We start from the raw sequence: 50,946 nt of genomic DNA on the forward strand, positions 1-50,946 counted from the left end.
CTAAGCCGTCCCCGAAGGAACAACTCCGCTCGACTTGCATGTATTAGGCACGCCGCCAGCGTTCGTCCTGAGCCAGGATCAAACTCTCCATAAAAGTGGTTCTATAGATCGTTCTCTTAAGCTCACTCGTTAACACTTGCGTGTTGTTTGTGCGATGCTCACAAGGATCATCGCGCGGCATTTCTCACTCATTTGTTCAGTTTTCAAAGAACTTCGTCCTCTGTTTGTCCGCCGTGTTTTCCGGCGGTCATTCGCGGTGACAAGAATATATATTATCAGCTTGCCCAAGAAAACGCAAGTGTTTTTTTAAATCTTTTTATTCCGGTTCTTTTCCCGTCAAGGAATTGCTTATTTAGTATGCCCCTCTTCCTATATAGGAGGATAAACTCCCATAAAAAAAGGACCGGCTGGATGGCCTGTCCTTTCGTATGCGCTAAGTTTACTTTCCGAGCCGTACCGTCATGCGTTATGCGGGACGCTTTTGTTCTTGCCGTTCTTTCGCGGATGGGTGCTGCGATAATAGCCGCCTCCGACGAGCAGAAGCACGCAAAGGGCGATGAAGAGCCATTTTCCGATCCCGTCCGAAATCACCAGTTGGTCGAGAATCGGTTCCTCCGCCACCATCTTGCCCGCCGTAAAGGCGATCACGCCCGCCCCTACATAGAGAATCCAGGTGAACCGGTCCATCAGCTTGATGAACAGCGTGCTGCCCCAGACCACGATCGGAATACTGATGAGAAGCCCGATAACCACTAACCGAAAATCGTCGTGGGCCGCTCCGGCTACCGCCAGCACGTTGTCCAGTCCCATTGCGGCGTCGGCCAGTATGATCGTCCCCACCGCTCCCAGCATGGAATCCTTGGCTTTGATCTCGTGCGAATCGCCGCCGGTCATCAGCTTGTAGGCGATGACCATGAGCAGCAGGCCGCCCACGAGCAGCAAACCCGGCAGGTCGAGCAGCCAAGCTACGGCCAGGGTGGCAACAATGCGGATGACGACCGCACCGCAGGTCCCCAGCAGAATCACCACTTTCTGCACCTTCTTGGGCACGTTGCGCGCCGCCATGCCGATCACAATCGCATTATCCCCCGCCAGCACAAGATCCATGAGGACAATCGACACAAGGGCGCTCAGGAATTTCAGCGAAAAGAGTTCCATTTTTCCCACTCCCATCTTAGTTTGGGCTCGGTCAAGATCTTGGCTTCTCCGGGTCAAAAAGAAAAGACCTTTACCGTCACCGGCAAAGGTCTTGCTAACAACGTCTAACGTTGCCGATAAAGCCGGGATGCCGATTGGACACCCGAACTGACGACTTTACCGTAGGAAGCTACTCCCCTTTTGCTCTTCTAATTATAACGAGATTCCTAGGCTTGGGTCAACGAGGAAAACCGCAAAGGTTACTTCGCCTGTTCCCGAACCTCCTTGACCGGGTCCTCGGCGCTCTTCGCCTCGCTCTTGCCGCTCAATAACCAGCCGACGGCGGCGATGAGCACGAGCACAAAGTAGAAGCTCAGCTTCCAAGCGGTGCTGTGCGCGAACGCCTCCGACAGAACGGCAACGTCCGGATGAGCCAGCGTGACGACGGCCAGCTTGACGCCTACCCAGCCGACGATGGTAAAAGCGGCGATTTCCAGACCCGGGCGAGAGTGGAGCAGCTTGACGAAGAAGTTGGCGGCAAAGCGCATGATGAGCAGGCCGATAAAGCCGCCGGCGAAGATCACCAGAAAATGTCCGCCGTCCATGCCGCCGATATTGGGAAGGCCGCTCGGGGGCAGCACGACGGCCATCGCCACCGCGGCCAGGATGGAGTCGATGGCGAAGGCGATGTCGGCCACTTCGACCTTCAGCACGGTCATCCATAGGCCCGCTTTTTTCCGGTTCCGTTCCTCCGGCACCTCCTCGCCCGCCTTCACCGCTTCATCCGACTTGCGGCGCTTCAACACCTTGCGGACGATGTGGTTGATCGAGATGAACAGGAGGTACAACGCGCCTATCGCCTGAACCTGCCAGATGTCCACCAGGAACGAAATGATAAACAAGGAGGCCAACCGGAACACAAATGCGCCGGCCAGTCCGTAAAACAAGGCTTTCTTGCGGTCCTTCTCGGGCAGATGCTTGACCATGATAGCCAGTACCAAAGCGTTGTCTGCGGCAAGCAAGCCTTCCAGCGCTACCAAGACGACGAGAACCCATAAATATTCCAAAATCATGCCGCCGATCCCCTTTCCCTTCTCAAATGAATAAGGCTTAGTGTATGCAAAAAAGACCTTTTACCCCGGACCTCCCCTGTCGATGAAAACAGGAAAAATTCGGGATAAAGGTCTCGCTAACACGATTGTGTCAATAAAACCGGAGCAATCAGCACTCGTATTGACGGCTTTATTGTACAGCTACTCCCCTTTATCAGGAAGCTATTCGGTTCCGGGATAAATCCGGTCTTGTGAGATAGATGATAGAGGATTGGCAGCCCCGTGTCAATAGGAGCGCGCGGCTTAGACGCCGGATTCCCGGAACAGCCGCAGGAGCTCCTCTTCGTCTTCGATCACGGCGATGCCGAGCTCGCGGGCCTTAATCAGCTTACTGCCCGCGCTTTCGCCGGCGATGACGAGGTCGGTCTTCTTGGAGACGCTGCCCGTCACCTTCGCGCCGAGCCGCTCCAGCTTCTTGCCCGCCTCGTCCCGGCTCATCGACGAGAGCGTCCCGGTCAGCACGACGGTCTTGCCGTTAAAGAAGCTGTCCTCGGCCGCAGCGGGAAGGGCCTCCGGCTCTTCCATCCGGGGATTTACTCCCGCTGCGCGCATCCTGGCGATGCTCTCCTGCATCAGCGGATCGGCGAAGAAGGAAACGATGCTGTCGGCGACGATGCCGCCGACGTCGGGCAGAGCGATCAGGTCCTCGGCGGTGGCGGCCATGACCCGATCCAGGCTGCGGAAGTGCTCCGCCAGCACGGAGGTCGTCTTCTTGCCGGTGTTCGGGATGCCGAGCGCGAAGAGGAAGGAGGACAGGTCGCGCTCCTTGCTCTTCTCGAGGGCGGCCAGCAGGTTCGCCGCCTTCTTCTCGCCGAAGCGGTCGAGCGTCAGCAGCTGCTCCAGCGTCAGGCTGTAGAGCCCGGAGGGATCGTTCACGCCGAGACTTTCGTACAGCTGCTCGGCCGTGGCCACGCTGAAGGTCTCGATATCCATCGCGTCCCGCGAGGCGAAGTGGGCGATCCGGCCGATCAGCTGCGGCCGGCAGCCGAGCCGGTTCGGGCAGAAGATATGGGCCCCGCGCAGCTCGAGCGGCGTGCCGCAGGCCGGACAGACGATCGGGTAGACGATCTCCTCGCCGTCCGTCTCCTCGGTCGCCTTGCCGAGAATCTCGGGAATGACGTCATTGGACCGGCGGATGTACACGAGCGTGCCGAGCCCGAATTTGAGGTTCTTGCGCTCGATGTCGCCGATGTTGTTCAAGGTGCAGTTCTGCACGGTGACGCCGGCCAGCTCGACCGGATCGACCTTGGCCACCGGCGTCAGCTTGCCGGTGCGCCCCACCTCCCAGCTCACCGAGCGTAGCGTCGTCGTCGCCTCTTCGGCCTCGAACTTAAACGCGACCGCCCAGCGGGGGAACTTGTCGGTGTAGCCGAGCGCCTCGCGGGTGCGGAAGTCCGTCACCTTGACGACGGCTCCGTCGATCAGGTAATCCATGCCGTGGCGGATCTCGGCGATGCGCTCGACCTGCTCCGCCACTTCCTCGATGCTGTCGTAATAGTGGGTCTCCGAATTGACCTTGAAGCGGTTGTCCTTCAGAAACTCCACCATCTCGCGGTGGTTGGAAAAGCGAATTCCGTCGGAGTAGCCGACGTTGTAAATAAAGGCGTCCAGGTGGCGCGAAGCCGTCACGGACGTGTTGAGGTTGCGCAATGCCCCGGCCGCCGCGTTGCGGGCGTTCTTCAGCGGATCGGCGGCGGTCTTGTTGTATTCCTCCAGCACAGACAGGAACATCAGCCCCTCGCCCTGCACCTCGATCACTCCGTCGCGGTAAGGAATCGACAGCGGGATGGAACGGATGGTCTTGACCTGCGGCAGAATGCCTTCGCCGACCACGCCGTTGCCGCGGGTGGCGGCCTGCACCAGCTCGCCGTCCTCGTACGTGAGGTTCAAGGTGAGCCCGTCGAATTTCAGCTCGACGACAAAGGTCGGCTGCGGCAGCGGGTCCTCCTCATGGTCTTTGTTGTACTGGGCGACGAGCTTCTCTACCCGCGCCAGCCAAGCGAGCAGCTGCTCGTGGTTCTGCGCTTTATCCAGACTCCATAGCCGGGCTTTGTGGCGGTGCGGCTCAAAGCCGATGAGCAGCTCGCCGCCTACGCGCCGGGTCGGGGAATTCGGGTAGACGACGCCGGTCTCCCGCTCCAGCCGGACGAGCCGGTCGTAGAGCACGTCGTACTCCTTGTCCGTCAGCTCGGGCTGGTCGAGCGTGTAGTACAGGTAATTGTGCCGGCTGATCTCGGCGATCAGGGCCTCCATCTCTTTGAGGGCTTCCGGAGAATTGCCGGTAATCGGATCGGCCACGTCCCGCTCATCCTTTCTCGCGTGTCTACGTTCTCTTTTCTTTCAGTATATCCGTCTTTTCCGGCCGCTCACACCTTGGTGATCGGGGCGAATTTGGCGAGCAGCCGCTTCACGCCGACCGGCGCGGGAAAGGCGATCTGCAGCTCGGTGTCGTCGCCGGAGCCTTTGACCGAAGCGACGACGCCGGTTCCCCATTTGCCGTGGGCCACCTTGTCGCCGGCTTTGAATTCGCCGGGGTCGGTGCGCGGAGCGGACGAAGCCGCCGGGCGCATGCGGGAAGCGTCCGCCCCCGCTGCCGAACCGGACGCCGCGCCTGCGGCGGGACGGCCGAAGGGCGTGCCCGGCGCTGCCGCGCCTGCTCCACCTCGGCCGTAGCCGCCGTAAGCCCCGCCGCCGAAGGGCGTGGCCGAGCGGGCGAACCGCTCCCGCGAGGGAGAGCAGTCTTCCTTCAGCTCCTCGGGGATTTCCTTCAGGAACCGGGAAGGCGCGTTGGCGTTTGTTCGGCCGAACAGGGTGCGCATTCGGGCGCAGCTCAGGTACAGCGTCTCCTCGGCGCGGGTGATGCCGACGTAGGCGAGGCGACGCTCCTCCTCCAGCTCTTCGTTGTCCATGAAGGCGCGGCTGTGCGGGAACACGCCCTCCTCCATGCCGACGATGAAGACGCTCGGGAATTCCAGGCCCTTCGCGCTGTGCATGGTCATGAGCACGACGGCGTTCTGCGGCCCTTCGGTCTTGTCCATCGTGTCGATGTCAGCAATCAGTGCGAGATCCGTCAGGAAGGCGATCAGCGACTTGTCGTCGTTGCGCTTCTCAAATTCCATCGTAACCGAAAGGAATTCGTCGATATTCTCGACGCGGGAGCGGGCCTCCAGGGTATTCTCCTTGAGAACCTCCGCGCGGTATTCGGTCGTTTGCAGTATCTGCTCGGTGAGCTCGGTTACCGACAGGTAATCGGCCATCTGGTGCAGATTCTTGATCTGGTCGCGGAATGCGGCGAGCGGATTGCGCGCCCGGTTCGTGATATCCAAGAGATCGAGATCGTCCAGCAGAGCAAACATGGAGATGCCGCGCTCGCCGGCATACTCGCCCAGCCGGTCCACGGTGGTGTCGCCGATGCCCCGTTTCGGCACATTGACGATGCGGGCGAAGGAAATGTCGTCGTCCGGGTTGGAAATGAGCCGCAGATAGCCGAGCAGGTCCTTGATTTCCTTGCGGTCGTAGAACTTGATGCCGCCGACAATCTGATAAGGGATGTCGGATTTGATCAGGATTTCTTCGATTACGCGCGACTGGGCGTTGGTCCGGTACAGGATGGCGTGGTCGCCGTATTTGCCGCCCTTGTCCACATTTTCGCGGATGCGGGAGGAGATGAAGTAGCCTTCTTCATGCTCGGAATCGGCTTGGTAGACCTGAATCTTGGCGCCCTTGTCCTTATCCGACCAGAGGTTCTTCGGCTTGCGGCCGAGGTTGTTGGCGATCACGCTGTTGGCGGCGTCGAGGATCGTCGAGGTCGAGCGGTAGTTCTGCTCCAGCTTGATCTCGGTCGTCTCGGGATAGTCCTTTTCAAAATTGAGTATGTTGGAAATGTCCGCACCCCGCCAGCGGTAGATCGACTGGTCGCTGTCTCCCACCACGCAGATGCGGTGATGCCGGTCGGCGAGCATCCGGCAGAGCAGGTATTGGGCCCGGTTGGTGTCCTGATATTCGTCTACGTGAATGTAGAGAAACTTGTTCTGGTAGAACTCCAGCACCTCGGGCACCTGGGTGAACAGCTCGATCGTCGCCATGATGAGGTCGTCGAAGTCGAGCGAATTGTTCGCCTTGAGCTTCTTCTGGTAGGACTTGTAGACTTGGGCGACGACGCCCTGGTAGTAATCGCCGGTCTTCGCCTCGTAGCGCTCGGGCGTGGTCAGCTCGTTCTTGGCGGCGCTGATCGCCGCTTGGATGCCCTTCGGCTCGAATTTCTTCGGATCGACGTTCAGCTCCTTCAGGCAGTTCCGGATGACGGACAGCTGATCGGTGGAGTCGAGGATCGTGAAGTTGGAGGTGAAGCCGATCCGCTGGATGTCGCGGCGAAGAATCCGGACGCACATGGAGTGGAAGGTCGATACCCAGATGTCGCGCGCCTGGGGACCGACGAGCGCCTCCACCCGCTCCTGCATCTCGCGGGCGGCCTTGTTGGTGAAGGTGATGGCAAGGATGCTCCACGGAGCCGCCTTGCCGGAGGCGATCAGGTAGCCGATGCGGTGGGTCAGCACCCGCGTCTTGCCGCTGCCCGCTCCCGCCATGATGAGGAGCGGCCCGTCCACCGTCTGCACGGCTTGCTGCTGCTGCGGGTTCAGCCGCCGGATGGCGTCCTGGATATCGTTCATCTGTACCATTCGTTGTCCCTCGTTTCTATTCTTTTCCGCTTCCCCGGCACGGTAGCCAGCGCAAGCGGCAGGTTCTCATAAATCAGGTTGCCGACGACGATCGTGTCGGCCGCGGCGGCGGCTTCCTCCGCCTGCTCCGGCGTGCGGATGCCGCCGCCGTAAAACAGGCGGGCCTCGTTCAGCCCGGCCTTCGCTTCGCGCACCCAGGCCATATCGCCCCAAGCGCCGCTATATTCGACGTAGAAGATCGGCATGCGGAAGATTCGGTCGGCGAGCAGAGCGAACGCGCGCAGGTCGCCGGCATCGGCCGGCTTTCGGGCCCCGCTCACCCGCGCTGCCATCGACCGCGGATTGAGGATCACATAGCCCTCGGGAACGATCCGCTCCCAGTCCAGACGATCCGCATAATGCCGCAGCGCCTTCTGGTGCAGTCCGGTGATCCAGTCGCCGTCCGGGGTGTTCAGCACGACCGGCAGCAGGTAGAGATCGAATCCCGGGACCGCCGCCTCCGCGTCGGACAGCTCCAGCGCGCAGGCCACCTCGTACGCGCGCACGCGCGCGAGCAGCTCGGCGGTGTTGTCATAGGTAATGCCGGACGATCCGCCGACGACGACGGCGTCCGTTCCCGAACGGCAAACTTGCTCCAGCGCCGCGTCGTCGATGGATTTATCGGGATCGAGCTTGAAGACATGCCTCCAAGCGGTATAATCGGGCTTCACGCACAAATCGTCCCATCTTGTCTGGAATCGTCTGCCCCTGCAAAGGGGGCTTGGCGGACCGAACGTCCGCTCCTGTTACAAGTCTAGTTCAGGGAGGGGGCTCCGTCAATCGCGGCCCAGCGAAAGCGGCGGAGTTTTTCTTGGGGTTCATGGAAAAAATCCACCTTGGCCGGGAAGGAATTCGGCGGTTTTCGCAGAAGTGAAAGGGGCATATCCCTAACAAAGAACCGAAGTTTTATTTTCTTTTACGCAACAAACCTAACATATCCTAACAAACGACGGGTCTCCTTCCTTTCTCCGGCTTTGCGGAAGAAGGAGAGCCGCCCGAGGAAGAGGAGGATCATCATGATCGAACAATCGCTTGCCGGAGTCTGGCGCTTTCGGCTCGACCCGGACGAAGTCGGCGAGAAGGAGGCTTGGGCGCTCGCCACACTGGGCGACACCATCCAGCTCCCCGGTTCAACGGCGGAGCGGCAAAAGGGTCCCGGCAATCCGGAGCAAGCCATCGCCCATCTGAGCGAGAAATTCCCCTATGTCGGCAAGGCCTGGTACCAGCGGGACATCGAGATTCCCGAGGCCTGGGCGAACAAGCGCCTTCGCCTGTCCTTCGAACGTAGCCGGGTTACCCGGGTCTGGCTGGACGGCCTCGACTGCGGCAGCCGAAACAGCCTCTGCGCGCCGCACCGCTACGAGCTTGGCCCGTTGACGCCGGGAAAGCACCAACTGACGGTCTGCGTCGATAACAAGCTTCTGCCCATTCCCGGCGGTCATATGACTTCGCCGGATACCCAGACCAACTGGAACGGCCTCCTGGGCCGACTTGCTCTGGAGGCGAGAGAGGCTGTGTCTCTGGAGGACGTGCAGCTCTATCCCGACGGCGGCGGAGAGTCGGTTCGCATCCGCTTTCGCATCGACAGCGCCGGAAGCGAGCCGGTCGAGGCGGCGTGGAGCGTCGACGTGCTGAACGGACCGCGGGTAGACGAGGACGGACGGCTCTGTTCGCCCGATGCGGAAGCCGCCGTTCTGGCCCACGCGGAACTCACCTTAACGGCCGCACCCGGCGAATCGTACCACGAAGCTGTCTGCCCGATGGCCGAGCGCGGCGAAGGCTGGGAAGAAGACCAGCCGGCGCTCTATCAGGCGCGCATTCGGCTCGATGCGCCCGGCAGCCGCGACGAATTCTCCGATGTCTTCGGATTCCGCCGGTTCGAAGCGGCAGGCACCCAGTTCGCCGTCAACGGCCGCACGGTGTTTCTGCGGGGCAAGCACGACGGGCTCGTCTTCCCGCTGACCGGCTACGCTCCGATGGACACCGAGGCTTGGCTGCATACCCTGTCGGTCGCCAAGTCCTTCGGCATCAACCATTACCGCTTCCACACCTGCTGCCCGCCGGATGCTGCTTTCCGCGCCGCCGACCTGCTCGGCGTGTACATGGCTCCGGAGCTGCCCTTCTGGGGAGCCTGGGAGGAAACGGACGAAGAGGGCCGCTTCGCTTATCTGCGGGAGGAAGCCTTCCGGATCCTCGCCGCCTACGGCAACCATCCCTCGTTCGTCATGTTCGGACTGGGCAACGAGCTGCACGGCAGCCGCGAGGCCATGGCCGGGCTGCTGCGCGACCTTCGGCAGCGCGACGGCCTCCAGCTCTACTCCGACGGGGCAAACAATTTCTTCTGGGCCCCCGAGCGCGAGGAGGCGGCGGATTACTGGGTCACCATGCGCACGGCGCAGGGACCGGTGCGGGCGTCCTTCTCGCACGCCGACCCGCCGCTCGGACATGTCCAGGCCGGACCCCCGTCGACACAGACGGATTACCGCGACAGCCTCGCCGGGGTGCCGGTGCCGGTGATCGGCCATGAAATCGGCCAGTACCAAGCCTACCCGGATTTCCGCGAGATCGCCCGCTACACCGGTGTCTTGGAAGCGCGCAATTTCGCCGTCTTCCGGGAACGGCTGGCCGAACGGGGAATGCTGGACCAGGCGGCGGCCTTCACCGAAGCCTCCGGCAAGCTCGCCGAGCTCTGCTACCGCGAGGAGATCGAAGCGGCGCTCCGCACGCCCGGGCTCGGCGGCTTCCAGCTTCTGGACCTGCAGGACTTTCCCGGCCAAGGGACGGCGCTCGTCGGCGTCCTGAACGCGTTCATGGAGCCGAAGCCGTTCCTCGATGCTGAGCGTTGGCGGCAGTTCTGCGCTCCTACCGTGCTCCTCGCCCGCTTCCCCTCGTATGTCGCGACGGCGGGAGACGCCTTCTCGGCCGAGCTGGAGCTCGCCCATTACGGCCGCGGCGATTGGCCGGCCGTTCATGTCCGCTGGGCGTTGACGGAGAACGGAGAACCGCTCCTCGGCGGGGAGACCGGGCCGGTCGCCGTCCGGCAGGGCTCGCTTGCCGGGTTGGGGCGGCTGGAGTTCAAGCTTCCGGACCGGAACGAGCCCGCCCGCTTCGACCTGGAGCTGTCCTGTCCCGAGACGGGAACGGCGACGGCTTATCCCCTCTGGGTCTATCCCCCGGCCGAGCCGGAGCAGGAAACGGAGAAGGAGGAGGCGGTCTGCCGCACGGTCGAGGATGCCCTGCGCGTCTTGGAAAAGGGCGGACGCGCCCTGCTCATCCCCGATCTGAACGAAGCGCGGCCGGCAGCTACCGTACCCGGCTTCTTCGCCTCCGACTTCTGGAGCTACCCGATGTTCCGGGCCATCTGCGAATCCCGCGACGTGCCCGTGGCCCCCGGAACGCTCGGCCTGCTCTGCGATCCGCAGCACCCGGCATTCCGGGAGTTCCCGACCGAGTTCCACAGCAACTGGCAGTGGTGGACGATCCTCGAGAACTCGGCCGCGCTCGTGATGGACTCGCTTCCCGCCGAGGTTCGGCCGGTCGTCCAGGTCATCGACAATTTCGAGCGCAACCACCGGCTCGGCCTGCTGCTGGAAGCCCGGGTCGGCGAGGGCAAGCTGCTCGTCTGCATGAGCGATCTCCCCGCCTGCACCGACCGGCCGGAAGCGCGTCAGCTGCTGCGCAGCCTGTCCCGTTATGTCGCTTCCGACGAGTTTGAGCCGGCGCATGCGCTGACGCCTCAAGCTCTCGCCGCCCTGCTCGATCCGCAGCAGGCCGGCCTGGACGATACCCGCCGCGACGCCGTCCACAATCCGTCTTACTTCAACTGATCGAGCGGCGGCAAGCCCGCTTTCGCAACAAAAGACCCGCGCAAGATGATGCGCGGGTCTTTTTGCTGGTTTCAGGCGGGACGGCTCGTCCCGCAAGCTTCATGCGAAGCCATGTTTCATGCACGGCCCCGAGGGGCCTCCGACCTCGAAGTCCCAAGAGAGGGCAGGTCCCCGGCCTGCCGCAAACCGGCTAGCGGGCAAACCGGTGGTGCCCGATATCCGCCGTGGTCGGCCGGGTGCGTATCCACCGGGAAGTCGCCGTGTCGGGGTTGTAATAATAGATCGCGTCTCCTGTCGGATCCGCCCCCTGAAGCGCCTCCTTGGCCGCCCGGTAAGCCGTGGCGTTCGGCTTCAGCCGGTATTGGCCGTCGCTGACGGCCGTGAAGGCTCCCGGCTGCAGAATCACCTCGCGGATCGTGTCGGGGAAACGGCTGCTCATCACCCGGTTGACGACGACGGCGCCGACGGCCACCTGCCCCTCGTACGATTCTCCGCGCGCTTCGGCGTAGATCACCTTGGCGAGCATATCCAGCTCGCCGGGCCCCACTTCGACCATCGGTGCGGCGGCCTTGGCTTTCGCCCGGGAGACCGTCTGCGCCTGAGCTTTGACGGCCTTCGCGGCTTGGGCGGCCTTCGCGGCCTTGGCTTCGTCCGCGACAGCCTTCGCCTTCCGGGCCCGCTCGGCTTTCGCCTTCGCCTCCTCTGCGGCGGCGGACTTCTCCGTCCCGGCTGGACTCAAGTCGCCGACAGCCGGGCTGTTCGATGCGTCGGCCGAGGCGATGACGACCTTGCCCGTCTTGGCGGAAGCGGCAGCCTGACCGCGAACGGCGGCGAGCGCCGACGCGGTCAGGACATGCGGCAGCCCGGAGCCCGGCTCGCGGGCGACGAGCGCGGCGCCGACGGCGGCTAAGCCGGGGGCGTCCGCCCGCCAGGCCGACGGCGACTGCTGCAGGGCGAGCCAGTCTGCGGCCGAAGCCGCCGGGTCCGGCGTCGCCGGGGTTCCGCCGAGCGCCGCGGCAGGCCCGCCTGCCGGCTCGAAGCCGGGCAGGGCCGGGGCCGGAGCGCCGCGGCGCTCCAGCGGCCGCCCTTCCGCCGTCTCGGGCTTGTCCCACCCAAGCGGCAGCGTCAAAGCGGCCAAAACTATGCTAAACAAGAGAAAAGACCAAAATCGGTATTTCATGCAAGACCTCCTGTGGTCCTGCCGGAGCGCCAATAGGCGGTCCGACAGGGGATTGCAGGGGGATCGGCTGGAACGCGGCTTCTTCCGCTTCGGTTATGTAGGAACTTCCGGCAATCCGACATCCGACAGTCCGGCACAGTCCGGCGGCTGGCCTGCGGGCCGAGCCGATAACCCCCTGTTGGATCGGGGAGAAGGACTTCAACCCTAACCTTAACCAAAAGTTTCGGAATTGACTCACTCGGAGAATCGGACACCGGCGCTCCGCTGTTCGGCAGCGCGGGAAAGAAGGAAGGGCATGCAGGCCCGGAAGGCAGCGCGGACGGATGCGGACAAGCAGACGGGGCCGAAGCGCAAAAGCCGGAAAGAAGCGAGGCGGGAAGCGGAATTGCGCCTTCCATAGGCATGGCATACATACAGGGTTTGCCGGAGTCTGGCAGGCTCCCGGGAAGCGTCGCGAAGGAGAAGAATCGGTGAGGGAAAAAAAGTAGGAGGAAATTCGAGGGAATGCAACGGAAACCGCCGGTTTAGCCGTGGAGAAAGAGAAGAAACGCCACCCTCTTACGGGGACGTCTCGCCGTTCTCGTTCTCGTGCATCCTGACAGGGGTCGAGTTGGCAAGGACAGGCCAAGCAAAAAAGCCTTGGTCCCATGGAGCTCCGGATCAAGGCTGTCTTTGATTGGCATATCGGGCGTTACCGACTGGGCTATCCGTTCTTCCTGAGCGCCCGCCGCACGAGGAATTCCATCAACCCGCTAGGCGGTGTCCGGGAAAACTCGGCTTGATCGGCAAACAGCATGTGGAACGGGGCTTCGGGCGTACACGGCTCCCAGACAGGCATCGCCTCTCCTGTAGAATCCGGACCGTTCGGGTTTCCGGAGCGGATGAAATTCGCCCAGTAGTTGCACATCTGGCGAGCCAAATCGTAGTGTTTGCCGACAAACGGCCGCCAGCATTTCGCAAGGGTCTCAAAGAAGAACCAGAGATCCACCGAGTGGAAAGTGCCCGGGTTATCCCAACCCGGAATTTCCGCGTCGAAGCAATAGCTGTACAGGGAGGGTTTGGTCTCGGAGTCGGCAACCGCTTGCATGGCCAGGCGGATTGCGAAGTCAATGCTGTTGACGGAGGCGTTCCGCTTCACTTCCTCCAGGCTGGCCGATTCGGCGCCGCACAGAGCCAAGAACGCATCGGCCTCCTCCCCGAACATGTTCTCCGCCAGCTTCTTAAGTTCGGAAAGGGTGTCCACGTTCGGAACGCTGATAAACTCGTTCGTGGTATAGCCGAGGAGAATCGGCACCATCCACCGCTTATTGTCAAGAAATTGGGAAAAGGGGTTGCCTGTGTTAAATTCCCCATCCTCGACGGTCCCCCAGAACTTCTGATACTCCACCGCCTTGTCGCGCAGATAGACCGCATCGAGCTTCCGGGCTTCCGCCAGCGAGGAGACACCGAGGTACTCGAAGAACTTAACCCCTTCCTGCTCGGCTTCCGCCATCCGGGTCCAAAACTGGGGGACATGGGGCTGGGGGTAAATTACCGAAAATACTCCGCTTTGAATGATCGCCCTTTGGAACAGCCCTTCGTTCTGAGGAGAAACGAGTTGAGTCATCACACTTGCGCCCCCGGCCGACTGTCCTCCGATGGTCAGGTTGTCCGGGTCTCCGCCGAACGCCGCGATATTGCGCTTCACCCATCGGGTCGCCGCCTGTTGATCGAGATGGCCGAAGTTGGCGGGCGCCGTCGGCGCCTCGGCGGTAATTTCGGGGTGGCAGAGAAAGCCAAAGGCATTCAAGCGATAATTGACCGTGACTACCACAATTCCCCGCCGGGCGATGCGCTCCCCGTCGAACTCCATCTCGGCCGTATGGCCAACCTGGAGCCCCCCGCCAAAATACCAGACATAGACCGGCAGCTTTTCGTCGGTGCGATGGGCCGGGGTCCAAACGTTGAGGTACAGGCAGTCTTCGTCCATGGCAATGTCGGGCTCCACGGCCCATTCCCGGGTGTAGATGTTCGCATCGTCGATCTCCTGCCGCACTTGCATCGAAATCGGCGCGAATTCATAGGCTTTCCGTACGCCCTCCCAGTCCTTGGCCGGTTGCGGCGCGCGCCAGCGGTTCTCCCCGACCGGCGGCGCGGCAAAGGGAATCCCCTTAAAGCTGGTGATTCGGGGATCTGCCGCCGGCAGTCCCTGCACCATTCCATTCTCGACTTTTGTCAGCCTGAGCATCTGTTGCTTCTCCCTTCATGAGGAAAATAAATAGATGAATGCTGAAAATCCGCCGTGCTTACCCCGGTTAAAGGTAACCGCTTTCAATCCTGCTTGAGAAACATCTCGTTGTATCCGGGTCAGGGAATCCTGCCGACCGTGCAGCCGCTCGTTCCTGCCACAAATCGGAACCGATCCCAGGGATTCTTTGCCTTCAAAAAAACTTTATATCACTCTTCCGGCCAATGCCATGATGAATCCCGAGAACTAATTGATGCAAGCTAAGATAGGTAAGAAAACAGGCCGCCGGAAATCCCGGCAGCCTGTTTGCATCCTTCGTCGAAGAGCGGTTATTTCTGAGCTTCTCCGGCTGTCTTGCCGGCATCGTATAGCGCTTGGACGTCGGCCAGCTTCAGGGCGTAGGCCCATGACCCGCCGTCCTTGACCAGCGTAACCGTCTCGTCCTTCACCTTGCCGCGGAAGACGCTCTCCGCAGTCTTCCCGTCCTTCAGCTCGGTTACCTTGATGACGAGCTCGGGATTTGCGACATCGGCCTTGGCGGCCGGGGTCATCAGCCCGTCGGCGTAGAGGCCGGTCAGCTTGTCGAGCACGGCGCTTCCCTGCTCGGCGGTCAACTCCTTGGCATCCCGCTTCCACTTGCTCTCGTAGGCCGTCTTGGACGGTTCGGTCTTCGCCAGCTTCCAGCTCTGTCCCTTCCAGGTCAGATCGACGGTCTGAACATCGTTGTAGGACGCGTCGACCGCCTGGGTGCTGACAAAGGAGGTCGCCGAGCTTTCCAGCGTGCCGAGCGACGTGTCCTCCACTTCATACACCTTCGGATCGCCTTCCAGTTGGACGTAAGTCGTTCCGCTGACGGGCAGCGGCTTGCCGACGAGCACCTTCTTGGTTGTTCCGTCCGCGAGCGTGGCGGTAAAGCTCTTCTCCGGTTCTTTGAGCCCGTACGGGGCCAGATCGGTCGGCGCTTCGTCCACCACCGACTGGTAGGCGAGGGAGGCAAAGGCGCTTGCCCAGTTGTCGGCTCCGTAGGTATTCAGCGGATAGGCGTCCGGCTTGGACATCGACCAGTTCTTGTCTTTCTTCGAGAGAACGATATCGTCGGTCTTGGAGTGAATGGCGATGCCCGCGACGTCATCGGATTTCAGCGTGAAGAAGGGCTTGCCGGCGGAGTCGTCGGCCGTCTTGCTTTTGAGAAACCCTTTCTCCGAGGCGTACCAAAAGCCGGCGATGCAGATCACGACGAGCAGAAGAGTGGGCAAGAGGCGCTTCATCCTCTTCTCCTCCTCCACCAGACCAGCCCGCCCGCGAGAAGGAACAGCGCCGGAATGACGATGATCGTCACGATAAAGATCGTGTTGTTCTGCTTCGCGGTCAGATAGACCTGCTGCATCTGGGCTTCCTCGCGCGGCCGGATGGTGAGCGACGATTTCTCCTCATGCAGCCAGCCGACGCTGTTCAGCGCAAAATCCTTGTTGGCCTGCTCGGACAGGTATTGGTCCTCGACGAACAGCCCGTTGCCGACGACGACGGCCTTCGGCTTGCCGTCCTTGTCCTTGACCGCGTAGGCGAGCGCGAGCGGCCCCTCCAGATCGCCCTTCGCCTTCTCGATGTCCTTCTGGGTGAGCTGCTTCTTGAGCAGCTCGGCCAGGTTGGTCTTGCCGTACCCGGCGTCGGTTGTGGCGAGCAGCTCGTCGACGGTGTACCCGGTCGAGCCGGCTTCGGCGCTGAGGGCGATCGAGCCGGGCATGACGGTGATGCGGCTCGCTTCCTTGAGCTTATCGGTGATGTCATGGTAGCTGTAGTCGGGAATGATCGTCAGCGGATCGCTGGACAGCGAGCTGTTGGCCTCCACCGCCAGCGCCTTCGTGTTCTTCACGCCTACTCCCGCGAGCACCGCATCCCAATTCTTCCAATTGCCCATCTGATCCGACAGGCCGAGGGCGAAGAACAGCTTGCCGCTCGCCTTGGTGTAGTCCTCGATCAGCTTGGCTTCCTCGGCCGTCAGGTCCTGCTGCGGGGAGAGAACGAACAGCGCTTCCGCGTCCGTCGGAACCTTGCCTTCCTTGAACAGGTTCAAATCGGCCAGGGTGTAATTCTCGCTCTCCAAGGCCGAGACGAACGAAGCGGCGTTCGTCACCGACTGTTCACCGTGGCCGGTGACGAAATAGGCCTTGTGCGCTGTACCGGAGGTCAGGCTCATGATCGCCTGGGTGAACTTCTCCTCGCCGGTGAAATTGTAGGTCGTCTGATCGGAGCCGTACCCGAACAGATCGCTGTAGAGCACGGTCTTCTTCTTGTCGCCGACCTCGAAAACGATGGTCCCGTATTGGGTGATGCCATACTGCTCGGCCAGCGTCGGTTTTTTCTTCGGGTCAACCTCCTGGAAGGAAATCTTGCCGTTATGCCGCTTGTAATCGGTGAGCAGATCGCTCACCTGGCGGTTGTAATACTCCTGGCTCGGGTTGGTGAAGGCGATGACGTTGACCTTCTGGTCGAGCTTATTCAGCACCGTCACGGTTTGGTCGGACAGGGTGAACTGCTTGGTTTTGGTCAAATCCCACTGGAGGCCGCTCGCGGAGTGCAGGAAGACCGTGAGCAGGATAAAAATCCCGATGACAGCCGCCGACAGGACGACGGCGTTGGTGCCCTTGATCCATTTTTTCACGACTACTCCTCCTTATTTCCAGCGTTTGCGTTCCAGCGTTTGAATGCTCAGCACGACGAACACGACGATGAACGACAGATAGAAAATCACATCGCTCCAGTCGAGCAGTCCTTTTTGCAGGTTGGCCGTGCGGGAGGCGATGGAGAACTGCTGCAGCCAGTCTCCGCCCTTCGGCAGCAGGCTGCCGCTCAGCCACTCGATCATCCACAGGATGAGCAGCATCGCGAAGCCGGCGATCCCGGCGACCATCTGATGGGCGCTGAGCGTCGAGGCGAACAGGCCGACGGCCATCATCGCCGCTCCCAGCAGGAAGAGGCTGAGGTACGACAGCCACATCACCGGCAGGTCGAGCGCCCCGAAGCGCGACAGGATGAAGGGATATACCAAGGCACCGGCCACCAGCAGGAATTGCAGAATGACCGCGGCCAGGTATTTGCCGACGACGATCTCGGTCAGGCTCGCCGGGGACGTAAGCAGCAGCTCATCCGTGCCCTGGCGCATTTCGTCGGAGACGAGGCGCATCGTGAGCAGCGGGATGACGAACAGGTAGACAATCATGAAATTGCCGAACAGCGGCCGGATGTCGACCGTCTGGTTGCCGAGGAAATCCATGCTGAAGAAGAAGCCGCTGACGAGAAAATAAAAGGCGAACGCCACATAGGCCGTGGGAGAGAAGAAATACATCTGCAGCTCCTTGCGGCAAAGGGCCCATAGTTTACGCATGCTCATCTTCTCCTTTCGCGGTTTCTTCGGCGGGCTCGACCGGCTCGGAAGGTTCTCCCGCAGCGGTTCGCGCCGCGGCCGCCCCATCAGCCGGTTCGACCGCAGTCAATTCGGCCAATCCGGCCGCTTCGCCGGGCTCGGCCGCTTCGTCCGTGGTCAGCTTGAGGAAGACATCCTCCAGGCTGAGCGATACCTTGTTCATCTCCAGAATCGGCCGACCGAGCTCGGCGAGACGGAAGAACAGCGCCTCGCGCACGTCGGTCCGGTCCGCCGAGACAACCTTCAGCCGGACGGTGGAAGCGCCGTCGGCTTGCGCTGCAACGGCATCCGCCGGATCGGTCGCCGGGGCTTCTCCGGCATCCGCCGCTTCGCCGGATGCTTCTGCCAGCACCGTCACCTCCGCCACTTCCGGAATGGCCGAGAGCGCTGCAACCAGCTCGTCCCGCGAGCCGCGCACCTCCAGCTTGACCTCGAAGCGTTCGGACAGCGACCCGGCGATCTCATCGGGGCGGCCGTCGGAGACGATCTTGCCCTGGTTGATGATGATCACGCGGTTGCAGATGCTGTTGACCTCGGGCAGAATATGCGTGCTGAGCAGGACGGTATGCTTGTCGCCCAGCTCGCGGATCAGCTTGCGGATCTCGATGATCTGCTTGGGGTCGAGGCCCGAGGTAGGCTCGTCGAGCACCAGCAGATCCGGCTCGTGAAGGATGGCCTGTGCCAGCCCGAGCCGCTGCCTATAGCCCTTGGACAGCCCGCGGATGACCTGCCCTTCCCGCCCGGACAGCCCGAGCATCTCCACCACCTCGCCGATCCGCTTCTTCTGCGAACGGGCCGGGATGTCCCGAAGGTCGGCGACGAATTTCAAATAATCGCGCACCCGCATGTCCGGGTACAGCGGCGGCGTTTCCGGCAGGTAGCCGATTTTGCGGCGCACCTGCTTGGGATGGTCGGCCATCGACATCCCGTCCACCAGAATCCGGCCCTGGGTCGGATTCAGATAGCCGGTGATCATGCGCATGGTCGTCGTCTTCCCGGCGCCGTTGGGCCCGAGAAAACCGACCACTTCCCCGCGGCTCATGGAGAAGTCAATTCCGTCCACTCCCCGGCGGTTCGTGTACAGCTTGCTTACCTTTTGCACTTCAAGCAAGACCGTTTCCCCCTTTGCTTCATTCCTGACATTGATTTGACATGGATTGGTATGAGCTGCCGGAGCTTCAATGAGTCCCATCCCGACGGGTTCTCAAGCCAGCCCGCGGAAGCAGCCAGTCTTACTATAGGAAAGCGAGAATAATCTGGGCTTAAAGCAAGATGAAAGGAAGCTTAATTTATTGTGTCTAAAATGTGAACTTCGAATGAATTAATTATTTATCTAATTAGCCACTTGACAAATCGGTTGGAAATTCTTTATGATTCGATCAGAATCTAATTAGCTATTCATCTAAGGAGTGAGGCTCCGGTGCAACTGGAGAAACTCGTCAGCTACCATAAGGCGCTCTCCGATCCGACCCGCTTGCGCATCCTGCGGCTCGTCGCCGAAGAATCGATGAGCGGCCAGGAGCTTGCCGTCCGGCTTAACGTCAGCGCCCCTACCATCACCCATCATATCGCCAAGCTGCGGGAGGCGGGCTTGCTGTTCGAATGGCGCGAGAAGAACACGATCTATTTCCGGCTGAATTCCGAGATGCTGGAAGCCAAGTCGCGGGGAACGGTGGCGTTTGTCTCGCCCGGTTCTTCGGGAAAGGAGGACACGGACATGGCGCAGATGACCGAAGCCAAATTCCGCGAGAGCGTACTGAAGAACTTCTTTACCAAGGAAGGCCGCCTGAAGACGATTCCCGCCCAGCTCAAGAAGAAGATCGTCATGCTGGAATCCCTGGCGGAGCGGCTGGAGATGGGCCGAAGCTACCCGGAGAAGGAAATCAATGCCTTTCTGAAGGAATTCCACGAGGATTACGCCACCCTGCGGCGCGAGCTGATCATGCATCAGTTCATGTACCGCGAGAAGGAAATTTACGAGCTGAACCCGCGGGAGGTCTGGACCGACTGGCGCAAGCTTTCGTGAGCCGGCGATTTCTGCGGTAAAGGATGAACGGACGCCGACGACAACGGACGTGCGTTGGCCGCCGCGGAGTGCCTTGTAACCGGGAACAAACGGCGCTCTTGATTAGCCGCAAGGCGTCGCAAACGGGATCGAACGGCGTTTTTCATTAGCCGCAGGCTAACATGCGGTCGACGCCGGACGAAAGCGCTAAGGAGACGGGATTTGTCCAGAGAGGGGGCAAGGATATGCTGATATGGGAAAAGACAGGGCCCGCCAATCTTTTGCGCGAGCTGGCCCTGCGCAACACCGATTCGTTCTACAACCGCGTGGCGGAGGGCAAAGAGACGCTCGCTCCCGCGGATATCGAGGCCGACCGGTCCGAGGCGGAAAAGCTCGGCGCGGAGCGCTTCCTGCTGCTTCGGAACGGCGAGGATGTCGGAGTAATCGACTACCTCGACCGCAATCCGGCCGACGGCTATGCCTGGCTCGGCTTTCTCTTCATCGCGGAACCCTGCCGCAAACAGGGGCTCGCGCAGGAAGCGCTGACCGGCTATGCCGCCCGAATGAAGGAGCGCGGCCTGCGGGTCTGCCGCCTGGGCGTCGTCGAAGGCAACGCCCCCGGACGCCGGTTCTGGGAGGCGCGGGGCTTTGCTTTCCTCGACCGGAAGGCGAACACGAACGGAACGCCGGTGGATGTCTACGAGAGGATGATCGACGATGATTTTGTTTCAAGCGCTGACAGTCGATAAGACGGCGGACGGCTTCACCCGGGAGATCCGGACCTGGCGGACGGAGGACCTGCCGCAAGGCGAGCTCCTGATCCGCGTCAGCCATTCCAGCCTGAACTACAAGGATGGGCTGGCCGGCAAGGAGGACGGCAAGATCGTCGGCCGGTATCCGTTCATTCCCGGCATCGACCTGGCCGGGACAGTGGCGGAATCGGCGGACCCCGCCTTCGCCCCCGGCGACCCGGTGCTCGTCACCGGCTACGGCCTCGGCGTCTCGCATTTCGGCGGCCTCGCCGAATACGCGCGCGTGCCTGCGGCGTGGGCGGTGCCGCTGCCGGCCGGGCTCACGTCCGCCGAGGCGATGGCTTACGGCACCGCCGGCTTCACCGCGGCGCTCTGCGTGAGCCGCCTGCTCGGCCATGGGCTCGCCCCGGCCGACGGGCCGGTGCTCGTCACCGGCGCGAGCGGCGGCGTCGGCAGCGTCGCCGTGGCGCTGCTCGCGCGGCTCGGCTTCACGGTCGCCGCCGCCACCGGCAAGCCGGAGGCCGAAGAGCGGCTGCGCCGGCTCGGGGCCTCCGAGATTCTGCCGCGGGAAGAGCTGCTTCCCGCGAAACCTCGTCCCCTCGCCCACGAGCGTTGGGCGGGGGTCGTGGATGGCGTGGGCGGCCCGGTGCTCGCCCACGCGCTCGCCTCGCTGCGGTACGGCGGAGCCGCCGCGGCATGCGGGCTGACCGGAGGCGGGAACCTGCCCGCCACGGTGTATCCCTTCATCCTGCGCGGCGTCACCCTCTACGGCATCGACTCCGTCGAATGCCCGATGGACGAGCGCCGGCGCGTGTGGGACCGGCTCGCGGCCGATTGGCGGCCGGAGACGCTGCCGCTCCTCTACCGCGAAATCTCCCTCGCCGAGGTTCCCGCCGCGATGGACGCCCTCCTCCGCGGCGAAGGGCAGGGCCGGCTCGTCGTCGACCTGAGCCGCTCCTTCGCCGGTTAAGGAAAAACCGGGCGTACGGTCGCGGCGGCATCCGCTCAGACTTGACCCTACGCCCGCCAAGAAGCAAATGCGAGGTGATTTAAGTATGGAATCCGTCCAAGCCTATATCATGGAGTTTGTCCGGGAGGACCATCCCCGACTGCGGACCATTCGCGAAGAAGAACAGCGCCGCAACGATATCCAGCCGAGTATCGGCCCGGAGGTGGGCCGGCTCCTCGGTCTGTTGATCCGGCTCACCGGAGCGACACGAGTCCTGGAGTTGGGCACCTGCCTCGGGTATTCCACCGTCTGGTTGGCCGAAGCCTTGAAAGAGACCGGTGGCCATGCAATATCCATCGAATGGAACGAGAAGCTGTACAAGACAACCTTGGCCAACCTGGCTGCCGCCGGTCTGGCCGATTGCGCCGACGTCCGGCTGGCGGATGCCCGGGAGGCGGTCCGAACGCTGTCCGGTCCATTCGATCTGATTCTGCAGGATGCCGACAAGCGCCTGTACCCGGAGCTGCTGGAGGACTGCATCCGTTTGCTTCGTCCCGGAGGGCTGCTGATCGCCGATGACGCCTTGTTCAAGCCGATGGGCATAGCGGCGCCATTCAGCGATCCGGTGGATGCCTACAACCGGCGGGTGTTCCAAGATCCCCGCCTGTACACCACCCTGCTGCCCATCGGCGATGGAGTCGCCGTCAGCCTGAAGCTTCAGGAGCGACGGCTCCAGGAGTAAGCGTGCCACCGCAGCAGGCCTGTCACCGCCACAGGCCTGTACGCAAAAAAGAGTCCTTCGCAGCAACGGCGCGAAGGACTCTTTCCCTGTTGTCGCCCGCCCGGACGGGGCGGAGCGAGCACGTTCCATTAATTCAGTTCATACGTGACCGTCACGAGCGCGGTCACGTCGACTTGCCCGGCCTGGACGCTGGTTCCGGCGGCGTCGGCAGTAGCGGCGGCAGCCTTCATGGCCCCTTCGTAGAACACCGGACGGCTTCCGGTATCCTGCTGGATAACCGTGGTGACCTGACCGAGGCTGCGCTTCGCAGCCTTGGCGATCGCCGAGGCCTTCACGCCCGCGTTCGCCATCGCTTTTTCCAGCGCCTGCGCTTCGAACGCCGCAGGGTCTTCCACCGAGAAGCTGGCGTTGCCGATGTTGTTCGCTCCGGCATTGGAGACATCGTCGAGCAGCGCGCCGACCTTATCCAGATCGCGGTAAGCCACCTTCAAGGTATGGGTCGCGTTGTAGCCCTTGACCTGCTGGCCTTCCTTTTCGCTGTAGCTGTAATTCGGCTGGACCGTGAACTGGACCGTCTGGATGTCCTTGTCGGCGATTTTCCATTGATCCTTAAGCACCGCCGTCACCTTCTTCATCTTGGCCGCATTCGCCTGCTGTGCCGCCTGCGCCGTGGCCGCCGTCGTGTCGACGCCGATGGTCAGATAGACAATGTCCGGCTTCACGGACAGCTCACCGTTCCCCGTTACCTGAATCACGTTCTTCTGCGCCTCCTCTGCGTGCGCCTTCTCAGGGGCCTTAAGCGCCCCGCTCAGTCCCATGCCGCCCAGAATCAAACTGCTGGCCAGGAGCGCCGCTCCCACCGTTTTTGCCCAACCCTTCATCTCATTCATCCTCCTCAAGTAAGGGATTCTATCGAATCGTACCCTCTAGACGAGAAATTCTGGAAAAGGTTGCAGGGCGGCGAAGCCTATGAAAAAGATTTTACCCAATCCTTGAACCCGAGAATCGATCAACTAGGTTTGCCCGGCAATCGCCATTGTCCAACCCCATAATCCGGGCCACTGCCGGTTTGTTTAGCCTTAGCTTCCCCTGTTCGGTAACCAAATGGAAATCGTCGGCACCCATTTCCTTGATGGAGAACGGCCCGTTGATGGAGTGTATTCCATTGGTCCTCCGATCTATTCGAGGAATCAAGCGCTTCAGGAATTCATGGACGGAGATCACCTACGCGCTCAAAACCGGTATTCGCTCGGATAGCCGTAGCCCCGGGGCTCTTCCCCGCGAAGCCGGTTCCACAACAGCGACACCGCCCAGCCGAAGCCGAGCATCAGGAAGGCATACAGCGGATAAGCGTACCGCGCCACCGGGATGAAGGCGAGCTGGATGACCGTGAGCAGCAGCAGACCGGCCGCCAGGAACCGCAGCGGGCGGCTGCGGAAGCTGAGGAGCGCGAGCCAGCCGACCCAGGCGAAGATCAGATGAAACACCGTGAACAGATCGGCGAGCGGACCGGGCAGCGTCAGACGCGGCGTCTTAAACAGCACCATGAATTTGCCGACGGTAAACCAGCGAATCCACAGCCACGGATCGTCCTTCAGGCCCTGCTTCAGCCGCTCCAGCCCTTCCTTGAATTGATCGCCCTTCTGCGCCTCGTTCCAATCGATCGTCCCCTTGAAATACGGGTCGGTGCCCGCAAGGAAGGGATTGCCCATGCCTCCCTTGGCGGTCAGCACGAATTCATGCAGCGTGACGGCGTTGCGGAGCCACCACGGCAGCATGACGACGGCGAAGGCTGCGATAGCGGCCAGAATTTCCCGGGTATACAAGCGCCGGTCGCGAACCCAGAGGAACACGTACGGAATGACAGCAAGCGGCAGCACCTGGGGCCGGATCAGCACGGTCAGGGCGACCAGCGCGCCCGCGACGACATGGTCGCGCGGACGATTCTCTTCCACGACCAGCCACTGGGCGTACAGCATGCCGAGGAATGCCGTCAGGAACAGCGTCTCCGTCGTAATGAGCTGCGGCGACCAGATATACGTCGGGTAAAAGGCCGCGACGGCGGCGGCGACGAGCCCGGCCCGCCGGCTCCACAGCCGGGTGCCGAGAGCATAGAACAGGAAGACGGCCCCTGCTCCGACGGCGCACTGCAGATAGCGGACGGTATTCTCGACCGCGTTTAGACGGTCCGTTCCGACGATCCCTGCCACGGCCGCCACAAACAGCGGGTAGCCGGGCGTTACCCGGGCGTTGGGCTCGTCTTCGTTATAGGCATATACTCCCTTGTCCACCAGGCGGACGGCCTGCTCCAAATAATTCTTCTCATCATGCGACAGCTTGCCGCCGTCCGTCGTCACGGCGTAAGCCAGCCGCAGGGCGAAGGCGGCCGCGATCAGCAGGATGAGAGCGATTCGATAGCGTCTAGTTCTCAAGGAAATCGGTTCCTTTCGCAGAAGAGTCAGCTTCTCCATTTGATTACAGAATAGCATGTCCGTATGCGAGTCGGCCAGCCTTTGCCCGATCCTTCGGGTGTCCGTAGGCAGGCATGCCAAAAAGGCACCCTGTCCCGTAGGGGGGATGGGGTGCCCGTGTGTCGAGGCTTGGCAGGAAGCGGCATTAACCGGCGTTAGACGCCCGTCACGCCCTGCAGCAGGTACGTGACTTCGCCGCTGCGCGAGTAGATGACCGACTTGGCGCCGAGGCAGCGATAGATCGGACGGGGGATGCTGTTCTGGGAGATGACGTAGACCGGCCCCTCGGTCCAGGTGCTGCACAGCTTCAGGTAGCGGCAGGTCAGGTTCAGGCTGTCCTCGAACAGCACGACCATGCGCGGCGGATCGCCGGCCACGGCTGCGAGGTCCGTCACCTTGGTGTCCACCTGAACAAAATCCTGTACGCCCAGCTTCGCCAGGCGCTCCTTCTGATCGGGGTGGTTGATCAGGACGGCGAAGGGGATTTTCTTATACTTCAGCATGCGGATGAATTGCTCCCCGGCGGGGCCAGGCGCGGAGACGATCACCCGTCTCGCCGCGTCGGGGCCTTCCTCCCGCTCGGCGGAGCTTCCCTCTGTCCGGCCGGCTTCCCGGCCGTCCCGGTTCGCTGCGGTTGTGGCAGTCGCTTGACTCATGGCTGGATTCCTCCCGGTTGATCCGAACCGGCGCGCGGGCGCCGGTTCGGATCGAATTGAACGTGTTCGTACAGCACCGGCAGCCTTTTATGCACAACAAAAAAGAAGCCGGGGAAAGAGACTCTTTCCCGCGGCTTCTCCTTATCAAGTCCCTGGACGGGACGATCGGATCGGCGTGCGCGTTCAAACAAGCCCCTCTCGAGACGCTTGCGAGGTTAGCTGTCGGATTCGGACGTGAGAGTCGCCCTACCGCCGGTATTCACCGGCGGATTCACCCCTGCGGCGCATGCGCCGCCTCGGTTCCCCCGTTCCCTGTTCGGGATTCAGCGTGTGTCGTAATCACGAAACGTATCATACTCCCGCCGGGCTTTCCTGTAAAGCCCGGCCTCAAGGGGCTTAAGCCCTCTCCGGGGAATGCGGGGGTTGAAAAACGCTTTCTTCCCGTCCGCTCTTCGCCGGGCTGGCGCTAGGTCGGCAGCGCTCCGTTTTGCGTCGTTTGCGCCCGCTTATCTGACGAGCTGGCCGCGCGTGACGCCGAGCTGGTTGGTCGCCTTCAGGGTTTTCCAGACCTGCGTGCCGGGAATCGTCCCGGCGAGCGCCTGCCGGTACAAGCCGAGCACCTCGCGCACCTTCTCTGGCGTCTCCTCCAGGAACTCGACCCGGAAGCGGCGGACGCCGAGCGCGCGGAACTGCGGCAGATACTCCGCTCCGGACTGCTCGATGGCGTTGTAGACGGTGTTGCGGCAGCCTTCGTCCACCCGGACGGGATGCGACATGCCGATCCGGTCGCGCAGCGAAGCGCGGTGGCTCTCGCACGGCCGTCCGCAGTTGGTGTAATCCGTGCCCTCGCTCATGAAGGTGCAGTAGACGCAGTGCTCGGTATGGTACATCGGCAGATGCTGATGAAGCACCAGCTCCGTGCGCGAAGCGTCGGTCCGCTCCAGGAGGTCCAGCATCTGCTGGATGTTCAGGTCATAGGAAGGCGTAATGCGGCTGAGGCCCGCCTCCAGGAACAGCGCCGCCGTCTTGTGATTGGCGACGTTGAGCGAAAAGTCACCGATCAGCTCGGGGTGAGCCGCACCGGGATGAAGCTGCCGCTCGCGCATAAAGTAGTACAAAGCGCCGGTGTTGCGCACGAGCACCGCATCCGGCCGAAGCCGGAGGATGTGCTGGAAGAAGCCGGTCTCGCCGGGCATGTGAATGCGCGGCGTCGCGAGCGCGATCCGGGCGCCCGCCGCCCGCACGGCTTCCACCGCCGCCGGGAATTGCTTGATGAATTCGAAGTCGGCGTACAGGAACTCCGCTTCGGCGGCCAGAGCGGCGTGCACCTGCTCCAGCGTGCGGCAGAGCACCGTCAGCTCGGGCTTAGGCGCGGCGGTTTGTGCCAGGCCAGCCGTTTCGTTCGCCGCCGGTTGCCGGAGAGCTTGCTCCGGGCGGAAGTCATCTTCGGCGCAGGACGCGAGCACCTCGGCTTGGCTGCGCAGCGTGTAGACGGGCGGCTGCTCGCGCGCGGCCGTCAAGACTTCGACTGCTTCGCGGCGGATGCGGTTCAGCTCGCGGACCGGCACGATCAGCTCGTCCGTCAGGACGGCATCGAGCTCCGCCAGCTCGAACAGGGTGCCGCCGAGACGGCCGAACTGCTCGGCGAGCACCGCCTCGTCGAGCGGACGCTTCAGCGCCTGCTCCAGCAGCGCTTCGGACTCGGCCTGTACGGTCGTGCCTGTGGCCAGATCGGTCCACCAGGTCTTGAGCGGCGCTCCCAGCACAGCCAGCGCCTTGACCTTAACCGGGAAGGTCCGATAGGGCTTATCGGTCTCGAAGGTCTGGCGCAGCCGCTTGTCGAGCTGCGGATCGTTGGTCTTCCAGACGCGATCGCCGACATGAATCCGGCCGAGGGCGACGTCATTCCGGCCCGGAACGATCTCGATCAAGCCTCCGGGCGCTTCGCCCTCCAGCTTGACGCCCTTGCGGCGCAGGTCGTAGACCCGCCCGCCCTCTTCCTTCTGCGTCGGGTCGCCGGCGTCGAAGACGATGCCGTCGCCGCGCTTCAGCGGCGCTTCCAGCTCGCAGAGGACGGCGTCCCTGAGCACTTCCTTGACGCGGCCGAGGTACACCCCGCGGCTCTTCGGGAACGTGCCCTCGACCAGCGTTTTGTTGTTCGTCCCCTTCAGGAAGCCGTAGGTGAAGCCGCGCGAGAAGCTCTGCTGCAGCTCGCGCAGCTCTTCGGCCGACGGCGCGGCGTCCTCTCCGGCAAAATGGCGGTCGATGGCCGCCCGATACTTGGCGGTCACGTTGGCCACGTACTCGGGGCTCTTCATCCGCCCCTCGATCTTGAAGGACGTCACGCCCGCTTCAATCAGCTCCGGCACAAGCTCGATCGCCGCCAGGTCCTTCGGCGACAGCAGGTAGGTGATGTCGCCCATCGGTTGATGCACGCCGTCGACCATGAGGTCGTAGGGGAGGCGGCAGGCCTGGGCGCATTCGCCGCGGTTGGCCGAGCGTCCGCCCCACATCTCCGAGGTCAGGCACTGACCGGAATACGAGACGCAGATGGCCCCGTGGACGAAAATTTCCATCGGCTGCTTGGCGTGCTCGCCGATCGTGCGAATCTGCTTCAGGTTGTTCTCGCGCCCGAGCACAACCCGCTCGATGTTGTACGGCTTCGTGAACTCCACCGCCTCCGGCGAGGTGATCGTCATCTGGGTCGAGCCGTGAATGGGGAAATCCGGCGAAATCTCGCGGATCAGCCGCACGAGGCCGAGGTCCTGCACGATGACGGCGTCCACGCCCGCTTCGACGCAGGCGCGGATCAGGCCGCGCGCCTCATCCAATTCGTTCTCAAAGATCAATATGTTGACGGTAAGAAATCCCTTCACCCCGTAACGGTGCAGGAACGCCATGATCTCCGGCAGCTCCTCGGCGCGAAAATTGTTCGCACGCGCCCGGGCGTTGAATTTCTCCACTCCGAAATAGACCGCGTCCGCCCCGTTCGCCACTGCCGCCCGCAGACAATCCCAGTCTCCGGCGGGGGACAGCAGCTCGATATCCTCCTTGCGTATGGTTCCCATGCTTCCTCCTGTCGGCGCCGGTCTTCGTCGAACGGCGCCATATCCTTCTAGTCTACCGGAAATGCCGGGCTTTTTCCATCCGGACGGTGAAGGGAATCACATCCTGCGCCCGGCTGCCTTATTCGGCAAAAGTCCCCGGAGCATCCTCGGTTTCTCCGCAGGTCTAGCCCGGTTCCCTTCCAAAAAACAACGATGCCGTTCGAAGCAAAATGTGAGATAATTAACATCAAAGTTTGAGAGACGGAAGAAGGCGATGCGCATGATCGGGTTTGTGATCAATCCCGTATCCGGGAACGGACGGGGGACCAAGGTCTGGCAGCGGGTCGAACAGGAGCTGACCCGACGCGGCATTCCGCATGAAGCCCGGTTTACCGCGGGAGCGGGCGATGCGGAGCGGCTCGCCCGCGAGCTGGCCCTGAGCGGCAGGATTCGCACCATCGCCGCCGTGGGCGGAGACGGCACCTTGAAGGAAGCGGCCGCCGGACTGATGGCGTCGGGACCGCTGCCGTCCGCTAAGGAGATGCACGGCCCGATACCGCCCGAGGGCTGCTCGCTCGGGTACATCCCGGCGGGCTCAGGGAACGATTTTGCCCGCAGCACCGGCATTCCCAAGGACCCGATTGCGGCGCTCGACCTGCTGCTCGCAGCGGTGCCGGAAGGCAGCCCCGTCCAGCTGGACCTGCTTCAGTTGGGCGGTACGATCGCCGTCAGCTCGATCAGCTTCGGCTTCGACGCGCAGGTGGCGATCACGACCAACGGGGCCTCCTACAAGCGCTGGCTCAACCTCATCGGAGCGGGCAAGCTCGCATATGTGTTCTCCGTCATCCGCGTCCTCTTCACCTACCGGCCGCAAGCCGTCACCCTGCGCGTGGACGGCCGAGAGAGCCGGTTCGAGCGGGTGTGGCTGGTCGCCGTGAGCAATCTTCCTTACTACGGCGGCGGCTTCCGCATCAATCCGGACGCCGAGGGCACCGACGGCCTCGCCTCGGTGTGCGTCGCCTTCGGGATTAGCCGCTGGAAGCTTCTCCGCCTGTTCCCGCTCGTGCTCTCCGGCAAGCATGTCGGGCAGCCTGCCGTTCGTTTCTTTACCGGCAAGCGAATCGAGCTTTTGCCGGAGAGACCCTTGGCCGTGCAGGCGGACGGCGACCCGGTCCGGGAGGAGCGGCTTCGCGTCGAAGTGATTCCCGGCCCGCTGCCGGCGATCCTTCCATGCACCGCCCGCTCCCGTTCCGATTCCCGGCCGGAGTGTCCCATTGACGAACCGGCTTGACCGGAGGGGCCGGCGGCGCGATTCTCTTTTCGATCATTATGAAACAAACGGGGCCATACCAAGTAGGCACTCCTCCCTTGGCACAGCCCCGTTTTCCCATTCGGTTCCTATTCTTTGTACTTCATTCCGTTTCCGAACAAGGCCGTAAACTCGCGGTTATCCTCCAGCGGTTCGTACTTGCTCCCCAGCATATCCATGCGAGTGCCGAACCCGAGGCCGCCCAGCATGGCCCCTCCGAGCAAGACCGGCAGAAGCAGCGGGAACGAAAAGCTCACATGGGGAAAAACCAGATACACCGCAAGCGGATAGAGGAGCAAGAGACTGAGGCCCGCGAGCAACTGAATCGGCTTCCTCCTCCCGCCTCGATGGTGCATTCGGCGAATGTGGCGCTTCAGCTCCCGCATCGGCCCAAGCGTCTGCACCGCCGCTTGAAAAGCTTCGTTCTCCGACATTCCCTCCCGAAGATAATCTTCCATGGCTTCCTGCAAATGCGCCTCGAGCTCCTTACGCAGCTCCAGCAGCCGGGGACCGCACGGATACGGCAGCAAGCGATTCAGAAAACCGTCGATCGGACTCGGTTGGTTAAGCATGTCCCAGCACACTCCCCATGGATTTGGTGAACAGCTTCCATTCCTCTTCCTTGCTCCTCAGCTCTCCTCTGCCGTTCGGCGTAATGTCGTAATACTTCCGCTTGCGCCCGTTCACTTCCGTCCATTCGCTCTGAATCAAGCCGTCCTCTTCGAGCTTGTACAGCGCCGGATACAGCGTCCCATCTTTATACGACAGCACGTTGTCGCTGCGCTCCTGAATGAGCTTGGAGATCTGGTATCCGTACAAGCGGCCTTCCCGATGGAGCAGGGAAAGGATCAGCAGCGCCGTGCTTCCCTTAACGATTTCGCGGTCGATCATCCGGCTTTCGCCCCCTTCTGCATAGCTAGACTGTCTAAGTATCAGTATACCAAGATATTCTAGGTATGAACAGCCCTTTCTCGACCGAACCGCTTAGGGACAAGTAACTCAAAGTTATTTAGGAAGGCTTAGGTCGCCCCCCGGATGTCAGGCTTCGATAATGGGGAATAGCCAATAGCAGCGGCATGCCGCTTCCGAATATAAAGTGCCGTTATTTAGGGTGCGTTCCCTGTATTTCGGATGCCCGCTTGTTTTATTCCACGATGTGGTATACTCTTGCCGAAAGCCGATATTTTTTGGAGGTGCCACGATGAAACTGGGAGTATTCAATCCCCTCTTCAACCAAAAATCATTCGAGGAGATGCTCGACATCCTTGCGGCCAAAGGTCTTCAGGCCGTTGAGATCGGAACCGGGGGATATCCCGGAAACAGCCATTGCGACCTGGACGGGCTGCTCGCCGACGAAGGCAAGCGCAAGGCGTACCAGGCGCAGCTCGACTCGCGCGGCATTATCGTAAGCGCGTTCAGCTGCCACAGCAACCCGCTCCACCCGCAAAAAGCCATCGCCAAAGAAGCGGACGAGCTGATCCGCAAAACCATCGACCTCGCCCAGCTCATGGGCGTGCCGGTCGTCAACACCTTCTCCGGCTGTCCCGGGGATCACGAGGATGCCAAGTATCCGAACTGGCCGGTTGCTCCTTGGCCGAACGATTACCAGGAGATTCTCGACTGGCAATGGGAATACAAGGTCATTCCGTATTGGAAAGAAATCAACCAATACGCCACCGAGCGCGGCATCAAGATCGGCCTGGAGCTGCACGGCGGCTTCTCCGTTCATACGCCCGCCACGCTGCTGCGCCTGCGCGAGGCGACCGGCGAAGCCATCGGCGCCAACCTCGACCCGAGCCACATGTGGTGGCAGGGGATCGATCCGGTCCAAGCCGTGCTGATCCTCGGCAAGGCCGGAGCGCTGCACCACTTCCATGCCAAAGACGCGTCGCTTGATCCGAACAACATCAACCGGTACGGCGTGACCGACATGCAGCCCTATACGAACATGCTCGACCGCGCTTGGCAGTTCCGCTCCGTCGGCTTCGGCCACGACCTGAAGGTCTGGGCCGATCTGATGAGCGCGCTTCGGCTCGTCGACTACGACTATGTCGTCAGCATCGAGCACGAGGACGGGCTGATGTCCGTGGACGAAGGCTTCTCCAAAGCCGTCGCCAACCTTCAGCAGGTGCTCATCACCGAGCCGCTCGGCGAAATGTGGTGGGTCTAAGCCTTCTCCGGCTTTCCTTCGTTGTGTCTATATAGCAGCAGAATACACCTTTCCGTTAAGCGCATTATTCCCTCGGGACAGGGAAGCGCTGACGGAAGGGTGTTTTTTCGTTTCCTGCCCTCGCCGGGTCAGGGAACCGAAAAGGCGGGCAGACTCCCGTTGCGGCTGCGCAATTTTACCTAGTCTACATATGGCGTTAACTCGGCGCTGATGGTTTCCCGGTAGGATGGGAAGACTGGTAGAGAGAGTCCACTCGGAAAGGGAGACTGCCATGATGAAGAACGCCGCCCGGACGCTGCTCCTGTCGATCCTCGGCAGTAGCCTGCTCCTGTCCGCCTGCTCGGAACGTCAGCATCCCGCAGGACGAGGTCCTGCTGCCCTCTCTTCTTCCTCCTTCGCGCACACCTCGCTGCGGGAAAACGATTCACCGGAATCGCTTCGCAAGCTGGCGCACGACCAAGCGGCCGCTGCGGTCGGACAGCCCCGGACGGGCCTGGATCAAAAAGCGGCCAATCCGGATTACCCGATCGAGGCGCCGACCTTCCCCGCTCCCTCTGTCTCTCTGCCGCCTGTAGAGAAGACAGCGCTCGGCCGATAATTCATGAATCTTAGCCATTTGAAAGGCTGTCCCGGCGGGAAGAACCCGTTCGCGAGACGGCCTTTTTTGCGTGCATTCGGATTTTGGCTAAGCTGCATGGCTCTTTATAAGATTCTGCTCCACGCACTATAAGGAATCGTTATGGCTTCATCCGTTTACGGGCAAGGACACATGTGTTACGATACGCTTAATCATATTGTTTTTGTCGGAATTAACACCCCCCGATTCTCGCGACTGCGCTCAAGGAGGTTTCTCTATGGCCTATGAAGCCATCTGGGCGGATGATCCGTCCAAGCTGAACAAGATGGAACTGCTCAAGCTGGAAAAGGACGGCCTGGATATCATCCGTTCCATCATCGAGACCCATGCAGCCGGCGGCTACGCGTCCATCCCGGAGGACGACCTGAGCCGCTTCAAATGGGCCGGCGTCTATGAGCAAAAGCCGAAGGACGGCCATTTCATGATGCGCGTGCGCATCAACGGCGGCCGGATGACCAGCTCCCAGGCGAAGGCGCTCGCTTCCATCGCCCGCGATTACGGCCGCGAGCTGGTCGATGTGACCACCCGCCAAGCGATCCAATTCCACTGGCTGCGGGTGGAGAACCTGCCTGATATCTTCAAGCGGCTGGAAAGCGTCGGCCTCTACTCCTTCGAGGCTTGCGGCGATTGCCCGCGGACTATCGTCGGCAACCCGCTGGCCGGGATCGACAAGGATGAGCTCCTGGACACCACCGCGCTCGTGGAGGAGGTCAACGACTTCTTCCTGCTGAACCGCGATTTCTCCAACCTGCCGCGCAAGTACAAGATGTCCATCTCCGGCAGCTTCTACAACACCGCCCACGCCGAGATCAACGATCTGGCCTTCACTCCGGCGGTCAAGGACATCGACGGCCGGGAGGTGCCGGGCTTCCATGTCTGGGTGGGCGGCGGCCTGTCGGCGAAGCCTTATCTGGCCCAACAACTGGATGTCTTTGCCCGCCCCGAAGACGTGCGGCCCATTGCCGCAGCGGTCGCGACGCTGTTCCGCGATCACGGCTACCGCGAGAAGCGCCATCATGCCCGGCTGAAATTCCTCGTTGCCGATTGGGGACCGGATAAGTTCCGGGAAGAGCTGCTCAAGCTGACCGGCGAGCTGCCAACCCGGGGAACGGACAAGATCATCGGCTGGAACGGCGCCTACTTCGACGGCGTGCATCCCCAGAAGCAGAGCGGCCTGAGCTACGTCGGACTAAACGTGCCGGTCGGCCGCTTGTCGGCTTCCGAGCTGACGGAGCTCGCCCGGCTGTCCGAGGAATACGGCGACTCCGAGCTGCGCACGACCATGTCGCAGAATATCCTGCTCACCGGCGTTCCGCATGAGAAGGTCGAGGCCCTGCTGGCGGAGTCGGTCCTGGAACGGCTCACTCCGTTCCCGAAGCGGTTCACCAGCCGGACGGTCTCCTGCACCGGCAACGAGTTCTGCAACCTCGCCATCGTCGAGACCAAAGAGCGCGCCCGCCGGGTGGCCGAGTACCTCGACCGGGAGATCGAGCTTGATGAAGAGGTGCGCATCCACTTCGTCGGCTGCCCGAACAACTGCGGCCAGAAGTACATCGCCGATATCGGCTTACAGGGTGCGCTGGTCAAGACCGAAGCGGGCATGACGGATGCGTTCGACATTTCCATCGGCGGCATTCTCGGACCGGGCGCCCGGCTGGTCACTCCCCTGAAGGGACGGATCAAGGGCGACGACGTCGGTCCGGTGCTCAAGCACTTGATCGAGTTCTACCGACAGAACCGCGAGGCCGGAGAAAGCTTCCACCGCTTTGTCCACCGCGCAGGCGTTCTCGCGTTTCAGGAGCAGCTCGACGAGGCGGCCCGGCTGGTCAGCGCAGGCTGAGCGGACTCCTCTGTCTCAACTGCGTGACCGTTCACGGTCAGGGTTGCAACCAGGAGAAGAAGCTAGACGGCACCACACTCTCCACGATGCGGCCTGCCGCCGCAGTTCAAAAAAGCCTGCCGATCGCTGGATCGGCAGGCTTTTTGCTGGTTCGGGGGAATTGGCTATACCATGAGCTAAGCTTGGTTGGGGTGAACGGCTAAGCCATGTGTTGAGCTTTTGTTGGGATCTTGCTGGACTTATACGGAGCTGGGCTTGGTGAAGGCTTTGCGAGTTTATGCTTAATTTGGTCAGTTGGATAAAGAGAAGGGACTCCTTGGCCCTACGGCCCTTTGGAGTCCCCCTTGATTTTTATTCGGCCGGACGATTAAGCCAGCGCGTCCTTGCGCTCCTCCGCCGACTCGCTTTCGTCTTCCGATCGGCTCGCCTTGGCCGCTTTGGCCTTTGCGCCTTTCCCGCGCTTGCCGTCGGCAGGCTTCTCGCCGAACAGTTCGGCGGTCCGCTTGCGGTCCCGTTCCAGAACCGGTTTCAGGTAGCGGCCGGTGTACGAATCGGGGTTCTCGCAGATCTGCTCCGGCGTCCCTGCCGCGATGATCGTGCCACCCTTGTGGCCCCCTTCGGGTCCCAGGTCGATCAGGTAGTCGGCGGTCTTGATCACGTCGAGGTTGTGCTCGATGACGAGCACGGTCTCGCCGCTGTCCACCAAGCGCTGAAGCACGACCAGCAGCCGGTCGATATCGTCGACATGCAGGCCGGTCGTCGGCTCGTCGAGGATATAGAACGACTTGCCGGTGTTGCGCCGGTACAGCTCCGCCGCCAGCTTGACCCGCTGGGCTTCACCGCCCGACATGGTGGTCGCGGCCTGACCCATTTTCATATAGCCCAGGCCCACGTCAAGCAGAGTCTTCAGCTTGCGGTGAATGCGCGGGATATTCTCAAAGAAGTGCGTGGCGTCTTCGATGGTCATGTCCAGCACTTCGGCGATGTTCTTGCCTTTGTAGTGGATTTCCAGCGTCTCGCGGTTGTAGCGCCGCCCTTTGCAGACCTCGCAGGGCACATAGACGTCGGGCAGGAAGTGCATCTCGATCTTGATGATCCCGTCGCCCTTGCAGGCTTCGCAGCGCCCTCCCTTGACGTTGAAGCTGAAGCGGCCCTTCTTGTAGCCGCGAATCTTGGCTTCGGTGGTCGTCGAGAACAGGTCGCGGATATCGTCGAACACGCCCGTATAGGTCGCCGGGTTTGAACGCGGCGTCCGTCCGATCGGGGATTGGTCGATGTCGATGACCTTCTCGACCTGCTCCAGACCGAGGAACTCCTTGTGCTGGCCGGGACGGACCCGGGCCCGGTTCAGATCGCGGGCCATCGTCTTGTAGATGATCTCGTTGACCAGGGTGCTCTTGCCGGAGCCGGATACGCCGGTGACACAGGCGAACACGCCGAGCGGAATCTTCACACTCAGGTTCTTCAGGTTATTTTCCTTGGCCCCACGGACCTCCAGCCATTCCTCTCGCGGTTTGCGGCGAGAGGTCGGAACCGGAATCAGCTTCTTGCCGCTCAGGTATTGGCCTGTGATGGAGTCCGGGTTCGCCATGATCTCCTGCGGCGTTCCCTTGGCGATGACGTGGCCACCGTGAATGCCTGCTCCCGGGCCGATGTCGATGATGTAATCGGCCGCCAGCATGGTGTCCTCGTCATGCTCGACGACGATGAGCGTATTACCGAGGTCGCGCATGCGCTTCAGCGTCCCGATCAGCCGGTCATTGTCGCGCTGGTGCAGCCCGATGCTCGGCTCGTCGAGGATGTACAGAACGCCCATCAGGCTGGAGCCGACCTGAGTCGCCAGCCGGATGCGCTGCGCCTCGCCGCCGGAGAGCGTGCCTGCCGCCCGGCTGAGCGTCAGGTAGTCGAGGCCGACGTTCACGAGGAAGCCGAGGCGCTCCTTGATCTCCTTGAGAATCAGGTTGGCGATCGCCTGCTCCTTGGCATTCAGCGTCAGGCCGTCGAAGAAGGTATGCGCGTCGCCGACCGCGAGGTCGGTGACATAGGAGATATTCTGCTCGCCGACGGTGACCGCCAGCACCTCCGGCTTCAGCCGCTTGCCCTTGCAGGTCTCGCAAGGCTTGCCGGCCATGTACGCTTCAATGTACTCGCGAATGCCGTCCGAGGCGGTATCGCGGTAACGGCGCTCGAGGTTGGTCACGATGCCCTCGAACGATACCCAGGCCTCGCGGCTCTGCCCGAAGTCGTTCTCGTAGCGGAAGTGAACGCGTTCCGTTCCGGTTCCGTACAGGAGCTTCTCCATCAGCTCCTTGGGCAGCTCGGAGACCGGAACGTTCGTCGGGATCTTGAAATGCTTGCAGACCGCAGCCAGGTACTGCGGGTAATAATTGGACGTTCCGCCCGCCCAGGCTTCGAACGCTCCTTGTTCGATCGACTTGCTTCCGTCGGGCACGAGCAGCTCGGGATCGACGATCATCTTGCTGCCCAGGCCGTCGCAATCGGGGCAGGCCCCGAACGGGCTGTTGAAGGAGAACATCCGGGGAGACAGTTCGTCCATGCTGAAGCCGCAGATCGGGCAGGCGAGGTTCTGGCTGAACAGCAGCTCCTCATGCTCCATCACGTCGACCAGCACGCGGCCCTCGGCCAGCTTCAGCGCCGTTTCCAGCGAATCGGCCAAGCGCGCCGCGACGTCGTCCTTGACGACGATCCGGTCGATCACCACTTCGATCGTATGCTTCTTGTTCTTCTCCAGCTCGATGGTCTCGGACAGCTCGCGGAGCTCCCCGTTGACCCGCACGCGGACATAGCCCTGCTTGCGGATATCTTCCAGCAGCTTCACATGCTCGCCCTTGCGCCCGGAGACCAGCGGAGCCATAATCTGCAGCCGGGTCCGCTCGGGGTACTCGAGAATCCGGTCGACCATCTGCTCGACCGTCTGCGAAGTGATCTCGATGCCGTGAACCGGGCAATGAGGGTGGCCGATGCGCGCGAACAGGAGCCGCAGGTAATCGTAAATCTCCGTCACCGTGCCGACCGTGGATCGCGGGTTACGGCTTGTCGTCTTTTGGTCGATGGAGATGGCCGGAGACAGTCCCTCAATGGAGTCGACGTCCGGCTTATCCATCTGCCCGAGGAACTGCCGGGCATAAGCGGACAGCGACTCCACATAGCGCCGCTGTCCTTCCGCATAGATCGTATCGAACGCGAGCGACGACTTGCCGGAGCCGCTGAGTCCCGTCAGCACCACGAATTTGTCCCGGGGAATCGTGACGTCGATATTCTTCAGATTGTGGGCCCGGGCCCCTTTGATCACAATATTGTCGATGGCCACTCTCTCACACCCTTTTTATCTAGTAAGCTGTCCTTCCAAGCCATGGCCACGGGGCTACCGCTCTTCGTCCCGATAGACGCAGCCGCGCCGTCCGAACCCTCGCTTTGAAGCTTATGAATACGCGGCTCGCCCCGCACGGCGGCCTGTCCCTTACGGAACGGCCGCCGTGCGGGTTAACCGCGCTCGTCCTCTATTCCTTATCCTCGGTTATCCTCATCTTCGGCAGATTCCCGCCCGGCGATACGCCGTCTTCCCCGAAGGCGCGGCGTCTCGTCAATCCTGCGCCTTCAGCTCGAGGACCGCATCTCGCAGCTCCGCGGCGCGCTCGAACTGCAGGTTCTTCGCCGCTTCCTTCATTTCTTTCTCCAGCCGCTCGATCACGGCCGCCCGGTCGCGCTTGGACAGCTTGCCGCCTTCCTTCACGCCGGTGAGGTAATCCGACTTCTGCTCGGCTACCTTCGTCGCTTCGATCACGTCGCGGACCCGCTTCTGGATCGTCGTCGGGGTAATGCCGTGCTTCTCGTTGAATTCGATCTGGATCGCGCGGCGGCGAGCCGTCTCGCGGATCGCCTTGTCCATCGAGTCGGTGATCTTGTCGCCGTACATGATGACCTTACCCTCGGAGTTGCGAGCCGCCCGGCCGATGGTCTGGATGAGCGAACGCTCCGCGCGCAGGAAGCCTTCCTTGTCGGCGTCCAGAATGGCGACGAGCGATACCTCCGGCAGGTCAAGCCCTTCCCGGAGCAGGTTGATGCCGATCAGGACGTGGAACGTGCCGAGCCGGAGGTCGCGCAGAATCTGCATCCGCTCCAGCGTCTTGATGTCGGAGTGGAGGTAGCGTACCTTGATGCCGATCTCCTTGAGGTAATCGGTCAGGTCCTCCGCCATCTTCTTCGTCAGCGTCGTCACCAGCACGCGCTCGTCCTTGGCGATTCGGTCGTGAATCTCGCCGATCAGGTCGTCGATCTGTCCCTTGGTCGGGCGAACGTCGATCTCGGGGTCGAGCAGCCCGGTCGGGCGGATGATCTGCTCAACCATCGTCGGGCAGTGCTCGATCTCGTACGGTCCCGGCGTAGCCGATACATAGATGATCTGTTCGAACTTCTGCTCGAACTCCTCGAAGCGCAGCGGCCGGTTATCGAGCGCCGACGGCAGCCGAAAGCCGTGCTCGACCAACACTTCCTTGCGGGCGCGGTCGCCGTTGTACATGCCGCGGATCTGCGGCAGCGTCACATGCGATTCGTCGACCACGACGAGCAGGTCGTCGGGGAAGTAATCGAACAGCGTGTACGGGGTCGCTCCCCGCTCGCGGAAGGTCAGCGGTCCGGAATAGTTCTCGATGCCGGAGCAGAAGCCCATCTCCAGCATCATCTCGATGTCGTAGCGGGTCCGCTGCTCGAGCCGCTGCGCTTCCAGCAGCTTGCCCTGGCCGCGCAGCTCCTCCAGCCGTTCCTCCAGCTCGCGCTCGATATTGACGACCGCCCGCTTCATCGAATCCTCGGCGGTCACGAAGTGCGACGCCGGGAAGATGGCGATATGGTCGCGCTCGCCGATGATCTCGCCCGTCAGCACGTCGATCTCGGTAATCCGCTCGATCTCGTCGCCGAACAGCTCGACCCGCACCGCATGCTCGCTGTGCGACGCCGGGAAAATCTCGACGACATCGCCGCGGACCCGGAACGTGCCGCGCACGAAGTTGATGTCGTTGCGCTGGTATTGGATGTCGACCAGCCGGTGGAGAATCTCGTTCCTCGGCTTCTCCATGCCGACACGCAGCGACATGACCAAATCCCGGTACTCCATCGGAGAACCGAGACCGTAGATGCAGGAGACGCTCGCCACGATGATGACGTCGCGCCGCTCGAACAGCGCGCTCGTCGCCGAGTGGCGCAGCTTGTCGATCTCCTCGTTGACGCTGGAATCCTTCTCGATATAGGTATCCGAGGACGCAATATACGCCTCGGGCTGATAGTAATCGTAGTAGCTGACGAAGTAATCGACCGAGTTGTTCGGAAAAAATTCCTTGAATTCGCTCGCAAGCTGGGCCGCCAATGTCTTGTTGTGGGCGATGACCAGCGTCGGACGGTTCAACTGGGCGATGGTCTGGGCGATGGTAAAGGTCTTGCCCGTTCCGGTCGCGCCGAGCAGGGTCTGATGCCGCTTGCCCGCCTTCACGCCCTCGACCAGCTCGGTGATCGCCCTCGGCTGATCCCCTTGCGGAGAATAGTCCGACTGCAGCTCGAACGGCCTGTTGCTCATGACAATTTCGCTCATGGTCCTCGTCGTCACCTGCCCCTTTGCGCAAATGCTCTAAATTTTATCGCTTCCGGTTCCGATATAGTGTAAGACGAGCTTTATCGGAAAATAGGAATACACGTTCGTTTATTATACCTTTTTTCCACCTGTGTTGCAATCTTTGGAAGCATCTTACACAGGCTGCATCCTACCTCAGAACTGGAGTGGACGTTCGTGGACATTACGACAATTATCGGTATTCTGCTCGGCTTTATCTCCCTGATCGCAGGGTTTGCGCTCGAAGGGGGGCACCTGGCTTCCCTCTGGATCTACACGGCGGCCATCATCGTATTCGGCGGCACCTTCGGCGCGGTCATCATCAGCTTTCCGCTCTCCAGCCTGAAGGACTTGCCCGCCGCTTTCGGAATGGCCTTCAAGGAAAGCAAGCGCAACCCCGCCCAGATCATCGATGAAATTGTCGACATGGCCACGATCGCCCGCCGCGAAGGCGTCCTCGCCTTGGAACAGCGCGCGCAGGATCACCCGAACCCGTTTCTCCGCGAAGGGCTCCTGATGGTGGTCGACGGTACGGACCCCGACCTCACCCGGCAGATCATGGAGCTGGAGATGGATGCGCTGGAGGACAAATACGAAGGGTATGCCAAAATGTTCGATTCGGCCGGCGGCTACGCACCCACGATCGGCATCATCGGCACGGTGCTCGGCCTGATCCACGTGCTCGGGAACCTGGAGGACCCCGACACGCTCGGACCGAAGATCGCCGTCGCCTTTACGGCTACGCTGTACGGCGTGGCGAGCGCCAACCTGATCTATTTGCCGATCGGAACCAAGATCAAGAACCGCAGCAAAGCCCTCGTCTCCGACATGGAGCTGATGCTGGAAGGCATCCTGGCCCTGCAGGCCGGCGAGAACCCGCAGCTCATCAAGAAGAAGCTGACCTCCTTCCTGCACGACAAGAATGGCCGAAAGAACACGGAAGCGGGTGCCGATGCCAATGGCGAGGAGAAATAAGAAGAAGCACGCCGAGCACGAAAGCAACGAACGCTGGCTCGTTACCTATTCGGACTTAATCACGCTCTTGCTGGTATTCTTCGTCGTCATGTACTCGATGAGCAAGGTGGACATGGACAAATACAGCCAGTTGGCCCAATCCCTTCAATTTACGTTCAGCAAGTCGGACTCCATGATCGCGAAGAACGGAGCCGGCGGCGGCGTCCTCGGCGTCATCAACCCGCCGAACAACGAGGCCGACAACAAGCAGGACAATAAAGAGGAAGACCAATCCGGCGCCCAGACGGAGGCCGACAAAAAACGCAAGGAGCAGGAGCTGCAAGGGCTCCTGAAGATCATTACCCAATATATCGAAGACAATAAGCTTCAGGCCACCGTCTCCGCCGTCGACACCGACCGCGGCATCGCCGTTACCCTGAAGGATTACTTCCTGTTCGACCTCGGCAAGGCCGAACTGAAGTCCGGCGCCTATCCGATCCTGGACAAGATGGCGAGCCTCTTCCCGAGCCTGCACGCCAAGATCAGCGTGGAGGGCCACACGGACAGTCTGCCGATCAGCGGCGGCGGCCTCTACCAGGACAACTGGCGGCTGTCGTCGGAGCGTTCGCTCTCCGTCGTTCGCTACTTCGAGAAGAAGGGCCTGTCCCGCGACCTCTTCCGCTCCGTGGCTTATGCCGACACGGAACCGATCGCGAAGAACGACACCGAAGCCAATCGGCAGAAGAACCGCCGCGTGGAGATTGTCGTGCTGCGGTAATCCTAACTGTGAATCGAAAGCGAGAGTGCCAGGGGCGTTCCCCCGGCACTCTCGCTTTTTACATATCTGAGTAAGCACTTCAACTATCAGGATCAGCTTTCGTAAAGACTCAAATCAAGGAAAATATGGTTCTTTCTTTAGTAAGATCCCTATGTGTCATATAAACCTTAACCAGTCTTATTTCATTACCACCCTCTCTTGATTTTGTTCAGCCATGCGGTGGCTTTGAGATTGCAAAGGTAGTTATCCGAACGAGCCTTCCTGTTATATTCTGCCGTCATGCTCTTTCAAGCTAACAATCGAGGTAAATCACTGTAGAACAAAATAAATTAGCACTCACTCAAAGTGGGCGTCCTAAGTTTCCCAAAGTTGCGGTAAGCCATTACAAACGAAAAATCCGTGAGCATTAGTTGGAGCTTTTCAATGAAGGATACGTTAAAAAATACTTAAACAAGAACGGTTAGTTCGCATTGTGGCATTCATTGATTAATGATGAGTTCATTCAGCAATGCCCCCCAAACGAAAAAGAAACCTTGAAAGGCACGAAGCCAATCAAGGTTTTGGAATAGTTAACTATCTTGAAGTATTCTTTTCTCCTCCTCCTTTAAATCTTGATAAGCAATTTGATCATCATTATAATAATCCTCCCAGAAATTACTCCTAGCCCACTTTTCAGGAAGTAGTGAAAATGATCCATCTAGTTCTCTAAATAATATCCAATTCGAAGAAATTCCTGCGTTAGTTATTTCGAACAGTTTAGCCGGAAAAGGGAGAATGAAACTATCGTCACCTCTAATTCTGTATAACATAAAGTCTCCAATTGACTGACTAAAAGGAGATTCAACACTGTTATAAAACTCAATCGCTAATACAGTGTATTCCTGGTTTATTCTTAGGCTTTCATATTCCCCTTCTTTTAGCAACTTCTTCCTACTTTTACAACGAACTTTCAAATGACTCACCTCATCTGTTAAACTTCGCTTTCATACCGAACGTAGATATTTCTCCAGTCTTCAAGTTTTGATAATAATGTACTTGGAAATCACCGCTCGGGCTTTTAAAAGTCTGTGTTGACATTTTAGCCCAATCATTTATCGAGCTACCATTGCTTGTCAAGGCTTTTATTACTTCTGGGTCACTTAACTTACTTCCCGGTACGATTGCTTCAGATTTATTAATTACTTCCTGTTTTAAGGTTCCTGATCTCGTAAATACAGAACTTGCTTCTTCGGCAGTAAGTTGTCCGTTTAATCTTGTCCCATTTACAATATTACTTGCGCTAGATCCCGCACCCTCAGTAACTTTAAAACCTTTCGCTATTGCTTCTTCTTTTGCACCATTTAATATTGTTTGTCCCGCTTTTGATAAGGGCTTTCCATATTTAGCCCATTCTAGTAGCTCATAAAATTCTTTAAAAGCGGACTCAAAACCAGCTCCCGTAGGATTAGCCATTGCCATGGTGTCTATTGTTGACACTATTTGATATAGCCCTTCTTCCACTGCGTTGTACCCTTTAAGATAATCCTGTTCATTTTCAACTTTAGTCGATAAAATGAGCAAAAACTCTTGGGGGTATAAACAAGGAATTATTAAAGGATTAATTAAAATTATTGAAGGATCAATTAAATATTTAGACACATTATTATCCAAATTACCTTGTAACCCTCCGACGGCTACATCGTATATTTTTTGCAATCCACTTTTTATGTTTACAAGCATCTTATTCCACTTACTGTCATTGGTTTCTTGAGTCGTACACTTTTTCTCTTGAGCTGGGTTGCTTTTTTTCGTAGTTTGGTTGGATTTGTTTTGATTTGCAGGAGCAGCTCCACCGCCGCCGTTGTTATCCTCCATTTGCCGATGTCCACTGGGGTCAATAAGATTAACCGGATTATTTTGAACGTAAGAATAGAGATTATGGCTGAGTGGGACGCCCGCTTCCCCGCGGTAAGTGTCTTCTTGGGTAAAGCGCCCAACAGCGGGATCATAGTTTCTTGCACGCAGATAGTATTCGCCCGTAATGGGATCTACCTGTTCTCCGGAATAGGTAAATCGATTCGAACGGTTTTCTACTTGCGTCTGAACGTTTCCGAACTCGTCATAGGAATACTGATTGACCCGTTTTCCACTGGGATCCAGCAATCCCGTTACGCTCCCATGCCCATCCTTCAAATAAGCGTATATCCGATTTTGCGGGTCTTGCTCTGCGAGTAGATCATATCCCCGAATATACCGATTCAGGGTATAGCCGCTTGTTGTCATTTCGGCAAGCACCTGATCACCGCTGAAGACAAAGTCGGTCTGCATCCCATTTTCGGAGATACTGGTACGAAGTCCCCAAGGATCGTAGGCATACCGCATCCAGTCCCCGTTTTTCAAAACCGTTTGGGTTAGTTGATTAAAACCATTGTACTGATAGGTTCTTTCTCCTTGGTCATTCGCGGACTTCACCAAGTTTCCGTTTCCGTCATACGAATAGTCCTGAATAACATTGCTAGAGGTAACCTTTGTTAACCGATTATTCGGGTCATACTGATAGCTGGTCTGAAGACCGCCGGAAGTACGAAGAAGTCGGTTACCGACTGCGTCATATTCATAATGCGATTGCGTGCCATCCGGATTCTGAACATCAACCAGCTGTTGCAAGGAATTATAGGCGTATGCAGTCTGTTTTTCATTGTTCGTAGCAGTTAACTTATTTCCGTTATGATCGTACGTATAACGGTGTTGATCCACAACCGTCCCATTCGGATTCCGACTAACGACTGACTGAATCTGCTGATTCTTGGTATAGCCAAACCCCACAGATACCCCATTCGCATAACGAACCCCGGCAATGGTCGAATCCGGGTTATATTGGTAGGTCGCAATTTCTGTTCCCATTTGACCGACATGTTCAAGCCGCCCGGTATTGTCGTATCCATACGTAATATCGTTGCCGGCAATATCTTGAACACGTGTTAATTGACTATCCGCGTTGTATTGATAGGATAGATAATTCTTGCCGTTCCGTATTTGCTGACTGACTAGCCCGTTCGGAGTCATGTTATAACGGTCGATCACCCGCTCGTTGATTCCCGCTAACGTGGTTCCGTCCAACCGGTAGAGAAATTGCTCTTGTTCCCCTGTCTGTTCTACCTTCCGGCTGGTTAGAGCCGCATCAGAATTGTAAGTGAACACCGTATCCAAGCCATTACGGTCCTTCATATGGACCAATCGAGCTTCCAGATCGTAGAAATAATAAATGGTCTGTTGGAGCGGATCCGTAATGGTAGATAGACGGTTCATCGAATTATACGTATAGCTCGTTGTATGATGATTTGCATCTATTACCGATGTAAGGTTGCCCGCATAATCGTACGTATAGTGGGTCTGATTGCCCTTGGCATCTGTTACAAGCGTAATTCTTCCCCATGGATCAACTTCATACTGTGTTTTGGCTCCCTCTCCATCCGTCTCTGCGATGGTATAACCAAGAGCGTTATACTCATAGGCGATGGACGTCTTGCTTTGCAGGACTTCTTCGGGATACGCAACAGAAATAACCCGTCCGGCGTAATCGTAAGAGTACTCCGTTCCATACCGTGCCGTGTCTGTGCTTCCCGAGTAGTACCCCTTGCCGTCAATAACTTTTATGACTTGACCGTTGCTATTATACGTGTAATGCTGGGTCACTCTATTGTTCTCATCGCGAACTGTAACGAGTCTCTGATTCTCGTCGTAAACATAGCTAATTCCTAAGCCATCGGCTCCCTTCTTTGAGTGAGAGGGACTGGTTTCTTTGATCAAGTTGCCATAATCATCATACTCATACAGGGTCTTTCCCTGTTCTTTATCGGTTATGCTTGTAACTCGATTCTGATTGTCATAGGTATAGATGATGGAGTTGCGGTTTACATCCGTCTCCTTCACAAGATTGCCAGACGCATCATACTCAAACTGAGTTAGTCTCGTTGCTTTCTGGTGAGCAACCTCATACTGAAGGTTCGTGTTAGTTTGATCATACTGTTCGTAAGGTACCTTTTCTTGTTGTGAATCCCTTTCATCAAATATCCAATCTGTAATGTAGTCCAGGTCGGGGGCACTTACCGTTCCGTCCGCGTTAATATCATATTTGGGATCATAAAGCAGGTCGGCTTGCGTTAGCCCCTTTTGCTGGGCCGTCAACGTCAGATCGTTGGCTTGAACCTTACCATCCCGGTTAAAGTCCGGAGCTTGCATCTGAAAGCTGTATCCGACTGCTTCCGTAAATGGTTTTGGCTTCCCCGATTTATCGGTATAGGTCGAATCGGCTTGAATCAAGATCGAAGCGATCCCCTGGATATCGTTTTTGGCTTTCAGCCGAATGGTTGCAAGCTTTGTTTTTCGGTCAATGTTTACCTGATCACCCGTTATTTGAATTTGACCTATACCTTCATGTGTTTCCTTAACTCCTTGCAAAACCGGAGTTACGCTTTCCAGCGTGAATAGTCTTGCATCATACGTAAGATTCAGGCCGAAGGACCGAACCGACACATCCGGGTCGAGTTCGACTGCCACCTCGTAGCTATTGCCGGGGTAGATAACTTGCCTTGAAGCTGAGACTTGGGCTCGTACATGGGTTTCACTCAGTTGGTCTTCTTGAACATCTTTCCTAACCGCGATAAGTCTACCTGCCTCGTCATAATCATACTTCGTAACATAGCCATTGGGTGATGTTTCCCGAATGAGTTGTCCATTTTTGTTATAGTCGAACCGGGTTTCGGCACGAATTAGACCTTCGCTGCCAATGTCAGCTCCATCAATTATTGACCATTGTTTATCCATCTTCCCGGTCGAGTTGTAATGATAACCAATAATTCGGTACTTTCCTTCGGCGATCTTGGTCTTTTCCTCCGTCGTTCTTCCCATAGCATCATACGCATAAGCAATCTCGGCTCCGGTTGAATCCTGAATAGAGATCATATTGCCCTTGCGATCATAACTATACGAGATAACATTCCAGTTACCGGGTTGGCCGGTCAGGTTTACTTCTTCAGGAGACTGACGCTCTTCAACTACCTTTCCAGATTTATCATAAGAAAAGGTAGAAACCTTATACAGGATTGACGAGTTAAGATTACGTAATGGCTCCCGAGTTTCAATCAACCAACCCGCTTTATTATATTGATAGATGGTTCCAATCTGATCGGAATCTGCTATGCCCTCTTGGTACGTTGAAGCGGTGATCTTCTTCACAACGCGGCCCATCGCGTCCCGAACATACCGAACCTCAAGACTCCCGTCCGGTCTTCGAACTTCAATAAGCTCATTTTCGTTATCGTATTTGTAAGTCGTTGCAGCTCCATCGTCCGTTTGTTCATTGTAATGATTTACGTCAATGGATTGAATCAGATTTCCAACGGCATCGTACTTCCTTCTTGCTTGCCGGCCGGATGGATAAATAATGTGGGTCACATTACCTTTATAATCGTATCGGTAACGAAATCCGACTCCATCATTATTTTCGGGCTCAAATTCGTTGGGGTTAATTCGCTTCGTTAAGTTGCCGGCCTCATCATACTGGAAGGCCATAGTTTGATTTAAGGCATTGATGAGCTTAATGTTTCGATTTTTTCCATCATAGACAAAGGTTATTCCGACTCCATCATCGCTGGCCGAATTATAGTCCTCCGGTGATATGAACTTTACAAGGTTGCCCACCGGATCATATTTGTAGCGCGAGGTTCCACCCAGTGGGTCGATTTGCTTGATGACCCTGTTCTGGGCATCATATTCCAATGTTGTGGTTCCATCCGCATTCATAAGTGAATGCAGTCTCCCCAATCCATCATACTGGTAAGTCGTTCGGTTCCCTTCACCGTCAACCGCCGCAATGGGGTTGCTGCCATTCTCGTACTCATAGATAACCTTGCGGTTCTCTGCATCGGTAATGCTTGTTATTCGTCCCAGATCGTCGTAGGTGTATTTTGTCGAGGAATAGATGCCATCTTGGATTTTTATTTTCGTTTCTACGAGGTTTCCCTTATTATCATAGGAATTAATCTTCTCTCCGCCGTCCGGATAAGAAATGGCGGTTAGATTATTATCCTCATCATACGTAAACTTGGTTTCATAGTTATGGGGATTCGGGGAAGTCGATGTCAGCCTATTTCCCCTAGCATCGTACGTATAAGTTGTGATATTCCCCCCCTGATCCCGCTTTGCAATTACATTGCCATGATCATCATAGGTATAAGCCGTATATGTGCCATCTTCATGCTCTTCCTTTGTCACATACAGATTATCATCATAACGGTAGGCAATTTTCTCGCCTGTAGATTTCTTTGTGATCGTGTTAACGCGATCCAAATCGTTATATTCTATGGACGCTTCGTATCCCTCGGCATCCACTTGCTTGATCACGCGTCCCACTTCATCATAATCATTCTTAACTACCCGATGGCCATTGGCATCGGTAATTGAAGTGATGCCAAACGCATTGTAATCGTATTGGGTAGTGCCCCCCAAACCGATAACTTTAATCAATCGATGGTTCGTATCATATTCATATCTTATCGTACGGTTCGCTTGATCCTGAATTTGACGAATAAGCCCCTGATCGACTGTAATCCGGAGTATATTTCCGCCAAAGCCCTGGATTTGAGTTAAGGCTCCCGATGAGGAATACTGCAAAACCGTTTTATTTCCATTCGAGTCAGTAATGGATATCAATTTGCCTTGTGGACTATACAAGTAAATACTCTGATCCTTTAACAACAAGGAGTAAGACCCATCGGCATTTTTTGTGATAGTATCGGAAATTGCATACTGGGATGTGTATCGGTTGGTACCCAGAAGATTCGCAAAATAATTCCGCTTTCCATCTGGATAAGAGACGACCAAAGTACCATCGACGCTCACTATCAAATTAGAATCATATAGAAAGCGCCAACCGGTTCCGAATAAACCGGATTCGCGATCCAGCGAATTGTAGTTCCGTGTGATCGCTAACGGTTCATTGACGCCAGATAAAGTGATATCGGTATCAGAGTACAAGAAATTACCGGTCATCATGTTGACAGGGTCGGCATTGCACGCACAATTGTTCTGGCTTCCAAATGCTTGTTTAATCGTGTCTTGGGTATAAACGTACGCTTGGTAAGCTGCTTCATAACTCCCATACCAAACCCAGTTTTCAATCCACACCGTTTTTTTAACGATTCCTGCATAGGTTGCCGAGTAGTTTTGAACATACGTGTATGTTGAACCTTCCGAGGGATTGCTTGGTGCTTGCCCACTCGTAGAGACAAGCGTTGCCCCGGTTTTATAAAGCGTCCCGGTATACCCCTCAGCATCACTGTATGATATCGATTCATTGCTTGTCGTGTCTTGCGACTCTATTTTCCATGATCCTTTCGTGTACTCATAAACGGTCGTCGATTTCCCTGTGCCAGTGCCCGTAGCTGATTTTTCTATATAATCAGGGTGCCCTTGGTCTACTTTATAGCGATTGTCAGATACTTTAACCAGCTGGCCGATTCCCTCATAATTTCCATCCACCACAACCTTTTTATCCGAAAAGTTATTCGAACTGCTGGAGGATGTTGAGGTCGTTTGTTTTGAATCGGCCAGACTGATCGAAGGGAAGCTAAACAAGAACAAAGTGATAAGCATACAAAACAGGATGGGATTCACCCATTTTTTGAAAATGGCGACACGCTTGCCGCCTGATCTACTATTGGTCATCGAACGTCTCTCTTCTCTCACGATAGTTATTATGCTCATTTAGTTTACGCTCAGTTCTATTACTTGAAGCGGCCCTGCTAGGGGGACTTCTACGATACTTCCATCGGATTTGACCAATACAATTTTTTCGGTTGATAGGGGCCCCGTAGAGTTCTGAACCATGACACCCTTCAGCCTGAGAAATACGATGTCTTGGGTTTTGCCGACTTGCTCCCCAGTCAATGAAAGCATTACTTGAATAATTCCCTTTTCCGATTCGATCCGCACATTGGAATACTCCAGATTCTCTCCAGGGAATAGGGTGATTAGACTATCCTTCGTTACCTTCAGCTTGCTCGGGTCATAGTGTAGCTTCAATTGGACTGTATAGATATCGCTCATCTGGTGACCCATAAGGGTTATGTTTGTTGTATGGTCGGGGGAATTCCCGTCTATCCATCCTTGATTGATGAAGGCTACGGCAGGATTGTCGTCCCAATTGACGATGCTATATACGTCCGACCATTTGCTCACGGCGATATCATTCTTCGCTCTAATTCGATAGTAGTGTTGAGTGTTTGGAGAATCAGAAGAAAATTCCTGGTATAGTTCGCCGGTATTAATTACTTGTCTCCCATCGATCTCTATGTCATAGCTCTTGGCATTTCTAACTGGGTTCCAAGAAAGGCTATTGCTTGAGCCTATAATAGTTAATTTGATGTTTGCGGGAGTTTCCAGCGGGGTAATAACCTTGGTATCTGGAGTATACCAGCTAACCCCCGTCTTAGATATTGCTCTTATCCTGTACTTATAAGTAGTACCTGGGACAACATTTGTATCTGAATATACAGCATCTTGCACATAATAATAGACTTCATTATTTCTCTCAATCATATATTGGACAGCACCACTCACCATCCCCCAGTTCATCGTAACCTTGTATGGCTCGACTAGGGGAGGGTTTAAAAGTATGGGTGTTTCCTCATCGCGGAAATACGGATACGATGTGCCCTCGTGGATGTCCCATATTGATGAGAAGTCCCAGCTAACAAAAGTGCTTTTATTCCGTAAACTCTCTGTGCTCTTACCATTCTCTGACGATACGTTATTTGCTAAAGTTTTGTCGTAATAACTATTTTTTACCGTGACTGAGGTTCGGTAAGGACTCTGATAGCTTACTAATCCGCCAACCCCACTCGTGCCTTCTATCTTTCCCGCCATATAGATGTTCTCAAGTGTCGCGGTACTATACTCGTCCAGATATCCCTGGATTCCTGATACTCCTGTGCGCCCCTTGAGATTGCCGACTATATAGCAGTTCTTTATCCCTACTTGACTGTCTCGTATGACTGTCCCGATCAGCCCTCCTACGTTGTCCACCCCTGTTACATTCCCTGCGACATAGCTCTTCTCTATGCTTACTCCGCCGCTGGAAGATCCTATCAAGCCCCCTATGCTGTTACCGGTTCCCGTCACTCCGATAGACGTGCTGCTTAGGCTAATGCTTCCTCCTTGCAGTCTTCCAACCAGGCCTCCAACAGATGCTGCCCCTTTCACTTCCCCTGTTCCCGTTACCTTCACCCGCTCGATTCGCGTTGATGTTCCTAACCCAATCAAGCCTCCTGCATTGGTATTTCCCGTTACTACAATTCCGTTTAGTTCCAGGTTCTTAATAATTGCTCCGTCCGTCACTCCAAAAAAT

Annotated in this window: 31 protein-coding genes, 1 rRNA gene, 2 pseudogenes and 1 riboswitch; of the genes and pseudogenes, 11 read left to right on the forward strand and 23 right to left on the reverse strand. The window is 58.4% G+C overall.

Annotated features, from left to right (window positions below; all coding sequences use genetic code 11):
* The 6 genes from ACSEXS_RS21785 to pcrB form a co-directional block, all read right to left on the reverse strand.
* Positions 1–94, reverse strand: a 16S ribosomal RNA gene (locus ACSEXS_RS21785); the annotation flags it as partial.
* Between the two features lie 365 nt (positions 95–459).
* Positions 460–1,158 (reverse strand): TerC family protein, encoded by a 699-nt coding sequence (locus ACSEXS_RS21790; RefSeq protein ID WP_438435350.1) that lies wholly within the window; start codon positions 1,156–1,158, stop codon positions 460–462.
* 239 nt (positions 1,159–1,397) lie between these two features.
* Positions 1,398–2,210, reverse strand: a complete 813-nt coding sequence (locus ACSEXS_RS21795) for a TerC family protein (RefSeq protein ID WP_438435351.1) — start codon at positions 2,208–2,210, stop codon at positions 1,398–1,400.
* A gap of 282 nt (positions 2,211–2,492) precedes the next feature.
* Entirely contained in the window at positions 2,493–4,502 is a 2,010-nt protein-coding gene (gene ligA / locus ACSEXS_RS21800) for an NAD-dependent DNA ligase LigA (protein ID WP_438435379.1), read from the reverse strand.
* Between the two features lie 113 nt (positions 4,503–4,615).
* Positions 4,616–6,919 carry a DNA helicase PcrA gene (gene pcrA / locus ACSEXS_RS21805; RefSeq protein WP_438435380.1) on the reverse strand — a complete coding sequence of 768 codons (2,304 nt, stop codon included), beginning with the start codon at positions 6,917–6,919 and terminating at the stop codon, positions 4,616–4,618.
* Entirely contained in the window at positions 6,916–7,638 is a 723-nt protein-coding gene (gene pcrB, locus ACSEXS_RS21810; protein WP_438435352.1) for a heptaprenylglyceryl phosphate synthase, read from the reverse strand. The genes pcrA and pcrB overlap by 4 nt, the downstream gene beginning before the upstream one ends.
* 345 nt (positions 7,639–7,983) lie before the next feature.
* Between pcrB and ACSEXS_RS21815 the strand changes: the two genes are divergently transcribed.
* Positions 7,984–10,794, forward strand: coding sequence for a DUF8487 domain-containing protein (locus ACSEXS_RS21815; protein WP_438435353.1), 2,811 nt, complete (start codon positions 7,984–7,986; stop codon positions 10,792–10,794).
* Between the two features lie 190 nt (positions 10,795–10,984).
* Here the strand turns inward: ACSEXS_RS21815 and ACSEXS_RS21820 are convergent.
* From ACSEXS_RS21820 to ACSEXS_RS21845, 6 genes and pseudogenes are all read right to left on the reverse strand, one after another.
* A pseudogene (locus ACSEXS_RS21820) lies at positions 10,985–11,326 on the reverse strand (cell wall hydrolase); the annotation flags it as partial.
* Positions 11,327–12,677: 1,351 nt separating this feature from the next.
* Positions 12,678–14,201: a carboxylesterase/lipase family protein gene (locus tag ACSEXS_RS21825; protein ID WP_438435354.1), complete on the reverse strand. Its 1,524-nt coding sequence runs from the start codon at positions 14,199–14,201 to the stop codon at positions 12,678–12,680.
* 329 nt (positions 14,202–14,530) lie between these two features.
* Positions 14,531–15,469 (reverse strand): DUF4340 domain-containing protein, encoded by a 939-nt coding sequence (locus ACSEXS_RS21830; RefSeq protein WP_438435355.1) that lies wholly within the window; start codon positions 15,467–15,469, stop codon positions 14,531–14,533.
* Complete coding sequence (locus ACSEXS_RS21835) at positions 15,466–16,863, reverse strand: GldG family protein (protein WP_438435356.1); 1,398 nt, start codon at positions 16,861–16,863, stop codon at positions 15,466–15,468. The genes ACSEXS_RS21830 and ACSEXS_RS21835 overlap by 4 nt, the downstream gene beginning before the upstream one ends.
* Positions 16,864–16,875: 12 nt before the next feature.
* Entirely contained in the window at positions 16,876–17,586 is a 711-nt protein-coding gene (locus tag ACSEXS_RS21840; protein ID WP_438435357.1) for an ABC transporter permease, read from the reverse strand.
* Positions 17,579–18,736 (reverse strand): ABC transporter ATP-binding protein, encoded by a 1,158-nt coding sequence (locus ACSEXS_RS21845; protein ID WP_438435358.1) that lies wholly within the window; start codon positions 18,734–18,736, stop codon positions 17,579–17,581. Before ACSEXS_RS21845 ends, ACSEXS_RS21840 begins: the two co-directional genes overlap by 8 nt.
* 309 nt (positions 18,737–19,045) lie before the next feature.
* Between ACSEXS_RS21845 and ACSEXS_RS21850 the strand changes: the two genes are divergently transcribed.
* The 4 genes from ACSEXS_RS21850 (at position 19,046) to ACSEXS_RS21865 (ending at position 22,073) form a co-directional block, all read left to right on the forward strand.
* On the forward strand, positions 19,046–19,651 hold the full coding sequence (locus ACSEXS_RS21850; protein ID WP_438435359.1) for a DUF2087 domain-containing protein: 606 nt from the start codon (positions 19,046–19,048) through the stop codon (positions 19,649–19,651).
* A 224-nt stretch (positions 19,652–19,875) separates the two neighbouring features.
* Positions 19,876–20,379: a GNAT family N-acetyltransferase gene (locus tag ACSEXS_RS21855; RefSeq protein WP_438435360.1), complete on the forward strand. Its 504-nt coding sequence runs from the start codon at positions 19,876–19,878 to the stop codon at positions 20,377–20,379.
* A complete protein-coding gene (locus ACSEXS_RS21860) occupies positions 20,348–21,352 on the forward strand; it encodes an oxidoreductase (RefSeq protein WP_438435361.1) in 1,005 nt (334 codons plus the stop codon). The genes ACSEXS_RS21855 and ACSEXS_RS21860 overlap by 32 nt, the downstream gene beginning before the upstream one ends.
* Positions 21,353–21,437: 85 nt before the next feature.
* Positions 21,438–22,073, forward strand: a complete 636-nt coding sequence (locus ACSEXS_RS21865) for an O-methyltransferase (RefSeq protein ID WP_438435362.1) — start codon at positions 21,438–21,440, stop codon at positions 22,071–22,073.
* Between the two features lie 128 nt (positions 22,074–22,201).
* Here ACSEXS_RS21865 and ACSEXS_RS21870 read toward each other — a convergent pair whose 3' ends face one another.
* The 4 genes from ACSEXS_RS21870 to ACSEXS_RS21885 form a co-directional block, all read right to left on the reverse strand.
* On the reverse strand, positions 22,202–22,954 hold the full coding sequence (locus ACSEXS_RS21870; RefSeq protein ID WP_438435363.1) for an SIMPL domain-containing protein: 753 nt from the start codon (positions 22,952–22,954) through the stop codon (positions 22,202–22,204).
* Positions 22,955–23,305: 351 nt separating this feature from the next.
* Complete coding sequence (locus tag ACSEXS_RS21875; RefSeq protein WP_438435364.1) at positions 23,306–24,505, reverse strand: ArnT family glycosyltransferase; 1,200 nt, start codon at positions 24,503–24,505, stop codon at positions 23,306–23,308.
* A gap of 194 nt (positions 24,506–24,699) precedes the next feature.
* Entirely contained in the window at positions 24,700–25,200 is a 501-nt protein-coding gene (locus tag ACSEXS_RS21880) for a hypothetical protein (RefSeq protein WP_438435365.1), read from the reverse strand.
* Positions 25,201–25,388: 188 nt separating this feature from the next.
* Positions 25,389–25,539: riboswitch (cyclic di-AMP (ydaO/yuaA leader) on the reverse strand.
* Between the two features lie 167 nt (positions 25,540–25,706).
* Positions 25,707–28,268, reverse strand: a complete 2,562-nt coding sequence (locus tag ACSEXS_RS21885) for a U32 family peptidase (RefSeq protein ID WP_438435366.1) — start codon at positions 28,266–28,268, stop codon at positions 25,707–25,709.
* Between the two features lie 259 nt (positions 28,269–28,527).
* On the opposite strand from ACSEXS_RS21885, the gene ACSEXS_RS21890 reads away from it, so the two are divergent.
* Positions 28,528–29,538: a diacylglycerol/lipid kinase family protein gene (locus ACSEXS_RS21890; protein ID WP_438435367.1), complete on the forward strand. Its 1,011-nt coding sequence runs from the start codon at positions 28,528–28,530 to the stop codon at positions 29,536–29,538.
* A gap of 107 nt (positions 29,539–29,645) precedes the next feature.
* Here the strand turns inward: ACSEXS_RS21890 and ACSEXS_RS21895 are convergent, their stop codons facing one another.
* Positions 29,646–30,128: a permease prefix domain 1-containing protein gene (locus tag ACSEXS_RS21895; RefSeq protein WP_438435368.1), complete on the reverse strand. Its 483-nt coding sequence runs from the start codon at positions 30,126–30,128 to the stop codon at positions 29,646–29,648.
* The gene (locus tag ACSEXS_RS21900) at positions 30,121–30,447 is read right to left on the reverse strand and encodes a helix-turn-helix transcriptional regulator (RefSeq protein WP_438435369.1); all 327 of its coding nucleotides are present in this window, start codon (positions 30,445–30,447) and stop codon (positions 30,121–30,123) included. Before ACSEXS_RS21900 ends, ACSEXS_RS21895 begins: the two co-directional genes overlap by 8 nt.
* Before the next feature lie 310 nt (positions 30,448–30,757).
* Between ACSEXS_RS21900 and ACSEXS_RS21905 the strand changes: the two genes are divergently transcribed.
* From ACSEXS_RS21905 to ACSEXS_RS21915, 3 genes are all read left to right on the forward strand, one after another.
* Positions 30,758–31,726, forward strand: coding sequence for a sugar phosphate isomerase/epimerase family protein (locus tag ACSEXS_RS21905; protein ID WP_438435370.1), 969 nt, complete (start codon positions 30,758–30,760; stop codon positions 31,724–31,726).
* 271 nt (positions 31,727–31,997) lie between these two features.
* On the forward strand, positions 31,998–32,324 hold the full coding sequence (locus ACSEXS_RS21910) for a hypothetical protein (protein WP_438435371.1): 327 nt from the start codon (positions 31,998–32,000) through the stop codon (positions 32,322–32,324).
* Positions 32,325–32,580: 256 nt separating this feature from the next.
* Positions 32,581–34,203, forward strand: coding sequence for a nitrite/sulfite reductase (locus tag ACSEXS_RS21915; RefSeq protein WP_438435372.1), 1,623 nt, complete (start codon positions 32,581–32,583; stop codon positions 34,201–34,203).
* A gap of 367 nt (positions 34,204–34,570) precedes the next feature.
* On the opposite strand, the gene uvrA is transcribed toward ACSEXS_RS21915, so the two are convergent.
* On the reverse strand, positions 34,571–37,534 hold the full coding sequence (gene uvrA / locus ACSEXS_RS21920; RefSeq protein ID WP_438435373.1) for an excinuclease ABC subunit UvrA: 2,964 nt from the start codon (positions 37,532–37,534) through the stop codon (positions 34,571–34,573).
* Between the two features lie 273 nt (positions 37,535–37,807).
* Positions 37,808–39,808: an excinuclease ABC subunit UvrB gene (uvrB, locus tag ACSEXS_RS21925; RefSeq protein WP_438435374.1), complete on the reverse strand. Its 2,001-nt coding sequence runs from the start codon at positions 39,806–39,808 to the stop codon at positions 37,808–37,810.
* A gap of 195 nt (positions 39,809–40,003) precedes the next feature.
* Between uvrB and ACSEXS_RS21930 the strand changes: the two genes are divergently transcribed.
* Both ACSEXS_RS21930 and ACSEXS_RS21935 read left to right on the forward strand, forming a co-directional pair.
* A complete protein-coding gene (locus ACSEXS_RS21930) occupies positions 40,004–40,801 on the forward strand; it encodes a flagellar motor protein (protein WP_438435375.1) in 798 nt (265 codons plus the stop codon).
* Positions 40,785–41,558 (forward strand): flagellar motor protein MotB, encoded by a 774-nt coding sequence (locus tag ACSEXS_RS21935; protein WP_438435376.1) that lies wholly within the window; start codon positions 40,785–40,787, stop codon positions 41,556–41,558. Before ACSEXS_RS21930 ends, ACSEXS_RS21935 begins: the two co-directional genes overlap by 17 nt.
* A gap of 569 nt (positions 41,559–42,127) precedes the next feature.
* Here ACSEXS_RS21935 and ACSEXS_RS21940 read toward each other — a convergent pair.
* From ACSEXS_RS21940 to ACSEXS_RS21950, 3 genes and pseudogenes are all read right to left on the reverse strand, one after another.
* Positions 42,128–42,511, reverse strand: a complete 384-nt coding sequence (locus tag ACSEXS_RS21940; protein ID WP_438435377.1) for a hypothetical protein — start codon at positions 42,509–42,511, stop codon at positions 42,128–42,130.
* A 10-nt stretch (positions 42,512–42,521) separates the two neighbouring features.
* Positions 42,522–49,265 carry an RHS repeat-associated core domain-containing protein gene (locus ACSEXS_RS21945; RefSeq protein WP_438435378.1) on the reverse strand — a complete coding sequence of 2,248 codons (6,744 nt, stop codon included), beginning with the start codon at positions 49,263–49,265 and terminating at the stop codon, positions 42,522–42,524.
* A 39-nt stretch (positions 49,266–49,304) separates the two neighbouring features.
* A pseudogene (locus tag ACSEXS_RS21950) lies at positions 49,305–50,946 on the reverse strand (hypothetical protein); the annotation flags it as partial.

It is taken from the genome of Gorillibacterium terrae, assembly GCF_051594785.1.
GTDB lineage: Bacteria > Bacillota > Bacilli > Paenibacillales > NBRC-103111 > Gorillibacterium.

Bases quoted from the DNA above. Each gene is read 5' to 3' on its own strand.
- ligA (WP_438435379.1), bottom strand. From the start codon at position 4,502: ATGGAGGCCCTGATCGCCGAGATCAGCCGGCACAATTACCTGTACTAC.
- pcrA (WP_438435380.1), bottom strand. From the start codon at position 6,919: ATGAACGATATCCAGGACGCCATCCGGCGGCTGAACCCGCAGCAGCAG.
- ACSEXS_RS21790 (WP_438435350.1), bottom strand. From the start codon at position 1,158: ATGGAACTCTTTTCGCTGAAATTCCTGAGCGCCCTTGTGTCGATTGTC.
- ACSEXS_RS21830 (WP_438435355.1), bottom strand. From the start codon at position 15,469: ATGAAGCGCCTCTTGCCCACTCTTCTGCTCGTCGTGATCTGCATCGCC.
- ACSEXS_RS21865 (WP_438435362.1), top strand. From the start codon at position 21,438: ATGGAATCCGTCCAAGCCTATATCATGGAGTTTGTCCGGGAGGACCAT.
- ACSEXS_RS21945 (WP_438435378.1), bottom strand. From the start codon at position 49,265: ATGACCAATAGTAGATCAGGCGGCAAGCGTGTCGCCATTTTCAAAAAA.
- uvrB (WP_438435374.1), bottom strand. From the start codon at position 39,808: ATGAGCGAAATTGTCATGAGCAACAGGCCGTTCGAGCTGCAGTCGGAC.
- ACSEXS_RS21890 (WP_438435367.1), top strand. From the start codon at position 28,528: ATGATCGGGTTTGTGATCAATCCCGTATCCGGGAACGGACGGGGGACC.
- ACSEXS_RS21815 (WP_438435353.1), top strand. From the start codon at position 7,984: ATGATCGAACAATCGCTTGCCGGAGTCTGGCGCTTTCGGCTCGACCCG.
- ACSEXS_RS21860 (WP_438435361.1), top strand. From the start codon at position 20,348: ATGATTTTGTTTCAAGCGCTGACAGTCGATAAGACGGCGGACGGCTTC.
- ACSEXS_RS21855 (WP_438435360.1), top strand. From the start codon at position 19,876: ATGCTGATATGGGAAAAGACAGGGCCCGCCAATCTTTTGCGCGAGCTG.
- ACSEXS_RS21935 (WP_438435376.1), top strand. From the start codon at position 40,785: ATGGCGAGGAGAAATAAGAAGAAGCACGCCGAGCACGAAAGCAACGAA.
- ACSEXS_RS21895 (WP_438435368.1), bottom strand. From the start codon at position 30,128: ATGCTTAACCAACCGAGTCCGATCGACGGTTTTCTGAATCGCTTGCTG.
- ACSEXS_RS21905 (WP_438435370.1), top strand. From the start codon at position 30,758: ATGAAACTGGGAGTATTCAATCCCCTCTTCAACCAAAAATCATTCGAG.
- ACSEXS_RS21910 (WP_438435371.1), top strand. From the start codon at position 31,998: ATGATGAAGAACGCCGCCCGGACGCTGCTCCTGTCGATCCTCGGCAGT.
- ACSEXS_RS21870 (WP_438435363.1), bottom strand. From the start codon at position 22,954: ATGAAGGGTTGGGCAAAAACGGTGGGAGCGGCGCTCCTGGCCAGCAGT.
- ACSEXS_RS21915 (WP_438435372.1), top strand. From the start codon at position 32,581: ATGGCCTATGAAGCCATCTGGGCGGATGATCCGTCCAAGCTGAACAAG.
- ACSEXS_RS21880 (WP_438435365.1), bottom strand. From the start codon at position 25,200: ATGAGTCAAGCGACTGCCACAACCGCAGCGAACCGGGACGGCCGGGAA.
- ACSEXS_RS21825 (WP_438435354.1), bottom strand. From the start codon at position 14,201: ATGCTCAGGCTGACAAAAGTCGAGAATGGAATGGTGCAGGGACTGCCG.
- ACSEXS_RS21795 (WP_438435351.1), bottom strand. From the start codon at position 2,210: ATGATTTTGGAATATTTATGGGTTCTCGTCGTCTTGGTAGCGCTGGAA.
- ACSEXS_RS21885 (WP_438435366.1), bottom strand. From the start codon at position 28,268: ATGGGAACCATACGCAAGGAGGATATCGAGCTGCTGTCCCCCGCCGGA.
- ACSEXS_RS21840 (WP_438435357.1), bottom strand. From the start codon at position 17,586: ATGCGTAAACTATGGGCCCTTTGCCGCAAGGAGCTGCAGATGTATTTC.
- ACSEXS_RS21900 (WP_438435369.1), bottom strand. From the start codon at position 30,447: ATGATCGACCGCGAAATCGTTAAGGGAAGCACGGCGCTGCTGATCCTT.